Below are 52,675 nucleotides of genomic sequence, written 5' to 3'. Positions count from 1 at the left end.
CACTACCATACAGGGTGGAAGCAGGTCCTTTTACTACTTCGATACGGTCAATCAGAGCTTGTGGTATGCCACTTAATCCGTACACAGTAGATAGACCACTGACAATAGGCATTCCGTCTATTAGTATCATTGTATAAGGACCTTCCAAACCGTTGATATGGATATCGCCCGTATTACAAACATTACAGTTCAGTTGCGGACGTACACCATTTATATTTTGTAAGGCATCAAACAGCGAAGGCGTAGGGTTAGCTTTGAAGAACTTTGAGGTATAAACTTCCACCGGTACGGGACTTTCCAGTTTAGACACTTCCTTCATTGTGCCTGAAATGACCACTTCTTCTAATTCATCTAATTTTTCTTCAAGAATAAAATCTTTAGAAGCTGATTCGCCGTTAATAGTTATGGATTCCTTATGTTTATCAAAACCGATATGGTTTACTTCTACTTCCCACGTTCCATAAGGTATATTCTCCAAGACATAATCACCCTTGTCATTTGAAGATGCACCGACATTTAGTTTGGGGATGGATATAGATGCAGCCACAAGTGGGACTCCTCGTATATCTGAAATTTTTCCCAATATTTTACCTGTTTGGGCATATGTTATAAAGCCGGTAAGCATAATAACTGCTGTAAATAGTGTTTTGAATTTTGCCATTTTATTTTATTTATAAAACTATATTTTTAGATTTGCAAAATTAACAAGTTAGATGATACTAACAAAATAATTTCTAACTTTATTGTTAGTGATGGCTAATAGTAATAAATTTGCCTTATGATATCACAAACGGAAGAAAATTATCTAAAGGTTTTATATAATCTTACAAGCTTGAAAGGCGAAGCCAGTGTCAATGACATCAGCAAGCAGTTGGACATCAAAATGCCTACTGTTAACAGTATGATGAAACGGCTTGCCGAAAAGAAACTTGTCGTTTACGAAAGTTACAAACCGCTTAAACTGAGTGTTGAAGGTAAGAAATTGGCGGCTCTGATTATCCGTAAACATAGATTGACAGAAATGTATCTGGTAGAAAAAATGGGATTTGGTTGGGAGAATGTGCATAACATAGCCGAGCAAATCGAACACATACAAGCACCAGAATTTTTTGACAAAATGGATGAATTATTGGGCTTTCCTAAAGTGGACCCTCACGGTTCTCCTATCCCGGATGCTGACGGAAATATAGCATCAGACAATTACCTAAAATTAAGTGACTGCAAAGTAGGTGAAAGTGTTACTTTTATGGCTGTACAGCCATCTTCCGAAGATTTGCTGAAGTTCCTGACCAGTCGTGAACTTTCTTTAGGGCTTGAACTTAAAATAAAACAAATTGAACCATTTGACGGCAGTATGGTTATCAGCTATGCCAATAAGGAAAATGAAATGCTGAGCAGCAAAGTTTGTGATAAATTGCTCGTGAGCAAGAAGAGTAAGAAAAAATAAACCGAGTCCTGTATTAAAGCAAAACATTACAAATCAGCTTCTCTTTAACAAAGGAGAGGTGCTATCAAATACTAAAAAGAAAAATATGTCCATATCAAAAGAATCAGAACTATTTGGGATGAGAAAAGCGAGTCACGCTGTTGCATACACTTTAAAAGAAATGATACGTTACGCTCAACCAGGAATGAATACAAAAGAACTGGACGAATACGGAGCGAAAATCCTATCGGACTTCGGCGCAAAATCAGCTCCCCATTTAACTTACGGGTTTCCTGGCTGGAACTGCATAAGTGTCGACAATGAGTTCTGCCACGGAATTCCTTCTGAAAAAAGAATATTAAAAGAAGGAGATTTGATAAATATAGACGTTTCTGCGGAGCTGGATGGTTTTTGGGCGGACAATGGTGCTTCATTCGTTCTGGGAAAAGACATTCATCAGCACCAGAAATTGGTGGATGCATCCAAAGAAATTTTACGAAAGGCGATCAGTAATATTAAAGGCGGGGTGAGAATTGGAGACATCGGACATATAATGGAAACCGAAGCGAAAAAGAGAGGTTATAAAGTCATAAAGAATTTGGGCGGACACGGCATCGGAAGAAGTTTGCACGAACAACCGGATGAAATTATGAATTACAAAAACAGATTTGACCAAAGACGTTTTAAGAAAAATTCTGTAGTCGCAATTGAAACTTTCATATCAACAACTTCAACATACGCTACAGAATTGAATGACGGCTGGACTATGGTTGGTAACAAAGGTGGTTATATGGCTCAACACGAACACACTATTGTGGTAACGGACGGAAAGCCGATAATTCTTACCGAAGCAAATGAGATACTGAATTAAGATAAGTACTTTTTCTTTTAGATATTAAAGGAGATAATAAATTGGTTACTCCTTCAAAACAATCTTTCTTTCCACCGAAGTATTTTTCCCGGTCAAAGCATTTCCAGACGCGTGAACCAATGACAGTTTTATTGTATTGTCTCCGAGTGGCAAACCTTCTATTTTGTAAGGTTGCCAGTTATCTAAAATAAAAACTTCTCCGTTTATCTCCACCTGCACTTTATGTCCACCTTTCGCAAGGTCAGTATTTAGAAGGTAGAAATCCAATAATATTGTTTTGGTATCTTTTCCTGCATATTCTCCTTTTGGTCTGCTGTAAAACAGCATTGGTGTTTTGGGTGTTTCCAATTTCTGATATTTACCATCATCTGTTACTTGGAAACGGTTCAGTACAAATGCTTCTGGCTCTTTTATGGATTCGTGGTACGAACGGGAAAGAAAAGACAGTAAATAATGCTCCGTTCCTTTTTTGAGTTTTATTTCATTTTCAGATTTGTACAATGCCGTATAGGGCGAATTATCCATAATGAAATGGATATGCTGTCCGTCGTGTGAATTGGCAAGATGACGTGCATTGTGGTCGTCGGTGTATGCCGTAAGCGTAAAATTTTCAATGCCGTAATTCACTTTGAAAGTTACCGAATCCGATGAAGTAGTTTCCTTTACCTGAATGTCCTGTATTTTCAGCGTTGCACCGGGAAAAGTCCTGGAATGCTCTACCGGAGTAACCGATAAATTGCCTTCGTTTGTCTGATTGTGTTCTTTTTGCCCTTTGCTATTGCACCCTGCAAGAAGCATTAATGCAATAACGTTAGTCCCGATTATCCTAAATGTCTTCTTCATTATTTATAATTTTTTAAAATCTGTTTACTCTATTTTTTGCGAAAGCAAAGTATTCCTTGCTGCCAACTTCAATCTTTTGTTTTTCAGTACAAACTGTGTGTACACGAAAACAAGGGCAAATACAACTCCCGTCATTAACGCCATACATCCGGCAATAGACGCATTGAGCCAGTAAGCCAGCCAATATCCGGTAAAAGAAACCAGAATACCGATGCCAACGGTAATGAACAGCATTTTCTTTAAATCTTCTGTAAGCAAATAAGCCGCTGCAGGCGGACCAATAAGAAAGGTAATAACCAGTATCGCTCCGACAGATTCAAAAGCACTTACGGTGGTAAAAGACACTGCTGCCATCAGCAGGTAATGCCACAATGCGGTAGAAATGCCGATAGTCGCAGCAAAAGACGGGTCGAATGAGGTTAGCTTCAGTTCTTTGTAGCCGACATAAATAAACAGTACCACCAAGAGTAGCACTACCGAAAGTATATATACCGGTTTTGGACCGATGCTTGTGCCGTCAGGTAGTATCCAGAGATTGATAGGTACATAAGCGAGTTCACCGTATAGTACACAATCCTGGTCAAGGTCAATTTTTCCGGCAAAGGTGCTGATAAGGATAATGCCCACGGCAAACATAAAGGTAAAGACAATCCCGATAGCAGCATCGGTTTGTAAGCGGGCTTTACGGTGCAGATATTCAATAAAGAATGTCGCCAATAATCCCGTGGCTCCTGCGCCAAGAAGCATAGGAAGCGTATCACGGCTGCCGCTCCATAAAAAGGCGATGACGATGCCCGGAAGCACGGCATGGCTGATGGCATCGCCTACCATACTCATTTTGCGGAGTACGAGAAAACTGCCCAGCAATCCGCAGGAAATCGCCACCAATGCTCCGGTCAATATAATCCACAATGCTATCATTTTATCTGTTTTGTATTACTTCGGTATCATGGTCCCATGCGGGTCTGTTTCCGGATTATCTAAATATTTTTCCAATTGTTTTTCCAGCTCGGGCGTGATGTAATGCTCCATTTCTTCGGCATTGTCGTGTACGTGGTCGGGAGCTATTTCCATATAGTTTGTCAGGTACAATTCCCACAAACGGTGTAACCGAACGATTTTTTTCGCTTTCAGAAGCCCGGTTTCGGTCAGTTGTGCCTGTTGGTTACTGTAATCCAAAAGACCTTGCCGGTTTAATCTTTTCATTCCTGATTTTAATTGGGTCGGCTGCATTTTTTTGAAAGCCAGCAATTCCTCCACCGTTCTTTTCATTTTGAAATTTTCGTCCCTTTCGCTTATTTGGTAAAACAGCTTGAGGATATTTTCATCCATCATAGTACGGCTGTTCTTGTTGCGTTTCAACGTTTTTGGGACAACACCCAACGGGGCAAAAAAGAACGAGAAAAAAGCAATCAATGACGAAACCACCACCATCCACGGACCTGTCGGCATCGCCGGAGCGATGTATGAAATATAAGCTCCTGCCAGTCCCGAAACAGCACCGAATATAGCGGCAAACAAGACCATCCGCCTGATATTGTGTGTCCAATATCTTGCGGCAGCGGCAGGTGTGATAAGCATCGCAGCCATCAATACAACGCCTACTGCGGTAATACCCGATACTACCGCCAATACGGTAAGGCTGGTCAACAGCAAATCCAATTTCCGAACAGGCAATCCCAATACTTCGGCATAATGTTCATCAAAGGCTATAATCGTAAATTCTTTGAAAAAAGCAAGTGTAACGGCAATCAGTACCACGGCAATAACAGAAAAGGTTATCAGGTCGCTGCCTATAAGTGTTGCCGCTTTTCCGAATATAAAACGGTCCATACCGCTTTGTGCCGCATTGCCCGATTGCTGAATATAGGTCATCAGCACAATGCCCAATGCGAAAAACACCGAAAGCACCAGCCCGATGGCAGCGTCTTTCTTTATCTTTGATTTTGCGGTAATATAGTCTATCGCAACGAGCGAAAGCCACCCTGATATAAACGCTCCGACAAGCATCAGTGAAGTATTCTTAGTACCTGCAAAAAGAAAAGCAGCACAGATACCCGGTAATACCGAATGCGAAACGGCATCTCCCACAAGAGATTTTTTTTTCAGCACAATGAATGAACCCACAATGGCAGCACTTACCGAAAGCAGGATGCTCCCGAGTACCACGTACCTGACGTTGGGGTCATTGAATGAAAAAAAGTTAACGAAATTATCCATTGTATCTGTTGATTATTTTTTTTCGGAAAATTTATCTTTTGCCAGTAAATCTCCTGCTTCTGCCAATACAGATAAGCGTGTGCCGTAGGTTTTTTTGAGCAATTCGGGAATGTAAACCTGCTTCATCGGACCCGAAGCTACAAGTCGCATATTGAGCATTACCAGCCAATCAAAATATTCGGTAATGGTATCCAAATCGTGATGTACAACGATGACGTTCTTTTTGGCATTGACCATTTCACGTAATAAAGTGATAATGGCTTCTTCCGTAGCAGCATCCACACCGGCAAACGGTTCATCCATCAGGTAAAAATCGGCTTCCTGTGCCAATGCCCTTGCTATAAAGACACGTTGCTGCTGTCCGCCCGAAAGCTGGGAAATCTGCCGTTTGGCAAAATCGGTCATTCCCACTTTTTCAAGACATTCCATTGCGATTTTCCTGTCCGAACTGCGTATGCTGCGAAGCATTCCAATTTTGGCATATCTTCCCATCAATACCACATCAAGTGCTGATACCGGAAAATCCCAGTCCACCGATTCCCGTTGGGGAACATAGCTCACCCGGCTGCGCACTTTGTCTAAGTCTTTTCCGAATATTTTTACATAGCCGCTTGATAGAGGAATCAAACCCATTATGGATTTGAGCAAAGTGGATTTACCCGAACCGTTGGGACCAATAATACCGGTAATGCTTCCTTCGGGTAAACTGAAATCAACACCCCAAAGAGCCGGTTTGCTTGAATAGCTTACCGTGAGGTCGTGTACTTCCAATACCGGATTTTCAGATTGAATAATCATTTGTTTACTGTTTTAATGCGGTTACGATGGTATTCACATTGTGTTTTACCATTCCGGTGTATGTGCCTTCGGAAGTTCCTTTTTCGCCCATTGCATCCGAAAAAAGATTACCTCCGATGGACAGTTTTTTTCCTTTGTTATTCACGCCTTCCACCACAGCCTTTAGCGATTTATCCGATACGGAACTTTCGACAAATACTGCGGGAATATCATTTTTGATAATAAAATTGACCAAATCGGTAACGTCCCGCAAACCGATTTCCGACATCGTGGATATACCTTGCAATCCCCTTACCTCAATTCCATAAGCCTTTCCAAAATAGCTGAACGCATCGTGTGCGGTAATCAGTACCCTTCTGTTTTCGGGAATGGTAGAAATTTCGGCTTTCACCCAATGGTCGAGGCTGTCCAGTTCTTTCAGGTATTTATCGGCATTTTGCTGATAATACACCGTGTTTTCAGGATTGAGCCGGATAAGGCTTTTCAATGTTATTTCCGCAGCTTCTTTCCAAAGAGCTACGTTGAACCAGATATGTGGGTCATAGGTGTTTTCGGATACACTGATTATTTTTCCCCGGATGATGGAGTCACCCAAAGCAATCACGGGCTTTACGTGGGTTTGTTTCTCCAGTATTTCGCCCATTTTACCTTCAAGGTGCAGACCGTTGTAAAAGATGTAATCGGCATCTATTATTTTTTTGAGGTCACCCTGACTGGCTTTGTACAGATGCGGGTCTACTCCGGGTTGCATAATAGCTTCTACCTTTGCCGAATCTCCAGCTATGTTTTCTACTATATCGGCTATCATTCCCGTTGTGGTAACGATATAGGGTATTTTGCTTGTTGCCAATTTTTTGTTTTCTCCACAGGAAAGTATTAAGGAGAAAACGACTAAAACATAAAGACAATTTATGTGAGTTTTCATTTTTATCTGAATTACGCTATTTTTAATCATTCACTGAATCGATTAAGATTTATTTAGGCAAATATAATTAAAAAGTTAGATTTGTATAACTTTTAAGTAATAGTATTCTATATTTGCTTTTATACAAACTGTTCATTGTGATAAAGATTAATGGTGATTATTGAATTATTTAATATTTGCATTTTGATCCGAGCATTTTCATCCAATAAAATGAGATATGAAAAAAGTAAACGAACTGACTTATGCTGAAAAAATTTACCTGTTGAAAATTTATCAAATCTCAATTGCTGAGGATAAGCATATTTCCACCACCCAAATAGCTAAATCGCTCGAAGTTAAAGCTTCTTCCGCCACAGATATGCTGAAAAGATTGGCTTTTAAAGGATTGGTATTGTACAGCAAATATCACGGTTGTGAAATGACAACTGAAGGTATTGGAATTGCATCAGTGGTTGTTGAACGATTTCTATTAACACAACGGTTTCTAAACACGAAACTGGATATGGATATGGAAGATAGCCAACGTATTGCAGAAAAAATCATTACGCTGGATGTTCCTGTATTATTTAACAAAATAAAGCAAGCATTACATTAAGATTAAATAATACAACACATCTGAAAATTGATTTGGACATTAACCTCACTAAGGAAAAACCGATTATATCCGATTTATCCGCCAAGTCCAAACCACTTTTTCTTTTTATAGTTGATATGAGCCTCTTTATTCCTTAATTGATGCGCATACTCGCCACCTTCGGGATGAAGTGCCTGCCATATTGCATCCCAACCCAGAAAGCCGCCTACATTACGGTCATCAATAAAAATATCTGCGTTTACTTTCCTGCTGAAATTACCTTCGAGAGTTTCTCCTGGATAATTTTCGTTGACTGCATAGAATACCATACCATTTTTCGTACAAAACTCAACGGCATCTTCCAGTGATTTCCCTTTCCTGTAAGTCCACAATATCAAACGGTGTCCTTTGGATTGAAGCGCTTTAAGTGTAGCGAAAGCAAACATCATTTCGTTTCCAATTTTTGGATAAGCATGCTCTACTATCGTACCATCAAAATCTACGGCAATTACCTTACCATTTAACTTTATCATATGCATTATGGTGTTCTTTTATAAACTAGAATCCCTTTTTTATATGTTTCAAGGACACAAAGACCGTCATCTGTTCTTTTCATAACGACAATATCCGCAAGAGCACCTACTTTGACCCCTTTTTTTTCTTTCGAACCCATAAATGCGGAGGGTAATAAACATGCTTTTTCTATGGCCTCAGAGAATGTACATATTTTACGATTTATTAAACAATTGATACCGTGAAGGATATGCTGGGCAGATCCAGCAAATATCTTGGGATTACCTTTTAGGTGAAGCAAACCCTTATCTGTTAATGTTACGTATCCACCAACCTCTGTCTCATAATCACCGGCAGGCATTCCAGCTAATGTAACGGAATCACTTACAATCATCATTTTCCTACGTTTGATTTTTTGGAACACATTAAGCAGATTATTCGGTAAATGGTGTCCATCTGCGATTACGCTAGCAAAAAGTCTGTCATCACTCAATTGATCCCAAATATAATTGTGGTGCCGGGGCAAAGTAGCATGAGATCCATTTCCCAAATGAGTTGAAAGAGAAGCACCTGCTGTAACTACACGATCTATTTGCTCTGATGTAGCAGCGGTATGGCCAATAGCCACTTTCACACCTGCAGCTACGGCACTCATGGTAAAAGAAACCGCTTCCGAATATTCTGGCGAAATGGTAACTATCTTTATCATGCCAGAGGCTGCGTCTTGGAGCCGACAAAATTCCTCCCAATCAGGTTTACGAACATGTATTGCCGAATGGGCGCCACGCGGCCCGTCATGTGGAGAGATATAAGGTCCTTCCAAATGGAAACCCCCAATCATCGGATTATTTACAAGAATTGCAGTATGCTGTTCAAAAAGAGTTTTGAGATTATCATATGAATTTGTAATCAATGTTGGATAAAATGTGGTAACACCCACCGACGCCAGTTTTTCAATTACGTTCTTCCATGCTTTCTCGTCCATTCCCGATTTATTGAAATCGTATCCCGCATAACCATTAACCTGTATATCTACCAATCCTGGCGTAATAATTCTATTTTGTTCTATCGTTTCGCGGTCTTCTAAAATTGAGGCAATTTTCCCCTTATCAATGATTAAAGAAATAGGCTTTTTCGTTTTGTAATGAATACCTGTAATCGACCCTTTGAAGTTAAGTCTATCAAGTTTCGTTATTTGCTGAATTTTTTTCTCCATTTTAACTTTTCATTTTGGCGGTCTATAATCAAACGGGCAATGATATGTCCAGCAGTTTCTTCCTTGTTAGCATTAATCAATTCTTCCCTTACTTTACTTTCATCGACATCAACCCTGTACAGCAATGCCAACAAAATATTGAAATTCGAAAGAATAAGTTCATTGATATGTTGGGCCATCATGTCCAACATATCAGAAAATGCAGTAGTACCGACAGAAGGAATCACATTCATGGATTTTAGTGACATCAATAGTTCTTCTAAGCGTTCTTCTTGTGATATCTTTTCGCTCATGGTGTGTTAAAGTATATTTCTAACTTTGCCCAGTTTTACAGCTTTCATATTTCCATCAAAGAAAACATATGTCAGGGGCTTGCCTGTCGCAATTTCCCTTTCGAGTATTTCTTTTGAAGAGAGGTGTTCCAAATACATAATCAAAGCCCTTAAACTGTTACCATGAGCCACAATTATCACATTCTTCTGCGCTTGCAATTGTGGCTGTATAAAATGTTCAAAATAAGGTATCACACGATTGTAAGTGTCTTTTAGGCTTTCGCCACCGGGAGGGGCTATATCAAATGAACGCCGCCAAATATGTACCTGTTCAGCCCCGAATTTTTTAGCAGTTTCAGTTTTATTCAGCCCTTCGAGTTCGCCATACGAGCGTTCGTTTAATGCCTCATCCATGATGACAGGGGTGTCCGTTTTACCCCTTTCGTTCAGGATAATTTTCAACGTATTTTGTGCCCTAATGAGCTTCGATGTAAATGCCACATCTATCTTTTCTTCTTTCAGAATTTTCCCTGCTTGTTCGGCTTCCAGTTGTCCAAGTGCAGTAATATCAACATCTTTCCAACCTGTAAAACGATTTTCCAGATTCCATTGTGATTGTCCGTGTCGGACGAGAAATAATTTTGTCATAGTATTATGTATTAAGTTTTACTAAGGCTTTTCCTTTTAGGTCTTCACTAAAATGCCCTTCTTCATAAACAAGATATCCATTGACAATTGTGTGGCTTACCTTGGTTTGAAAAACAGAACCTTCCAACGGCGACCAACCACATTTATACAGTATATTGCCTTTTGAAACCATCCATTCCCTGTTCATATCCACCAATACCAAATCAGCATAATATCCCTCCCTTATAAATCCCCGGTTCTCGATTTGATAAAGTATAGCAGGGTTGTGACACATCTTTTCTACTATTTTTTCAAGCGAAATAATTCCCTGTTTATAATATTCAAGCATTATATTCAGCGAATGCTGCACCATAGGTGCACCTGAAACTGCGGTAAAATAGTTGCCGTCTTTTTCTTCAAGGGTATGCGGTGCGTGGTCGGTGGTAATCAGGTCAATGCGGTCATCTAAAAGGGCTTGCATCAAGCCTTTCCTGTCGTTTTCAGATTTTATAGCCGGGTTCCATTTTATTAATGCTCCCAAACGGTCGTAGTCTTTTTCCGAAAACCAAAGATGCTGTACGCAGACTTCGGTCGTGATTTTCTTGTCTTTGAGCGGGATGTCATTTCTGAACAGACGTGCTTCTGCCGATGTGGTCAAATGCAGGATATGCAGGCGTGATCTATATTTTTCCGCCAATGCGATAAAATCCTTTGTAGCTTCTATGCAGGCAGTTTCGCTTCGTATCAGCGGATGAAGACTAAAAGGAATATATTCTCCGTATTGCTGTTTGTAAATACCTTCGTTAGCTGTAATGATAGTTTCCTTTTCGGCGTGTACGGCAATAATACATTTACAATTAGCAAACAGGTTTTCCATTACCTGTGGATTATCTGCAAGCAGGTTTCCTTTCTTAGTAAAATACAAGCCGTCGTCTGATACTGCCAAGAACTGCGAGGTATCCATCTGAATAATTTCATCAATATTATCAGCATTTACTCCCATAAAGAAACCAAAGTTTGCCAAAGACTTTTGTGCTGCCATACGGTACTTTTCTTTCCATAGTTTCAGCGTGAGCACATTAGGTTTCGTGTTCGGCATATCAATAAATGAGGTAACTCCCCCTGCTATCGCTGCTTTACTTTCGGTATAAAAATCTGCTTTGTGTGTTAATCCCGGGTCGCGAAAATGAACCTGCGCATCAATGATACCCGGAAATAAAAATTTACCAGTTCCGTTAATCACTTTTGTATTTGATTGATTAAGTGCAGTACCTATTTTCTGGATATTTCCATTTTCAACGAGTACATCTGCATTCGTAATGATGCCTTCATTGACTATATTTGTATCTTTTATGAGAATAGGTTGTGTCATTTTTATTGCTAATTCCAAATGCCGTTGGCTTCTGTTAAAATAACAGGAGTGCAGTCAGTAATGATAATGGTATGTTCGTGCTGGGCTACATAGCCGCCTTTATTCCCTACAAGTGTCCATTCATCCGATTTCGGATTGCTCAATACAGCCATTGTAGAATGCGTGGCTATAAATGTTTCCACGGCAACAACTGTATTTTTCCTAAACCGGCTAAAATTCATTTTGTCCCTGAAATTGGGTATGGATGGTTCTTCGTGCAGCCTGTTTCCGATGCCGTGTCCCGTAAGATTGTGTATCACTTTGTAGCCTCTTTTTTTAGCTTCCGTTTCAATAATAAACCCCACATCTTTTACCCGTATACCGGCTTTGATGTTGCTTATTGCTTTCTTTAGGATTTGCTTGGATGCATCAACCAAAACAGCGTGGTTGTGAACATCGTCTCCCAATACAAACGAACCGCCATTATCAGCCCAAAAACCGTTTAGTTCGGCAGACACATCTACGTTTATCAAATCACCTTCTTTTAATATTTTTGCGGCTGAAGGGATGCCGTGTGCAACCTCTTGATTAACACAGATACAGGTACAACCCGGAAATTTATAGGTGGAATAAGGCGCTGATTTTGCTCCAAAACTGTAAAGCATCTTCGCTCCGAAGTCATCCAGTTCTTTTGTGGACATACCGGGTTGGGCGTAACTCTGCATTGCCCTTAATGTAAGGGCAACCGCTTTGCTTACTGCCCGCATCCCGATTAAATCTGTTTCTGTTGATATTGACATTGCTTTTGATTATTAATTGTTTAACTCCCACAGGCAATACACTCTTCTGGATTATCCAGTGAGCAGGAAATATCCACTTGTTTGTCTTCCGATGATTGTACCGTTTCTACTGTGAATTTGATAGCATCTGCCGCTGCTTTAGTGCGCAGGTAATACATACCCGTTTTCAATCCGCTTTTCCAAGCATAGAAGTGCATCGAAGTCAGCTTTGCCATATTGGGTTCTGCCATAAATAGGTTGAGCGATTGGGACTGACAGATAAATGCACCCCTATCGGCAGCCATATCAATGATGGTTTTCTGTTTAATCTCCCAAACAGTCTTGTACAGTTCTTTTAAGTCAGCGGGAATTTCCTCAATATTTTGAACAGAGCCATTCTCGGCAATCAACCTGTTTTTCATTTGAGCGTCCCAAAGGTTTAACTCTATCAGGTCTTTTAGTAAATGCTTATTGACCACTACAAACTCACCTGAAAGTACACGCCTGTTATAAATGTTACTAGTATAAGGTTCAAAACATTCATTGTTGCCTAATATCTGAGAAGTAGAAGCTGTAGGCATCGGAGCCACTAACAAGGAATTGCGTACGCCAAATTCCATTACATTTTTACGTAAACCTTTCCAATCCCAACGGTCTGATGGCTTTACATTCCATAAATCAAACTGAAATTTTCCTTCGGAAAGTGGCGATCCCTTAAAACTTTCGTAAGCTCCTTCTTCCTTCGCCAATTCCATGGAGCTTTCCATTGCCGCATAATAAATCGTTTCAAAAATATCTTTATTCAGTTGCCGTGCTTTCTCACTTTCAAAAGGCATTCGCAACAGGATAAATACATCAGCCAGCCCTTGTACGCCCAAACCTATCGGACGATGCTTGAAATTGGAATTTTGTGTTTCGGGCACAGGATAATAGTTGCCGTCTATGACTTTATTAAGGTTTCGGGTAACGATTTTGGTTACTTCATACAGTTTCTGAAAATCAAATCCGGTGTCTGTAACATATCTCGGTAAAGCCAATGAAGCCAGATTACATACCGCAACTTCTTCGGCATGGGTGTATTCCATTATTTCCGTACAAAGATTGGAACTGCGGATAACACCAATGTTCTTTTGGTTGGATTTCTCGTTGACCGCATCTTTGTAGCACATATACGGTGTGCCTGTTTCTATTTGGGCTTCCAGTATGGCATTCCACAGTTCACGGGCTTTTACCTGTTTACGGAATTTTCCTTGCTGTTCGTATTGCTGGTACAATGTTTCAAACTCATCGCCATAAGTGTCGTATAATCCCGGAGCTTCGTTGGGATCAAATAATGACCAATCGGCATTTTCTTCCACACGCTTCATGAAGAGGTCGGGTATCCAAAGGGCAGGAAACAGATCCCTTGCCCGCATCTCTTCTTTACCGTGGTTTTTGCGGATGTCCAAGAAATCAAAAATATCTGCGTGCCACGGCTCCAGATATATTGCCATAGCTCCTTTCCGTTTACCGCCTCCCTGGTCAACATATCGGGCGGTATCGTTATACACCCGTAACATCGGGATGATGCCATTGGATATACCGCCCGTACCTTTGATATAACTTCCCGTAGCCCGAACATTGTGAATGCTCAAGCCGATACCTCCGGCAGATTGAGAAATCAGGGCACAGCGTTTCAACGTGTCAAAAATACCACCGATGCTGTCCTCGGTCATACTCAACAGAAAACAGGACGACATCTGCGGTTTGGGTGTTCCGGCATTGAACAAGGTAGGTGTAGCGTGGATAAACCACTTCTCGCTCATCAGATTGTAGGTTTCGATTGCTGCCGCAATATCTTCCTTGTGGATACCGATTGCCACCCGCATAAACAAGTGCTGCGGACGTTCGGTTATCTTTCCGTTGGTGCGAATGAGGTAAGAACGCTCCAGTGTTTTAAACCCGAAATAGTCAAAATTATAATCACGGTCATAGATAATACTGCTGTCTATGGCATCTGCATTTTTTCGGATGATGTCATACGTTTCTTTGGACAGTAAAGGAGCGTGCGTATTGGTTACGGGGTCGATATAATCGTAGAGTAATCTGGCCGTTCTGGAGAAAGATTTCAAGGTGTTCTTGTGCAGGTTGCTCACGGCAATTCGGGCAGCAAGCACTGCAAAATCAGGGTGTACGGTCGTGTAAGCCGCTGCCGTTTCGGCGGCGAGATTGTCCAGCTCGGTAGTGGACACATTATCATAGATGCCCTGAATTACTTTCTTGGCAATTTCGATGACATCTTTCTCGTCTACGGCAAGTCCGTATACTAATTTGTGAAGCCGTGCCGTAATCTTATCGAAGTGTACTGCTTCCTGTTTTCCGTTTCTTTTTATTACATACATTGAGTTGCGTTAAATTTTATATCTAAATTTCTATATCCAATTAAAAATCCTCATCCAGTGAAAAACTGTTGTTTTCTTTCACTCCCTGTGCTACACCGGTCTTTTGGTATTCGCCTACACGGCGTTCAAAGAAGTTGGTCTTTCCCTGCAAGGAAATGAGTTCCATAAAGTCAAATGGATTGGTAGCATTCCAAACTTTTTTACAGCCTAAAGCCAGCAACAATCTGTCCGCTACAAATTCAATGTATTGGCACATCAGTTCGGCATTCATACCAATAAGCCTTACGGGCAAGGCATCTGTCACAAATTCTTTTTCAACTTCAACAGCATCTGCTATTATTTTTTGTACAGTTGCTTCGGGCAGTTTGTTTTGCAGATGATTTACGTACAGCAAACACGCAAAATCACAGTGCAAGCCCTCGTCACGGCTGATAAGTTCATTTGAAAAGGTAAGACCCGGCATCAATCCTCTTTTCTTCAACCAGAAGATAGAACAGAAACTGCCCGAAAAGAAAATGCCTTCTACCGCAGCAAAAGCAATCAGCCTTTCAGCAAAACTTTCGCTCCCGATCCAACGCAATGCCCAATCGGCTTTTTTACCTACACACGGAATGGTTTCGATAGCCCGTAACAGGTAATCTTTCTCGACACTATCTTTCACATAGGTATCAATCAGTAAGGAGTACATTTCCGAATGGATATTCTCAATCATAATCTGAAAGCCGTAAAAACAACGTGCTTCGGGATATTGCGCCTCCTGTATGAAATTAACCGCAAGGTTTTCGTTGACAATACCGTCACTTGCCGCAAAGAATGCCAGCACGTGCGATATAAAATAGCGTTCGTCTTTGTTCAGCTTGTTTTGCCAATCGTTGATATCCGGCGACAAATCCACCTCTTCGGCAGTCCAAAAGCTGGCTTCGGCTTTTTTGTAGAATTGCCAAATATCATCGTGCTGAATGGGAAAGATGACAAAACGTTCTTTGTTATCCTGTAAAATCGGTTCAGTCATCTTTGCATTTCCTCTTTATAAATTCATACAGCAACCGTACAGGTACAGCCGTAGCTCCGCTTTGCCTGTATCCTTTGGTTTCTTTGACAAATGCTGCCCCTGCAATGTCCAGATGTATCCACGGGTAGTCGGCAAAATGTTCGAGGAAAATGGATGAAGTACTCACGCCTCCAATCGGACCTCCCAGATTGCTCATATCGGCAACCGATGATTTCAGTAATTCTTTATATTCTTTCCAAAGGGGCAGTTGCAATAACCGTTCGTAAACCTGTTCACCAACTTCTTTCAGTTCGTCTATTCTTGGTTGGGTATTGCCCAACACGGCTATGCCGAACGAACCTGTAATAGCAGCCGAAGCTCCGGTTAAGGTTGCCATATCAATGACCAGTTCTGGCTCAAACCGTTTGGCATAGGTCAGGGCATCGGCCAATACCAAACGTCCTTCGGCATCGGTATTCCGTACCTCTACCGTAGTGCCGTCCATCATTGTTATCACATCATCAACGACCAAAGCATTGGCAGAAATCTTATTGTCGGTGGCTGGTACAAGACCGATGACATAGTAAGGTAATTTGTTTCCGGCTATAGCGGCAACCGTTCCGAGAACTGCCGCTCCGCCTGCCATATCGCATTTCATCGTGAGCATATTCCCGCTTATTTTCAGGGAATAACCTCCCGTATCAAACATTACGCCTTTGCCGACAAATACCAAAGGCTTTTCATTGACGGCATTATCCGGTTTGTAGTGAAAAATATTGAACGTAGGGGGTGTTTCCGAACCTTTGTTCACAGCTAATAAACCGCCCATTTCCAATTCCTGTATCTGTGTTTTGTGCAGGACTTCCGTTTCAAAACCGAACTGTTCCCCTGCTTCGGTAGCCACTTCTGAAAACTTTAAGGCATCCATATAATTGACCGGCTCATTGACCAATGTTTTGGTCAGAGCAACAGCTTCTGCAAGCGTTTTAAGTTCCGCAATTTTTTCTTCGGGAAATGAACGCCTGCGGATATGAACCGCTATCTGCTGTACGTTCTTCTTTGCTTTGTATCTGTCAAAATCATAACTGCTCAATAGCATTCCTTCCAGAAAGGCATAACGCTCGTCTTCGGATAGTTCATCCAATCCCCGCATTCTTGCGGTTTGAATTTGCTGTTTCTGCAATGCAACATACAGCGAAGCTCCTGCCAGTCTTAATGCCTCTTTTTCCCTGTCGGGTGTTACGGCTATGAAGTTTCGTCTATTGCCAAGCGTGGTAATGACCGCTGTTTTGTTTTCCGTAAACGCTTTGTCTATATTTTGTGCCAATGACTTTTGAAATCCAAACCGGTCTGCCTGCTCTTTGGTAACAATGAGCACGATATTATCAGCCTCATCGGGAACATCTTCTTTATTTGCGTAGGGTATAAGTTTTATATTTAAGTAATTATCCTGCATTTTGTTCGTTCAATTTTGCTGTTACCGTTTGTTGCCCCGGTGTCCAACCGCAACCTGTCAGTTCCTCTGTCTGCAAAGCGTCCAGCACACGCAGCACTTCATCCACATTTCTGCCTACATTCATTGGATAAGCACTTACCCATTGGATAATGCCTTTAGGGTCGATAATAAAAGTGGCACGGTAGGCTACTTTTTCATTGCAATCCAGGATGCCCATTTCTTCGGCTAAGGATTTAGAAGTGTCCGCCAGCATCGGGATAGTGAGGTTTGCCAAGCCGGGATGATTTTGTCGCCAGCCCAGATGCACAAACTCGGTATCGGTGGAAGCTCCTATTACGATGGCATTACGTTCCGCAAACGCCCCATTGCTTTTGTCAAATTCTATAATTTCGGTTGGACACACGAATGTGAAATCCTTTGGCCACCAGAACAGCACAGTCCATTTGCCCTGCTGTGAGGCGTGCCCTTGGTTGATGTCCGTAATTTCTATTCCCTTTTCGGTGGTTACCACGGCTTTCTTACTAAAGTCGGGCAATTTATCGCCAATGGATAATATGCCTTTTTGCACCAATTGTGCCTGCTGACTGCTCATTAATTTCTTTACTGAATTGCACATAATCTCTAATCAATTATTATTAAATTATTTTCTACTAATTGTTCTTTAAGTGTTCTAAAAAGCTGTTCCTGCTTTACTTTTCCGGTATGATTTTTTTCTGCAAACCGCACATAACTGAGTGTAGCTCTTTTCAGTTCCGACTGTATTTCATCGGGATTAAACTCTTTATTAGCAGAAAGATGCAAGAGGTAATACACGGTGCGTTTGAGCATATTTTCGGCTTCTTCGAGGTTGCCAAGCTCTTCGTAGGTATTCGCCAAATTGTTGCAGGAAATGATGTACACCTGTATGAAGGGGATTTTTAAGCGGATACAATCCGGAATATGATTGTTCAGCACCTCTGCCCGGTACAAAGCATCTTTGTAGCCGGATAATGCTGTTTCAAAATCTCCTTTATTAAAAAGTTCGTTATTAGCGACCGTTAATGCCTGCCAATATTTTTCTATGTGGTTCATACAGGTATCACTCATTTTATTTTAAGTTGTTGTTGGCAAAATCCCAGTTTATGATTTCCCAAAATCCTTCTACAAACTTTGGACGGGCATTGCGATAGTCGATATAATAGGCGTGTTCCCACACATCCAGCGTTAGAATTGGCGTTTTGTTTGCTGTCAAAGGCGTATGGGCATCTTTCATCGGTACGATTTCCAGCTTTTGGTTCTCGTCCTGTGCAAGCCACGCCCAGCCACATCCAAACAGCTTTACTGCCGTAGAAGAAAACTGCTCCTTGAAGTTTTCAAAGCTGCCGAAGTCTCGGTTGATGAGTTCGGCAATTTTACCTTGTGGTGCTTTGCCGCCATTGGGCGAAAGGCAGTGCCAAAAAAAGGTGTGATTCCAGTGCTGTGCAGCATTGTTGAATAAAGCAGCATTGTTTTCCGAAAAGCCTTTTCGTATGATTTCTTCAACTTTAGCTGTTTCTAACGGAGTGTCCTTTACCAACCCGGACAGGTTATTGACATAGGTAGCGTGATGCTTGCCGTAGTGATAGTCAAATGTTTCCTCTGTAATAATGGGGTTCAGTGCATTTTTGTCGTACGGAAGCTCCGGCAATACTTGTGTAATTCTCATCTCTTATTGTTCTTTAGTTTTAAAATTTTAATAGCTCTTTTTAATTGACTAACCTGGCTTAATTGCTCTGTTGCTTTCTTCATATTGCTCTGCATCAGGTTATTGTCCCGGATATTTCTTTCCAGGTACTTTTTATTTTCTTCCAATAACTCTATTACATACTCCATATTCTGAAAATTCACAAATTAGATTAGCAAAAATAATAAGTTAGATAATACTAACAAAATAATTAGACAAATTATTTTATTGCTTACTAAAAGTGAGTGTTATAAATAGAATTGTATAGAAAAGCAATTACTCCCGAGTAGTTAGGAGTAATTGGATTAAAAGCAGAAGGATATGGTAATTACTTTTTAAACTGGCTGGGAAGGATACCGAACTGTCTTTTAAAAGCAGCAGAAAAATGGCGTGGGTTTTTATAACCGATTTGTCGGGATACTTCGCTTACTGTCATATTTTGCTCGGTGAGTAATTGTTTAGCCTGTTCCATTTTGGCATTGTTCCAGAATGCGAAAACAGTTGTTCCGAACAGTTCTTTAAAACCTTTTTTCAGGATAAAGTCATTGGTTCCCACCTTATGGGCTAAATCTATAAGCGAACAGGCTGCATCCAGATTTTGAAGTATAAACTCCCTTACCGCATAGATTTTATCTACATCTACCTTCTTTATAGATGTATTCAGGAAAGAATTGTCTGTGAACTGTTCTAACTGAAGTAATAAAAGCTCGATAACTTTGGCTTCCAAAAACATTCGTTTAAAAATCCCTGTTCGCTCGCAATTCATTATTTCATCTACAATCTGGTACATCTTATGGCTGACCGGATGATGACTTTTTGCGAGTAATCCCGATTTTCCTTTCTCCATTGTGTTTCGGAACACATCAAAAAGGTGATGTTCCAGGGGAAGGAATTTTTTAAAAAATTCAGGGGCAAGATTGATTTCACAAAGCTGAAACTGGTCGCTTTCCCATAGCATTTTACCGCACATTCCATTTGCATAGATAATATTATGCTGATGCGGTGTAAAACTCACAGACTTATCTAAAACATTTGTTGACACTGTACTTTTTCCTTTTAGGGCAAAGTGCATTTCTATGGTTTCAAAATCACTTTCAAAATCAAGCCGGACACTGTTCCGCAATAGGGTATCTCCAAAGCCTATGTGAACACCTTCAAAGTAGATTTCCTTATAGAAGCCCTTACCAAAATAGTGCTCTATAAAGGTGGTCCTTTCAATAATACCCTCTTCCGAAGATATATTCCAATCCGGATATTCTTTCTCTATGAGCGTAATATTTTTCTCATTGTCATACAACCGTAAATTCATTCCTTATTGTATTAATAATCCGTTTTGCGGACATTTTAATCCCTCTTACATACCTGTTAGTATAATCTAACTTTTTATCTTTGTACAAAGTTATAAATAATTTAGAACCATTCTTAATAGAGGGCTATATTTTACCAATGAGTGATAAACAGAGAAAGAAAAACGGAATTTCCAGGCTGCTGGAAATTGCAGGAAGACGAAAATTATTGCTTTTCGTATCTGGCTTTTTTGCCGTAGTACACGCTATATTAAGCCTTGTACCTTATGTGCTGGTATTTTACATTATCCGTGAACTGACTAAGGATACAGTAGATTTTACACTGACACGTACCTACATCATTTATGCTGTCATTGCTGCTGTGGTGAGTATGATTGTATTGTTCCTGTCCGGGATTTTATCTCACATTGCTGCATTCAATATTTTGTATGAATTGCGGAAATTCATTGCTGATAAAGTGGGAAAGCTGCCGATGGGTTACCTCAACAACCGTAATTCCGGTGCGTTAAAGAAAATCCTTTCGGATGATGTGGAGCGGATTGAAAGTTTTATTGCCCATCAGATACCTGATTTTGTAAAGGGAGTAGCCCTGCCTGTCATCACCATTATTTTCCTGTTTTCACAGGATTGGCGACTGGCTGCCATCAGCTTTGTGCCCTTGTTGGTTTTAGCGGTAATGATACCTAAAATGTACGGAGGCAGAAACAAGCAACTGATAAAGGATTACCATCAATCATTAGAAGATATGAATGCGGGCATTGTGGAATATGTGCGGGCTATGCCGGTAATGAAAATTTTCGGACAATCGGCAGAAACATTTGATAAATATGGCAATACCGTAAAGCGTTTTAATAGTTTCGTGGCAGAATGGGTCAAAAGCAGCACTCCGGGCTTCGCGGTGTTTATGAGCTTTACCAGCAATGCCATGTTGCCGGTGCTGGCTTTAGGTTTATATCTGTATTTTCAGAACGGGGTTACACTTGCGACATTTTTATTGTTCCTGATTTTGGGAACGGGTTATATCAAACCGCTTTTTGTGTTGAGCAATATGGGAATGCAGCTTTCCATCATCAATCGTGGCGTTGAACAGATTGATGAACTGCTGTACCAGGAAGATTTAAAGGAATATGGGGAAGTCAGAAAGCCAGAAAATTTCAACATCGAATTTCAGGATGTTTCTTTTGCCTATCAGCATAAGAATTGGGTATTAAACAATATCAGCTTTGAAATAAGAGAAAACACCATAACGGCTTTGGTTGGTCCTTCAGGAGCAGGAAAAAGTACCGTGGGACAATTACTGTCCAGGTTTTGGGATGTAAATAACGGAGGGATCTATATCGGGGGAATTGACATAAGGAAAATTCCTACCGAGCAGCTGATGCAGATGGTTTCCTTTGTCTTTCAGGACAGTTTTATGTTTCAGCAAACGATGTATGAAAACATCAGAATGGGTATGGACAAAACCCGTGAAGAAGTAGAACAAGCCGCCAAGGCTGCACAAATTCACGATTTGATATTGAGCTTGCCCAATGGATATGAAACGCTTTTCGGGCAATCCGGTGTGCACCTCAGCGGTGGGGAGCAGCAGCGTTTTCAATTGGCGAGAGCTATCCTGAAAGATGCCCCTGTTTTGATATTGGACGAAGCCACGGCATTTGCCGACCCTGAAAATGAATATAAGATCCAGCAGGCATTCAGCCAACTGATAAAAAACAAAACCGTACTGATCATCGCTCATCGTTTGAGCACCATTACCGATGCCGACCAGATATTGTTGTTTGATAAAGGGCAATTATCCACAAAAGGCAATCACGATGAGTTGTTGAAGCAAAGCGAATTATACCAACGAATGTGGAATGCCCACATTAGGGCGAAAGAGTTTGTAATTTAATGGATAATGGACAATTGAAAGTGGAAAATGATCTTTCAACTTTCCATTCTCAACTTTCAACTAAATAAAAATGAGCAAAATAGAACTATTTGAAAATGAAAGAGCATCAGGATATAATCAGTTTGTAGAAACCTGGATACCCGGTTATAACTTTTTTTTAGACCATTTGCCCAATCTGTTGAGCGAAACGGAACAAAAAGATTTGTTGGTAGTGGGTTGCGGAACGGGGAATGAAATAGAACGATTTGTCCAAACAACCGAGCACTGGAAAATAACCGGTATAGATCCTTCTCCTCAAATGATTACGCAGGCAAAGGAAAGGTTTCAAGATTTTGAGAATGTAGAATTAATGACCGGCTTATTGTGTGATTTAGATAAGGAAAAGAAATTCAGTGCCGCTACGCTTTTGCTGGTTTTACATTTTATGGAAGACAACGGCGATAAACTCCGTTTATTAAAGGATGTTTCTGAAAGACTGGTTTCGGGTGCTCCATTTGTAATGTTGGACATCACTGGCGACAAAAGTCAAATCAAACAAAACCTGAATGTTCTACGGCTCCTTTTACCTGACGGATTAGACGAAGAGCAAATAGATAATAGCCTGAACAGAATTGAAAATGAGCTGTATGCAGTTTCTGAACAAAGATTGTCGGAATTGTTGCAGGAAGCAGGATTTGAGCCTCCACTTCGCTTTTTTCAATCCGCTATTTATATGGGATGGTTGACACGGAGAAATGGATAATGGTCAATGCTAAAACATAATTAAGTAAAAATACTATGCCTAAAGTACCTAAATGGATGGCAAATGCAATGGAATCACTTTTTAGCGGGATGTATCATCCGGTTAAAGTTATTGCAATTGAAGATTTGCAACCTCGATTAAGAAAAATTCGATTTGAAGGAGATTTTGCAAACGTCAAAAAGGAGTTTATTCCGGGGAATGTCATCGAGTTCAGGATCAGTGATACGGAGTTCAGACATTATACGCCTTCATATTTTAATCGGGAAGCAGGTGTCTGTGATGTCTTGTTCTACCTGCACGACAAAGGCCCTGGAAGCAAATGGGTAGAAAATCTAAAAGTTGGAAATAAATTAAACCTGTTAGGTCCCGGCGGAAAGATTAGATACAATCCTGAATTCAAAATACATATTGCCTTTGGCGATGAAACCTCGTTGGGTTCTTTCGTCTGCATTAAAAATGAAACTGAAATACAAAATCATCAGTTTTTTGGAATTGCAGAATTAGACCATAAGAACAAGCATTGGACACAGGTGTTGGGATTGGATGTTTTTACAGTTTCAAAAGATGAAAGCACAAAAGCTAACAACGCAATATTGAAATTAGAAGAATTGTTGAAACAAGAAAATCTAAATAAAAGCGAAACAAGTTTTTACCTGACCGGAAATGCAAAATCTATTTTGTCAATAAAGAAATTTCTTATTGGAAATGGTTTTACAAGCAAACAAATTCAAACAGAACCTTATTGGGTAGAAGGGAAAACAGGACTTTAATAATAATGGATAATTGAAAATGCACTTTCAATTAGCTTATACCAAAAAAAATGAAGATACTCGATTTTAAATACAGCTTTAAAGTATGCTTACTGCTATCGTTCAGCATTATGGTGCTTTCTGTCAATAAGATTTCTGCACAAACCCAATCGAAAAGAAGTGATTGGGTTCAAGCATCATTTCAGGATAAAAACCCGCTTCACCTTGTAAATATAGGCGATGCCGATTTGGGCGTACGCTATAAAAAAGGCGAAGGAACACCGATTGTATTCGTTCATGGTTCGTGGGATGATCATCATTCCTGGATACACGTTGCAGAGATACTTTCAACGAAAATAAACAATCCGATTGTTCTCTATGACAGAAGAGGACACAGTGCTTCCACTCCTGATAAAGAACAAGGAACGATTTCGCAGGATGTAAGTGATTTGGTTTTGTTAACCGAAAAATTAGGATTTCGGAAAGCTCATTTTATTGGCCATTCTTATGGTGCCAATATTGTTGTGAAATTAGCTACTGACCATCCTGAAATAGCTGAAAGTATTGTTTTGTATGAGCCTCCGATGTTTGGGGTACTAAAAGATAAACCTGAATATAAGACTGAAATGCAACAGGTAAAAAAAGCAATGACAACGTCAAAATCATTATTGGAGAAGGGTGCAATACAAGAAGGAACTATTCAATTTATAGAGAAAGTAGCCTTTGGCGAGAACAGTTGGAAAGAAGTTTTTGATGACCGGGCAAGAAGTACCATGCTGGCAAGTTACCGTACCTGGCTCGACCAGTCTAACGATCCCGAAAGGCTCAATATTCATCCCGAAAGGCTTAACTACTTCCAAGGAAGCATCACATTGATTGTCGGGACAAACTCTATTCCCGTATATCCGGCGGTAGCAAATGAGCTGAAAAATAAAATGGAGAAAATTCAAGTTAAATCTATTTCCGGAGCAGGACACGGTGGCTTGATCTCGCATGTAAACGAAACTGCTGAAGCCATCCTTTTAAGCTTAAAAAGTGATAAATAATACCCTTCGCAAAGACAATTCAAGATAATTATGATCAAGAACTTACAATACGTTACTTCATTCAACCGAAAAGAAACCTGGAAAGTTGCTCTTTGGGAAATCGTTCACAGCATTTTTATAGCAGCACCTTCGGGAATTTTGCTGGTCATTATCTGGGAACTGTTTTCCGATCAGCCGGATAAAAGCAAGATCTGGACAGTAGTGGGATTGATGGCAATAATGTTGGTGATACAGTTCTTCATAGCTTCCAAGTCAATGGTTAAATCCAACATCTGGGTGTATGATTTATCCACCAAGCTGCGTATTAAATTGGGAAACCGCATCCAGAAATTCTCACTGGGCTTTTTCAAGAAGAAAGATCCGGGAGAAATCGCTTCCGTGGTATTACAGGACGTGGCCAACTTTGAAGGTATTTTCGGGCATAGTGTCGGCAATCTGGCATCGGCAGCATTTGGAACAGTGGTACTTTCCATCTTTCTGTTTATTTACGACTGGCGTTTGGCACTTTGCCTGTTGACTGCTTTACCTTTAATCTATCCGTTTTTGGCATTGGCAAATTATTTTGTGAGCAAATTGGGTAAAAGGCAAATTGCAGCACGCAATACAATGGGGGCTAAATTTCTGGAATATGTACAGGGCATCCGTCATTTGAAATCTTATGGTTTAACAGGTGAAAGACACAAAGGCCTGGAACATGCTTTTGAGGATTTACGGAAGAAAAGCATCAAAATGGAAGCCGTTCCCGGTCCGTTTGTCATTACGGCAGGTATCGTGTTTGAAATCGGTTTTCTGGCAATGGTCGCTTTGGGATTATATTACCTGAGTGGAAACTCCATTACCATTCCGGTATTGATTACGTTTCTGATAATGGGGTATAACCTTTACAATCCCTTGAAAGTGGTAATGGTTGATTATTTGATTCTTCGGTATATGAACGAGAGCCTGAACCGTGTCGTCAATGTGATGGAAGAACCGACAATGGAAACCGGCAAAGATGAGTTGCCTACCCGTTTTGATATTGCTTTTGAAAAGGTAAGTTTCGGCTATCTGGATAAAATGACGGTTCAGGATTTGAGCTTTACCGTTCCAGAGAAATCAATGCTCGCCTTGGTGGGGCATTCCGGTTCCGGTAAGACAACAATTGCTTCGCTCATTGCACGTTTTTGGGATGTCAATTCCGGAAGCATCAAAATTGGTGGTGTGGACATTCGAAACATCAATCAGGATAAATTTTACGGCTTCATCAGCGAAGTCTTTCAGGAAGTCTATCTGTTTGACGATACCATTTATAACAACATTAAAATCGGTAAGCCTAATGCTACAAAGGAAGAAATCATCGAAGCAGCCGACAAAGCACAGGTATTGAGTTTTGCCTGGGAGTTTCCCGATGGAATGGACACGCTGGTTGGTGAAGGCGGCAGTAAACTTTCGGGCGGGCAAAAACAGCGTATCAGCATTGCCCGTGCTCTACTGAAAGATGCTCCAATTGTTTTATTGGACGAAGCCACGGCAAGCCTTGACCCTGAAAACGAGATTTACATTCAGCAAGCTATCCAGGAACTGGTAAAATCTAAAACCGTTGTGGTTATTGCCCACAAATTAGCAACCATTCAAAAAGCCAATCAGATATTGGTTTTGGAAAATGGTAAAATCGCCGAAAACGGAACGCATACAGTATTATTGAATAGAAACGGTATTTACCACAGAATGTGGGATATACAGCAAAAATCTGGCGGATGGAAAGTAAAAAAATGAACTTCGTAGCAACAAGCTATAATAGCATTACTCCAAATTTAACTTCCTTTCCTGTTGTATATAGGAAGAAAGAAAGTTCGGGAATTTACAGACATGAAATTATATTGGATAAAATAAAGATTGTTTACATCGAGAATTCATCCAATCAATATATTGTGTTGGATGTTGATTGCAAAGAAAATAGTGTTGTTTTTTATTATCAGTTTTCAGGAAATGGAACATTTGGTGCTGGACAAAATGAGAGTATGACACTAGCTGCCAATGAGCAAGCTTATTCACTCAATACTCAGAAGAAAGACCAGATAAACTTAAGTTCGCATTCCTCTTGTTGTTTGATGCAATTAAAATGTGAATATATTGATGACTACCTGAAAGAAATGGATAACAGATGGTTTTTTCATTTTTCATTTCATCATTACATGACTGCTCCTTACCACAAACATCAGCTTCCTATAACGCCACTCATGCGTGATTGCTTAGAAGAAATTTTCCAATCCAAAAGAAAAGGTATGTTCTTGAAACTTCACATAGAATCACTTACATTACGTTTGCTTCTCTTACAGTTTGAACAGATGGAGAACCATGATTTCAGTGTTTTCTGCTCTTTAAAGAAAGCGGATGTAAATAAAATTTACAAGGCAAGAAAAATCATCACTTCAAAACTGAATCAGTGGATAACCGTTAACGAACTGGCAACCCTCGTAGGAACGAACGAGTACACTTTGAAAAAAGGTTTTAAGGAACTCTTTGGAGTGCCGGTCTTTGAGTTTATTCAAAACCACAAAATGGAAGAGGCTCATAAAATGTTGTATAATTCTGAAATGAATGTTTCAAGTATTAGCGATATGATTGGTTATAAAAATGTCACCCATTTTTCCGCAGCTTTTAAAAGAAAATTTGGCTTCAGTCCAAGCGAGTTAAAACTATCTCATTTAAAAAATAAAAAATAGCAGAGATTCACTTTTTTTCTCTGCTATTTTTTGTTACTTGAAATATTGGGATTCCAATAACTTTTGCTTCTCGTCTGGCGTTGATTTTTTCAGTAGATTGTACCAATCGATAGCCGTGATTTTCTCCTTTGAATCTTTAGCATTAAGATAGAATTCTCTAATTACGCTTAAGAGCATATCTTCCGAAATAATGTCTGCACTTGTATTACTTAATACTTCAATTCCCTTATGGTCAAAAATATAATTCTGATTTTCATCGCAAAGTAAAAGTGGGACTTCTTTAAATCCGGCAGTAGCTCTACCGGCCAAATATTTATCGTGGTTCTTTTTAAGAAATTTCTCTACGGAGGGTTTCCCATACAATTGATTCATTTGTACCAATGCCAAATAACCTGGAATAGATTTGGTAAGAAAAGGAAATCCCTCAACACGGGCAAAATTTCCGGTACCGAAATATTGCTCTGCAATAAGCTGTGTCGTAACAAAACGAAGATAATCTCTGTCCTCCTCACGACTTATATCGGCAATCCATCCATGGTTTTCCGGCAACACCATTACATTGGCAGAGGTATGCAGGTCTTCGTCATATCGCGGTCTTTCTGCAATTACTAATTTGGAATAAGGGTATGCTTCCAAATGCTTGTTCAGAAATGCTAAAGCTTCTTTGGCTGATTCTATCCATACATCGATATTATAGGGATGCCCAGGATGATAGTACACTTCAATTTCTATAGCTTGTCCAGCGATTTGTACTTGCTGTTTTTGAGAAGCGTAATTGGCCGATAAAATATGCCATTGAAAAGGAATTGTCTTCTCGCTTTGGAATTGAAAATAATTTTTTCCGTTATCTTTCCAAGATTTCACCCGTATTCCTGGACTTACGATTTGTTGCTTTTCGGAGGTACTAATCACCGCATTGAAAGTAAATCCATTAGATTGAGTAGAAGCAAAAGAATAATTACTATCTATGCTTTTTTCTGCACTAGGCAATGACGAAGTAAAAGGCGATAATGCATAGACCTTTCTGTACTTATTACTTATCAACTCTCTCCTGTTATCATAGCCGCCAATAAAAGGGAGAAAATCTTCTGACATAAAGGATCCATTGAACGCAATGTCCAATTGCGGATCATCGTTCGTAAATCCTTCGTATTGCTTTTGTACCGTTACATTCAATACAACAGTATCCCCAGGAAGAATTGGTTTTTCTAATTTGTATATAGCATGTCTATGGTCATCATCTTTGGATAACAATTCCAACTTGTTTCCCAATATAGATATGGTTTCAATTGTCATAAAATCTACCCACTCAACATGTAAATTTTGAATGGCTTCCGAATAAGGGTTTACCAAACTGATTTTTGCATCGTAATCAAACTTTCTTATATCAGTATCCAGATTCATGGACAAATCTATGTGTTGTATCTTGGGCTGCAGTAAATGCTCATATTGCTTATACTTCTTCTCATAATCAGCATCGTTACTACGGTCTTCTTCTTTTGTAGAAAACTCATTTTCTACATTCACCACCTGATAGATATCGCGAGCCGAATAAACAAATACACATACAGCTATAAGGCACAATACTGCTATTGTTTTTGAAGTTTTCCCTTTCAGATTAAACCGCTTAAGAAAAGATGCTGCTAATCCTCGAGGCCATACCAATAGACCAATAAGAGCCAACGATAGGCTTAATGAAATCCAATAAATGCTATACCATAAATTAGCCAGGCTGTAAAAGCTGGCTCCATTCATATCGGTATATTTAAGCGACCCTGGCGAAATAGCAAATGCAAAGCGGTGTTGCTCCAAAACCTCTATTTCGTGAAGAATGATGGTAACCACAAGAACAAGAATTGTGAGACTGTGTGCAGCATATTTTTTTCCCGTTATTCCTGCAAAAGCCACAGCAATTAATATAAACTCAATGTATTTGGGCATCCATCTAAAAAGAATCTCTTTAAAATAGACACCTAACTCAAAATTGAAATAGCCCTTAGCTGCTTGTACCGAAATACCAAAAACAATAAGACAAATACACAAAAGCAGACTAACCAATACCATAGCGTTCACTTTAGAAACCGCTGTTACCCATGAAGGTACAGGTAAGGCATCTGCTATTCTCCAAAATTCGCTTGTCTGGCTACGGAACAGTAATTCTACTGTATTAATACAAATAAATAACAAAAAGTAAAAAGATAGTGCAATGGTGATATTGGTTACCTCCACCGTAACAGGTAAAGTGGGAGCCACAGAATAATATTGCTGTTGCCAAACCGCAATGAAGCAAATGTACATGACCAATAATAACCCCAAAAAAATCTTAAACCCAATAGGTGAAACAACACTTCGAAACTCAGTTAGCGTGAGGGAAAACACGTTTTTCCAATTTAACCAAAAGGAGAATTTCGGTTTCTCATAAGCAGATTGGGGATCCCTGTTGATTATCGATTGTGAAACAGGTAAGTCTCCGTCTCTTAGCTGTTTTTTTCTATCTCCAGCAACAGCTTTGCTGAATGTTTTAAATGCAAAACGTTTTCTGCTTATCCAGAGAAATACAATTGCTAAAAAAAGCCATCCTACACGGTTCCACATCAGGTTTTCACCTATCGAGGGTATGTAATTGTTCTTTTCTGCGGGAGACATGTGTGCCAATGCATCTTCCAATACACCAAAGGCAGTTGGATCGAGCAAAGCAACCGCACGATTTACATCTTTCATAGAAACGGCAAATATCATGAACAACATGATAAACATACTAGCCAGATAAGCACTCCTTACATTACGTGTTATGGTGGCAGCACAAAAACTGAATACATATAGTATAAAGGTATTGGGGATAAGGATGTAAACTATTGCCATAAGCAATGCCTGAAAATTTACGGGTCCCATGTTTGGAATAGGCAAGAAAGAGTAGCAAAACGCACCTAGAAGATAGAATAAATTCAACCCCAGCATAATGGTAAATCCTGCCCAAAAACGTCCCCAGAAATATCCGGATTCGGATGCAGATGTGGTAAAAATGATGGAAGAAAACCGGGCTTGCAAATCCTTGGTAATGACCGCTCCTCCAATGATGGCCGTAACGATAAAGCCGATGTATCCTATTCCTGCAAACACGGTGAAGAATATAGCCGAAGCGTTGGCATAGGTTTCATCATTGGCATAATACTCGCCACTGTGGTGCATGTAGTAAAGACCTTGTAAGAACATCAAAATACAGATGATCCATATAAAAGGACGCTTTAACTGTTGTATAATTTCAAAATTATATATGGTTTTAAACATGGTTCGGTTATTTGATCTGTTGTTCAAACATCAGGTTAAAATAAGCATCCTCCAGTGTAGGTTTCTTTGCTTCAAAGGAGTCATCGGGTTGATGGTCAGACAAAATTGTTACGACTGGTTTCCCCGCTTCATAATAAGAAGAGATAACCTGCCATGTTGCTTGGGCAGAAGCCAACTCCTTCTTATCTATTTTTTTTGTCCATAGTTTTCCCTTTAATTCATTTTCTATTATTGACGGTTTTCCGCTTTTAAGCACCTTGCCATTTCCGATAATCGCCATGTCATTGCATAATGTAGACACATCTTCAACTATGTGTGTGGAGAGAATGACAACGGTATTTTCTCCAATATCGCTCAACAGATTATAAAACCGGTTTCGCTCCATCGGATCCAAACCTGCGGTAGGTTCGTCAACAATGATAATTTGTGGATTTCCGAGTAAAGCCTGTGCAATACCAAAGCGTTGTTTCATACCGCCAGAATAATTGGAGAGCTTCCGGTCTTTTACATCGTAAAGATTTACCCTATTCAATAAGCCATCAACCGCCTGTTTTCGTTTTGCACCATCGGACAAGCCTTTCATTTTAGCAATATGTTTTAGCATATCGTATGCTGTAACATTTTCATACACACCAAAATCCTGTGGGAGATACCCTAATATCTTCCGCATTTCTTCGGGTTGCTTCAATACATCAATATTGTCAAAAAAAATGTCGCCCGAATCGGGGTCTTGTAGCGTAGCAATGGTACGCATCAGGGTAGATTTTCCTGCACCATTTTGCCCCAACAAACCAAACATTCCTTTTTGTATAGAAAGCGTAATATCGGATAATGCTTTCTTTTCTTTGTTATATGTCTTGGATATATTTTTTATTTCTAATGCCATAAGAGTAAATTGACGAATTAAAAGTTGACTTTTGCAGATGCTCCAAATGTAGTAGGAAGTCCCAGGTTAACAGGGGAATTATTGCCTCTTTGGTTTGCGTATACGAAAGAAATATAACGGCTATCGGTAAGATTTTTTGCCCATAACTTCAATTCGTAATTCTTGAATTTTATCCCGGCATTGATATTGAGCAAGTGAAAGGGATCTTGAACCAGGTCATTATAATAAGTCATGTATTGTTTTCCCAAATATTTCCATTCCGGAACAATATAGAATCCTACATTTTTATTGATTTTGCCGGAATAGGTGACAGATAAAGCCGACGAAAAATCAGGTGTGAAAATTTGTTTGTTTCCTTTGTAGTCCACATTTGTCATGCCGTCATCCCCCAACAATATGAGCTTGTCATATTTTGTAGTTACAACACCGAGATTGTAATGAACTTCTATATTTTTGAAAGGTAGAGCAGTTACTTCCAGCTCTATTCCTTTACTAGACATTACACCAATATTGTCAATATACATTTCTGGTGCCATGATGGTTTGCTGTTGATCTTTCCAATGAGTGTAGAAGCCTGTAAAGTTGGCTCTTAAACGACGGTTTAACCATTCTGTTTTTACACCAATTTCATAATTATCTGTATATTCTGGCTTGTATGTTAGGCGAGTACTGGTAGAACTTCCATATTGGTTTACACCACCTGGTCTGAAGCCTTTGGCATAATTAGCATATAAAGTAATATCATCTGTTGCTAAGTAAGATAAATTGAGTTTTGGAGATACAGCATTTGCAGATGTATTAACGATCCTTTCAGGAAATACTTGCACAGGGTTAGGCTCTTTTTCATATTCATCATGAATGTTGAGTTTTTTCTCATCATAATCGTAGCGAAGTCCTCCGGTTAACTTTAATCTTTCCGTTAAAGCATAGGTTACATGTGCATAGGCTGCAAATCCTTTACCGTTTAGATTAGAAATACTAGAATATAAATAAGGTGCATCCGGGTATGTTGACACTGCATCCGGACCATAGTAATATTGTGAATTGGATTTTCTATTTTCAACAAATCCAAATAGACCACCTGTAATATCCCATCTACCTAAGTTGCGGGAAACAAATTTAAATTCCTGTGTCCAGGTTTTTTGCGGTCTGTCTGGAACTATATAACTCAAAAAATCATACGCACTAAAATCCTGATCATAATCATCATAAGTGTCATTTAAATAATTAAATCCTGTTAGCGATGAAATCTCCCATTTATCCAACTGGTATTTTGCCTGCAATGAAGTGGTTGATAAAGTACGATTTTCAACATTTTTCCCATTTTGGTTTACGGTATACGGTTTTTCAAATGCGTAATCTACATTGACGGCATAAGGAAACGTTCCGTGCAAATCGTTTTTTTCCAATTTGGAGTTTAAGATGAGGGATAAACGATCGGTAGCTAAATATTTCAAATAGAAATTTCCACCATAGTTCTTATAATTATCATAATCTTTACCGTCATATTCATTAGTGTATAATCCCTTCCTACCCGTGTAAAATCCATTTACAGAAGCAAAGAGTTTGTTTTTAATCAAAGGTGTTGAAATCCCGGCTCTGTATTCTTGTGTGTTGTAGTTACCCATTCCTACTTCGGCAAAACCTTTCGTTATATTTCCCGGCTCTTTGGTAAGAATATTTACTACGCCTCCCAAAGCATTTCTTCCATACAATGTACTCTGCGGCCCTCTCAATACTTCTACACGATTAATATCCTGTAGTTGCATAGAAGCAGCATATCCATCAAACATGGGAACCCCGTCAATGTAAACTCCAATAGCAGGATCTGCGGAAAATGTCAGAATACCTCTGATCGACATAATATTCAAACTGGGAGAACCTCCTGTCATCGTAATTAGATTGGGTACATTCATTACTAAATCGGTCATTTCCGTCATCTTCCGCTGCTCTAATTCTTTTGAAGAAATTGCAGAAACTGCAATGGGTGTTTTTTGAAGTTTAGTTTCTTTCTTTTCAGCTGTGATAATAACCTCTGATAGAGTAGTATTATTTTCAATGAGGACAAATAATAAGTTGTCTAAATTGGTTTTGCTTAAATTAATAGTTTGTTCTGCACTTTCATATCCTATATGAGAACAAACAAGGTGAATTTCGCTAAAATTAGGAACCTTTAACTGAAAGAAACCTTTGTTATTTGACACCGTGCCTTCCCCTGTTTCTTTAATGGTTACATGTGCCCCCACTATTGGGGTTCCATAGGTGTCCTGTATCGTTCCCTGTATCGGTTTTTGATCTTGTGCATGAACCAATAGTATGGAACTAAACAAAAATAGGAGTTGGGTGATTACAACTTTTGATCTCATAAAATCTATGTCTTTTGTTATTTTATTTAGAATAGTTTTAAACTAAACAAATGTAAAAGATGCGTTTTATGTATCTGTGACGTAATTAGGAATATTTGTGACGTGATCGACCGTTACGTTGTAGTTATTACCCACAAATTGGCAACCATTCAAAAAGCCGATCAAATATTGGTTTTGGAGGACGGAAAAATCGCCGAAAACGGAAATCATTCGGAGCTGTTGGATAAAAACGGTATTTACCGGAAAATGTGGGATATACAGCAAAAATCTGGCGGATGGAAAGTTTGATTTTACCCTTCTTGCACCAAATGCTGTAAATCGGGGTCATTCTTGATACGTTCTATTTCACTTTCAACAATATGCACAATGTCTGATTTTATCCGGCGGTAATTGCTTTCAATTTCCTGTTTCATTTTGTCCGCTCCCTGCTCATCTACAAAAGATAGGATTTCCGGTATCTTCTGGTAGGCTTTGGTTTCGGCTGCAACCTTTTCATTGTCCACAACAATTTCAGCGTGAAAAATCTTTTGCTCGATACGCTCGTCAAAGTTATCGGAGATAGCACCGACAAACATACCTTGTGTCAATGTTGAAATTTTCGATGCAGGAATAAGGCTGTCTAATTGGGTAGAAATAGAAGTAGATTTATCGTTACGATTGATGGTCATACTTTGCCGTTTCTGTAATACTTTTCCGAAGCGTTCAGAGAGGCTCTTTGCCGTTTCGCCAACGACCTGACCACTAAAAATATTACCTACCGTATTCTGAATTACCTTAGCTTCCTTGTCGCCGTAATCTCGAATTAATTGTGAAAAGTCCTGAAAGCCCAAACAAACAGCAACCTTATTGCTTCGAGCAGTAGCTATCAAGTTATCCAGTCCTCGGAAATATATCGTAGGTAACTCGTCAATGATAACAGAACTTTTGAGTTGTCCTTTCTTGTTGATGAGCTTTACAATTCTTGAATTGTACAACCCCAAAGCTGCCGAATAAATATTCTGACGATCAGGATTATTTCCTACACACAATATCTTTGGTTCTTTGGGATTATTGATGTCCAATTACTAGTGATGCGTTAAGTTTTTAAAACTTAACATAATCATCTGTTTATTAATATATTATATTCGTTCTTTGATTTTTTGATTTGAATTTACCTGTAGCTTTGTCACTTTAAAAATGTGGCTATGAATTCAGGAAAGTATGTTTTCTCTCAACTTCTTCAGTTTATTGACAGATACGAGTTCGATAAATGTGTAGAAAAATACAATGGAGACTTCCGAACAAGAGAATTTAACTGTTGGAACCTGTTTGTTCAACTGTTTTTTGGGCAGTTAACTTCACGCAACTCGCTTCGGGACATTTGCGTATGTTTGAAAGCACACCAGAATAAGTTGTATCACCTAGGGATTCGCAAGTATGTAAATCAATCTACTTTATCTAGGGCAAATGAAGTCCGTGACTATCGTATTTTCTCCGATTTTGGAAATTATCTGATCGGTAAGATCAGACCTCTGTACAGTAACGAACGTATTGCGGGAGTAGACATTGCAGGTGAAGTATTTGCCTTGGATTCCACCACCATTTCGCTCAGCCTCAAATTGTTCAATTGGGCACCCGGTAAATACTCCCGGGGAGCGGTCAAAGTACATACTTTGTTGGATCTAAGAGGTAGTATTCCCGCATTTATTCTAGTTACTGATGGTAAATATCACGACAGCAACGTGCTGGATAACCTGATCACGACACCCGATTCGATCTATATCATGGACAGGGCCTATATTGACTTTGCTGCATTACAAGGCATAAACACTCGTGGCGCATATTTTATCACCAGAGCCAAATCCACAATGGATTTCTCCATTATTGAAAGTAATTTCAACATCGATCCTTCGACAGGGCTATTGGCGGATGACACTATTGTACTAAACGGATACAAGTCTAAAAAACTTTATCCTGAACCGCTAAGACTGGTACGATATTATGACCAAGAAAAAGAGGTCGAACTGCTCTTCCTAGCCAATAATTTTGATGTGTCAGCACTTGAAATTGCACGACTTTATCGCCATAGATGGCAGATAGAGGTGTTTTTTAAGTGGATAAAACAGAATCTAGTCATTAAGTCACTTTGGGGACACTCGGAAAATGCAGTTAATATCCACATCTGGACAGCGATCTGCACCTACCTGATTATAGCTCTGGTCAAACTTACTCTGAAAAGCTCATTATCTATTTACGAAATCATACAAATACTAGGGGTGTCAGCTTTCGATAAAACACCGTTGAAAGAGCTAATAGTTCAAGATCAAAAAAATCAAAACGTCAAAGAACAAAATTTGTGGAATTTATTTGATGCAAAAACTTAACGCATCAGTACTAATGTCCAATGAAAAATCATCGCCTGTCATTACCCAATACAATTGTGGTGAAATCATTCTTGATAAAGGAATTTTAGCCGAAGCAATTTGTCCTTGTAACTGATCTTGTGCTCCTCCTTGCCACGCATCCATAAAGGGAGATAAATAGTTTTCCAGTTCGGAATAGGATGTGAGAATTGTAAATACATCCGAGTACTTTTTATTTAACAACTCAATGGCGTGCGGAAACGTACAATACTTACCGTTATCATATATTTTCAAATACCAGATGATGGCAGCCAAAAGGATAATTGGAGATTCTACAAAAAAATCACCTTGCTTCTGTATCCACGAACGATTCAGGTTCAACATGATGGTATAAGCTGCTTCATAAGCATCCGAAATGTCGGTCATAAATTGGGGATTGAGTGGATTGCATCGGTGGCTCTTGCGTGGGTCGTCAAAGTTTATCACATAGAATTTCGGCTGAATTTTGTATTTATCCCTGTGCTTCAGTAAGTGATTGTAGGCAATGGTAGATAGGTCGTCGAATTTAAAATCATATATGTACATCGAAAAGCCTTTTTCGATTTGTTGCTTGATATAGTTGTTTACTATGGCATACGATTTTCCCGAACCGGGAGTACCCAACACAATGGTTGCCCTAAATGGATTGACGATGTTTATCCAACCGTCATTCCATTTGTTCTTGTAATAAAACTTTGTTGGAAGATTGACGGAATATTCATTTTCCATCAATTTAGTTTCCTGCTGAAAACTTTCGTTCTCGTTATTGAAAACATCATCCATGAGGTTGTTCTTCAATAAACGGGTGATCCATGCGCCGGCCATCAGTAATGCTATATATCCAAGAGAAAGCGTGAGTATGTAAAAGAACGTACCTATAAGTGGCGAAAGTTTTAGAAGTGGCGTGTTGAGGAAAAAAAGTATAAATCCTATGCCCAGTGCTACATAAATTTTAGACCAAGTTATTTTTTCGTTCTTCACACCCTTGGTACCCAGACAGCTTAACGCAAGCAAAATAACAGCAAACACTTTGGTGTAAAGCGTATGTGAAAACAGTCCCGCAGTCCGGTCGAAATTACCCAGTATCTTATTGATAATCTCTAGTACCCAACCTTGTTCAACAAAAAATCCATAACAAAACCAGTAGAGGTGCATTAGTACCAATAGTATACTTACTGCCCGCATAAATGCCATAATCTTGGCAAGCCCTCTTAAATCGTCTTCTCCCTGCATTATTATAAATTTTAATGTTCGGGCGTGAATTTAAATGGTAAAAGGATGGACATTAATTAAGTGGTAGTCGATGGCGGTGTTTGGCGGTGTTTGACCAGATTAAGAGTACCACTACATTGAGCAAACTGAAATTTCTTTTCCTTTCTCATAGGTTTTCCCCCAATTACAAAGGCTTTCCAAAATTGGGACTAAATCTAATCCTTTATTTGTTAATATATATTCAATTCCGAAAGGAACAGTTTCGGGAATTTCCCTTTTGACAAGTATTGCGTGAGCTTCCAATTCTTTGAGTTGCCGACCCAAAACCTGTTCAGAAATATTCGGTAATTCCTTTTTTAACAAATGAAAACGATTGTTTCCCTGCGAAATGGAATAAACAATTTGCGACTTCCAACGACCGCTAATCATTGCAATTGCTGAATTTAATTCGCATACCTGAAACAAAAACTGTTCATTTATCGCATTGGTAGAATTTTCTTTACGCATAACTGTCAACTTTATAGAGGCTCACAATTTTGTTCGTTATTGCATACGACAAAATGCTTGCTGAATTTTGCAACAAATATATTAAATATGAATAGAGCAATTTTTATGTTGATTGGTTTATTAATGATAAACTTTTCACTACAAGCACAGGAAAAATGGATTTTAAAATCGGAGTATTTGGCAAACCCTGACACCGTTTTTGTTTTCAAACCAAAAACATACAACGAAACTGCAAAATATCCTTTGGTTTATTTACTTCACGGTTACAGCGAAAACTACAAACAATGGTCGCAGACAACAGATTTACAAAAATTGGCTGACGAATACGGTTTTGTCATTGTAACGCCAGATGGTTTTACGTCTTACTATATCAACAGCCCGATAAACAAAGGCTCACGTTATGAGGACTTTTTCTTCAAAGAGTTAGTTCCCAAAGTTCATCAGTCTTTTAATACTGACAATAAAAATATCTTTATAAGTGGTTTGAGTATGGGTGGTTACGGGGCTTTGCGGTATTTCATTTTAAACCCTGACTATTTTAATACGGCAGGCTCTACAAGCGGAGCTTTAGAAATCGACTATCCTAATTTTCAGAAAGTAAGCCAACAGTTTTGGCAGACAAACAGAGTGACAGACGATTTAATAAAAAATCTCGGAAATCCTACAAAAGAAGATTGGAACAAGTACAGTATTTCAACATTATTAAAGCAAAATCCCAACTTCAAAAAACCGTTCATTTTTGACTGCGGAACAGACGATATTTTATATCCAAACTCTGAAAATTTAAAACCCTTAACTGATAGTCTGGAAATCCCGACAACTTTCATAAGTCAGCCGGGCAATCATAACACAGAATATTGGAATAAGTCTATTGAACATCATTTTGTGTATTTCAAGCAACATATCAAGAAATAATAAGAATCTATTTCTGACCTCTTTGGCGTTTTCTTTTTTTCTTCATCTTATTGGTAAAATCCTGTTCCTCGTAATCTTCGCCCTGTGCTTCGGGTATGAGCAAACCGCCAACGGCTTCTATCAAGCCGTCTTCGTGTCTTTCAGTAGTATTCAGAAAGTCAAACAAATGATGTGGTTCTTCCGCAGGAATATCCACATCATTTGATGTGGATATTTTTGGTGGTTGTAAGGCAGGTTCTTTAATCTCCGGTTTGATGTTATTGTTCCAATAATCATTAAAGGTATTGGCAGAAAGTTCCTTGCCTAAGCGTGAACCGTTCCAAACGCTTTTAGAATTGTGGTCAATAAACGTTATTCCGTAAATACGTCCGGTGTCATTTCTACGCACCACAACATTAATCCCTTGTTCCCCTAATTGTCTTTTAAAAGCCTGTTCATTGCCCGTGGATTGCAGTGCAATGGTAACGGCTGATTTTAAGGTCTGTTTGGTCGGGGTGTCTTTCAGGGTTGTTTTGCATTTCTCAAAATGCAGTTCCAAAGCCGGAAGCCCTGCGTTCTTTCCGAAAAGCGAAGCCTTGAACGGATGTCCGGCTCTTTCGCCTTTCTCATTCAATGGAATGTACAATAAACCCTGCTGTGCCTTTCCGTGTAATTCGCCCTCCACTTTCTCGGTGGTAATATTGAACAGGGATAGCAAAGCATTATATTCTCCCAAAGTTTGGTGTTGATAATAGTTCGGCAGGTGTCGGACTACTGAAGCTATCTGACTTTTTACGTCACCTGCCCGATAATACACCGGACGAAAAACCTTATCATTCTGATTACGTTCTTTATCCGTTGCAGGTATCAGACCGTGTTTTCTTTCCAGTTCACGGCATATATTCATAGACCGCATTTTCTCAAAACTATCCGAAATTTTCACGCCCTGTTCATCCACGCAGACCGATACGATATGGATATGACTACGGTCAATATCGGTATGTTTGAAGACCACAAAAGGCTGTTCGCCGTAACCCATTTCCCGCATATATTCTTGTGCCATTTCTCTATACTTGTCATCGCTAACTTTATCTTTTGGGTCGGGATTGAGCGAAATATGCAAGGTATGATATTGCGTATTGCGATTTGCGATGAGGTACGGTTCAAAAGATTGGGTTAATTGTGCAACGGAATAATTCCCGCTTGGCGTTTCAATTATCTTATTTGTGAACAGAATTTTCCCGTTTTCATTCTCCACTTTCTGATTGTTATACGCCAATGCACCGTACAAATTTTCGCTTCTTCCGATTTTTGCTATCATTTTTCATTGATTTTTTTATTTTCTTAATGGTAATGAAGCGTGGATGAGCTATTGATTTTTATCTTTTAATGGATAGCTCATCCAGGTCTAACGCTGTTTTTTCAGATGTTTGGCTTCAAATTCTTCGGTTATCTGAATGATTTTTTGACACAATACCGCCATTTCAGCCGTCTGTTTTTCCAATTTGTAAAGGAACGCTGCGGCTTTTTTCTCCGAAAAATGACGGTACAACAGCTTCACAATCTGATTGTAATTCACGCCTATTGCCCGAAACTGACTGTGAAACGAAGTCAGTCGCATATAAAAATCAACCGTTCCTTTATCAATTTTGACCGACTTCATTTCCTTTCCAAACACCTGCGAAATGATAAACTTTGCTTTATTGGGCATTCCCGATGCTTCAAAAAGCGATAAAAGTTTGGCATTTTCCTCATCTGTAAGACGGAAAACGTGGCGGTGGATGCTCGGGTTGAGTTTTGGCTTGCGACCGCACTTGTTCTGTTTGCTGTTCCTGTTGTCATTCATCACTAATCCATTTATAATTCACACAAAAAGCCGACTTCGGAGGTTTTTTCTGCCCCTGCAAAGGGCAAGTTGTTTTGAGGCACTAAACTCGGTTTCGAGTGCCTCAAAACACAACTTGCCGTGTTCCGGTGAACACAAAAATCCGCCCTGCGGGACGGATTAAATGTAACAGGGAAAAACGGCTTGATGCCGTTCCCGTTACCCTCCGATTTGTCAAAAGTCTTTTGCATAAATCCGTTAATAAAAATCATTTTACAAAGTAAACACCTCTTTAAGAGAGTGTTGCCATGAAATACTCGGACAAACAGTGCCTTTGAGTGCCAAACACTGCCACACATCAATCAGCAGGTCAATCATTCGCTTTATTTGCCCTACAGTTTTAGTGCAGGGAATAAAAAATGTATTTAAACAAGGAAGAAATCAAGATTTGCTTGCAGGTAGTTTGGAATAAAAGCGTAAGGTTTTAAAACTGTAAAAGCATAAAAGCAGTAAAGCATTTTGCCTTTTGTGAAGTTTACCGTTTGCCCAAAAGCATATCCGACAAGATTGTAAGGAAAGCAAAAAAGCATACAGGCTTATTTCTTAAAAACAATGCAGGAATATGGGATCAAAGGAATATTCAAGTACACGAATATTCAAAGTTGCTAAACAAGTAAAGTATGTAACAATAAATTTTTAAATAATGGAAACAAGAAAGAAAACTTTAAAAATCAGCTTCTCCACCCAAAAGGGAGGTGTGGGAAAATCGACAATGACCACCTTACTGGCAAGTGTGCTCCACTACCGGTTAGGCTTTAATGTCCTGGTATTGGATTGCGACTTTCCGCAGCACAGCCTGACCAATATGCGTGAACGGGATAAGAAGACCTTAATGCAAAATGAGTATCACAAAAAGGCGGCAATGAAGCAGTTTCAAACCATTAACAAAAAAGCGTATCCGATTATGAAAAGCAAAGCCGAATATGCTTTGGAAAAAGCATCAGAGTATATAACGCAATCGGCTATTGTACCCGATGTTATTTTCTTTGACCTGCCCGGAACTGCCAATACCAAAGGAGTATTGACCACCTTGAAAATGATGGATTTTATCTTTTCGCCCATAACCGCCGACCGCTTGGTGGTGGAAAGTACATTGGGCTTTACCAAAGCCTTTCTTGAACTCCCAAAAACCATCGAGGGAAACGATGAGCAGGAGTTGTGGCTGTTCTGGAACCAGGTGGACGGCAGGGAAAAAACAGGCTTGTACGAGGCTTATCAAAGTGTCATCCGGCAACTCAATCTGCCCATAATGGAAACCAGGATAATGGACAGCAAGCGTTTCCGAAAGGAAACGGATGATACCGAAAATTATGTATTCAGGTCAAGCTTACTGCCAGCCGAAACACAATTGTTGAAAGCAACGAAAATGGATTTGTTTATCGAGGAATTTTTAAAAATCACTCATCTATAAATGCGATAAACTATGAGTACAGATAACAAAAACAACGATTTTAAAAAGCCGGATGTTGATGAGGATTATTTGATGAATATCATCAGTGGCGACGAACCTGTTGCTCCACCCCAAAATAGTCAGCAAGAGCCAGAGCCAAAGGAAATCAAGGCGAAGCCTAAAGAAAAATCCCGAAGCAGCTCATCAAAGAAAGCGGACTACGAGGAAACATTTTTGGTCAATCGGTTTCCGCCCGGTCGTAGCGGCAAGGTCGTCTACATTCGTCCTGAATATCACGAAAGGCTGCTCCGTATTGTGCAATTGACAAGGGAGGAAAAAACAACCCTCTATTCATACATTGACAATATCCTTGAACACCACTTCAGGGAGTTTGGTGATGATATTACAGATTATTTCAATGAACGTTTTAAACCCATTTTATAAAGTATTTGATTATGAAAAATTTATTTAAGAAAAAGAAACAGCCTGATTGTATCGGAGAATACAAGAGCAATTTTTTACAGCCTACTGAGTTTTTGGCTCGAAATGGCAAAACAGTTTATATTAGTGAGGAGTTCCACCAGAACATATCCCGTATTGTTTTTATGCTTGGCAATGGAAAAATCACAATTTCCGATTATCTATACAATGTGCTGAAACAGCATTTTCAGGATCGTGGAGATGACATTAAAACCCTGTTTAAAGAAGCTCCTAAAACATTCCTTTGATTATGGAAACAGTAATTGTGACATGCCTGCTGATAATCATTGCCCTGCTTTTGCAGGACAAGATTGTCATTAAGAAAAGGTCGGAGAAAAAACCAACGCTGGAAAAAGTCAATCCGAACCTGCCCGATATAATGGGTCAGCCCAAGCCTGTAAAACGACTTTCGCCGCCAAACAGCGCCAATGAACGCCAAATAGAGGAACAGGCGTTCGATCCAGCTAATTTAGATATTGAATACGACGAAAACGAAACCGTAGGTGTTCAAATTCCGCAGGAAGAGCTGGACGAAGTTTTCAGTAATATACCTGATCTGGAGGAAGAGGAAGAAGAATGGAACAGGTACGGAATATCCGGTGGCGATAACAGTCTTGCCCAGGGGGTTACCTTTGATGAACTAAGCTCCGTAGGGGCATTGCTCCAAAAAGAGAATTTGGAACAAGCTCAAAAGGAAACAGCGGTGGCGATAGTTCAAAGATTACAGGGAACTGAATTATTCAGCCTGCTGGAAAATTCCATTGAGGGTGCATCCCGAAAAATTGCCGAGCTTTTGGACAGCACACTCTCATCTGAAACGGAAGCCGGTTCTTCCACTTTGCGGAACAGTGATTTGAGTGATTTTGATATTGAGAGTTTTTTATAATTTTTTTGATGTTAAATGACCAACTATTTGATATGTCCTTTTGGCTAAAGGAAATAAATTAGTACCTTTGCGGTAATTTTTACGCCATAGTTTTTTGAAAGCAGTATCTAAAATAGCAAGCACATTTTTCCTTTTCATTATGCTCATGAGCATAATGAAAAATCCTGTGTTATATACTATTTACGAATACGATACAAAGCTGTTTGTTTCTATGTTTTGCGAAAACAAAAGCCGTCCGCAGCTCAAATGTAACGGAAAATGTTATTTGGCAAAAATGCAAAAGGAGCAGGAAGACAACGATGCTTCAAACAGGCTGAAACAGTTACAAACTGAAGTTGTTTATTTTAATGTCGTTACGCCTGTTTATATTGTAAGCGATAAACTGCTTTTTGTCGAAGAAGTGAAGCCACCCGCATACTATAATCAGTTATACTCATTCCTTTTTACTTCGCATTTAGTAAAACCGCCCGACACATCTGCACTTAGCTAAGTATATTTAGCTTTCCCAATTTTTATGGCAATCTGGTCTTATCATCCATACGCTATGCTATGATGATTTACCATGTTTGTATCTATGTATTATACGATCAGTATAATGCTGGCTGTATTGTATCAACGGCTTATACGATAGCGTAACATCATTACGTGTTGTAGTGACAAGTTATGCGATGGTATGATGTTACATTGATATAGTCAGGCGTATGTTCACGAGCATACAGTCATTGCCATTGGGTTACCCGTCACTTTATCGAAATTTTTGCAGACATCTGTACGAATGGTTTGTCAATGAGCCGTGCCGTGCAGCCACTGCTATCACTTAAATTTTTCAAAAATGAAATATTTAAAAATATTTTACTAATGAAGTTTTTCAAATTTATGGTAGTCGTACTGTGTTTTACGGTTACCTCCTGTACGATAGACAAAACTGATTTTGAAGCAGAGATGCGCAGGGATGTTACGGAATACTTTGAATTTAAAGAAGCCGTTTCCCTACATACCAATGGTTATTCAATCAGTGTCGAAGCATTGAACGGAACTTTTTTTAAAGGATATAATGAAATTCGGTTAAAAATTGTCAACACCCAAACCAATCAGCCTTTGAATGGCTCGGATGTTACTTTATTACCGTTACTTACAAATTCCGATAGCAATAACACTACTTCATGCCCCCACAGGTATGATTTGGTTTACAACTCAGACGAGCAATTCTATTCGGGATATGCTGTATTTACAAGTGAAAGCGACCCTATGGAGCGTTGGGAAGTTTATATCAGCTTTTCGGACAATGCTCAAACATTTACGGTTCATCAACCTATTAATGTGCAAGTGCAAACCAATAAAAACCTTAATATGTCCGCATTTATAGGAAATGACGGGGAACAGTATTTTATTGCACTCGTTGCTCCTCAAAAACCTAAGGTTGCCGAAAACGAATTGGTTGCAGGGATTTATAAATACAATCAACCAACTACACCTGCCGGAAATTTTCCCGACCCGTCACAGTTTTCATATTCCGAAGTGAGCAATCATACCCTGTTGTTAGATCCGAGAATGCCCGAACCGTCGATGGGAAATCATTCGTCTCCGAATAACCAGGATTTGACGCAACAAAATGACGGTTTGTATTACGGAGTGGTCAATTATACGATGACAGGAAACTGGACTTTGAATTTCATACTGCAAAATCAAAACGGAGAAGTCATCAAAGGAACAGAAGTGCCGACTGATTTTACCCCTGGAATCGAGGGCGCAAAAAGTGAACTTTATATTGACATATTATTCTGATGCTATGAGATATATAACCATACTATTGCTTTGCTGGGGAATAAGTGCCAATGGCCAAAACGCAAGGGTAGAAAATGACAGTACGAAGGTAACCGAACTCGAAGAAGTCATAATAACTGCTGCAGTCAAAAAAAAGATTGAAACCGAAATGAAAATGGCTGTTTCTGTGGATGAATTTTTGGCGTCTTCCGAAAATATCAGTTTTATCAAAAGAGGGGCTTATGCTTGGGAGCCGTTGCTCAATAATATGAGTACCGAACGTTCAACAATTACAATTGACGGTATGCACATTTTTGGAGCCTGTACCGATAAGATGGATCCGATTACTTCATATGTAGAGAGCAATAATCTGGCTACAATTGATATCAAGTCAGGACAAGAAGGAAGCATGCATGGCTCCACCATTGCAGGAAGTATCGATTTGAAGAGAAAAAGCACGGCATTCACAGATGAAAAGAACTGGAGAGGAAGTTACCAAACGGGATTTGAGTTTAACAATAAGCAGTTTTTCAATCTCGGGAATGTATCGTATTCGAGTGATAAATTTGTCGCAGACGGAAGTATCTCTTACCGAAAGGCAGAGAATTATTCTGACGGAAATAACGATGAAGTAAATCATTCACAATTCAACAAATTCAATACTTCATTGGGCTTGGCCTATAAAACAAGTCCACTATCTTCATTAAGGGCCGATGCCATTTTTGACGTCGCAAAAGATGTCGGATATCCTGCCCTTCCAATGGATTTATGGCTTTCCAGGGCTTTGATTACATCAGTTGCATATAAGCAGTTATTTGAGGAAGGATTGATAAGAGTTTGGGACTCTAAAATCTATTTCAATGCTATAGAACATTATATGGACGACACCAAAAGACCCGAAAACCTGGTGCATATGGATATGCCGGGCTGGAGTACGACATATGGGTTGGTATCAAAAGTCAATCTGATAAAAGACAATCTTTCGTCAGAAATTCAACTCAATGCCTATAATAATTTGTCCATAGCGGAAATGCGTATGTATCCACAAGACAGAAGCGAACGGACAATGTTTGCCTACAGTTGGCCTTGGGTGACTACCCGATATGCAGGACTTTCGGTAAATAATTCATTAGACTTTACCGAAAAAAGTCAGGTCAATTTTGGTGGTTCATTGGGTGTAAACTACAACCATTCCAAATATGTGGACTTTAACTGGATTTTTTATCCGGGAGCTCCCCAAGAAAAGACACGTCTTTTACCAAGCCTGAACGCAAACTATATATTAAATATCAGCGATTTTAACTTTTCGGTCGGTGCGGGTTATGGACACAGAGCTCCGTCCGTATCGGAAGGTTATGGCTATTATATTTACAATAGTTTCGACCGCTATGATTACATAGGAAATCCCGATCTGAAAAATGAAATTTCTTATGAAGCCAATGCAAGTGCTGGTTTAAAAAAGGAAAAAATGAGCATAGAGGCCAAAGTAAACTACTTCCATATCCAAAACTATATTATTGGGAAGATCTTGAGCTTGGGCAGTCCGATGAATTACCAATCAGTTGGCGTTAAAGGTTATACTTCATTGGATTATGCTAGGTTGTTTAATTTTTCACTTAATGCGAGATACAATATTTTGGATCATTTGCATTGGAATGGTACACTGACTTATGCTCGTGGACAAGACGATAAAGACGGTAATCTACCCTTTATCCGTCCGCTGAGTTATCAGACTTCACTCCAATATCATTATAAGAAATTCGGGGTTCAAACTTCGGTAAACGGTGATCTGGCACAGGTCCATTATAGTCCAGAATATGGAGAAGATGAAACACCTAAATATACGGTTTGGAATATTTCGGCCGATTATACATTCTATATCAAAAACGTTAGAAGTATTTTTCAGATGGGGGCGGAAAACATATTAAACGAACATTACAGTACGTATGCTGATTGGGGAAATATTCCGAGAATGGGACGTAATATTTTTACGTCTTTGAAGATAAATTTTTAACTACAAAGTAGATCAATATTAATAATTAAATTTTAAAAAAATGAAAAATCTAAAAAAGTACCTATTGTTGTCTGCCGTTTCATTGGCGTTAGTATCTTGTAGCAAAGATGATGATGCACCTGTTGCAAACAAAGTAAAACTTGAGTTCAAAAACACTTTTGGAGATACCGAAATTGTCTTGGGTGGAGCAACTTCTTCTAATGCTACCGCAAACACTTCCGATGCCGGGCAAGTACACCATTTTTCGGAATTGAAATATGTGATCAGCAATATTCGTCTTGTAAAAGCGGACGGCACGGAAGTCCCTTATAACGTAAACGATCTGGACAAAGGAGCAACGATTGTAAATCATGCTAAGCCAACAACATTGAATTATGTTTTGAGCAATATTCCTACGGCAGAATATAGACAGATCAAATTTGGATTGGGAGTAAGAACTGATTTGAATACTTTAGATCAGGTAAGATTTCCTAATTTCTATGCCTCGGCCGGTGCCAATGATACCGAAACGATGTGGGAATGGGGAACCGGATACCGCTTTACCAAAATCGAAGGGTTTTACGGTACGGACAATAAAGAATTGTCTATCCATACCGGAAGTACCGTAGAAGATGATGAAAATGGTAATCACGTACAAGGTGTGGACGCGTACAGGAATATTGTTCTAGACCTGCCTCAAAATGCTAACGTGGGAGTCAATGCTCCTAAAATCATCATCAAAGCAGATTTTGATAAATTGTTGAGCGGAAATGCGCACAAAATAACACTATCGTCTGGAACCGGGATGAATGATAATGCAACGCCCAATATTCACACGGCGGTTCAGATGACAAAGTTTGTGGATAACCTAGGAGGAAACGGAACCAGTGACCTTAAAGGTATGTTTTCTATTATCAAAGTAGAAAACTAATTTGGTAAACAGAGCCGGCCAGATACAGCCGGTTCTTTTCAAAATTTCCATTAGACCATGAGAAAAATAATTTGGTTACTACTGGTCATTCTTTTAGTAGCATCTTGTAGTAAAGACGATGATTATGAGCCATTTTTGTACGACAATCCTGAATTGATATTTAATACTCCTGCAGGTTTTCCTGAGATGAACAGTTCTTTTTACACCAATAGGCCTACAAAATACGGAGTGATATTGGGGGAGAAACTATTCTCAGATAAAAGATTAAGTGCAGACAATACCATTTCCTGCGCCAGCTGCCATAACCAAGCATCGGCTTTTGCCGACAATAATATCCAGGCAGTAGGAATCGAAGGAAGAATAGGACTTAGAAATACACCACCTATTCAAAACCTTGCATTTATGCGGTTCTACAATTGGGACGGAAGTAAACTAAATTTAGAAAGCCAACCACTTGTACCGATTATTACCCACGAGGAAATGGCCTCATCGATCTTGGAAGTAATGGGTAAAATTAGTGGAGATAACGATTATGTAAATCTATTCAAAAAAACATTTGGAGATGAGACCATAACACCCGAAAGAATTTACAGAAGCATCGCCCAATATGAATACACGCTCGTATCGGCGAACAGCAAATACGACAGGGTAAAACGAAACGAAGCTACATTTACCGAAAATGAAATGCAAGGATATCATGTTTTTCAACAGAAATGTATCGCTTGCCACAGTACAGAACTCTTTACCGACCAAACTTTCAGAAACATAGGTTTTCCTGTAAATACAAATTCCAATGAAGCTGGACGGGCAAGAGTTACCGGAGATATGAACGATTATATGAGCTTTCGTGTGCCGTCATTACGCAATGTCGAATACACAGCACCCTACGGAAGTTTCGGTCAGTTCGCTACGATAAAAGATGTACTGGATTATTTTGATAATGGAGTTTTAGATGCGGATAATTTAGACCCTGTTTTCAAAAATAACGGTAACAGAATACCACTTACCGAACAGGAAAAAGAAGACATTATTTCATTTTTAAAAACATTAAGCGACAAGCAATTTACTGGTCGATAGCTTTTTGTTGAAGCCTGATTCAGCAAAAAGCAGGTATGGGAAACCAGTTTGATAAATACTACTACTCTTTTGCCGATTAAAACCGAAAGAAAATTTATCTCAATGTGACATATAGTTTCTGATAAGCAATCCCAAACTAATTTAAAAAACGTCAAACTGTAAAAAGTTTGGCGTTTTTTTTCTCCTACACTGACTGTAACGCCATTCAGTGCCAAACACTGCCATAGAAAGCCAAATAACGGATCCGGAGATAAACCCTGGTAATTTAGACATTGAATGCGACGAAAATGAAACCGTAGGTGTTCAAATTCCGCAGGAAGAGCTGGACGAAGTTTTTAGTAATATACCTGATTTGGAGGAAGAGAAAGAAGAATGGAACAGGTACGGAATATCCGGTGGCGATAACAGTCTTGCCCAGGGGGTTACCTTTGATGAACTAAGCTCCGTAGGGGTATTGCTCCAAAAAGAGAATTTGGAACAAGCTCAAAAGAAAACAGCGGTGGCGATAGTTCAAAGATTACAGGGAACTGAATTATTCAGCCTACTGGAAAATTCCATTGAGGGTGCATCCCGAAAAATTGCCGAGCTTTTGGACAGCACACTCTCATCTGAAACGGAAGCCGCTTCTTCCACTTTGCGGAAAGATGATTTGAGTGATTTTGATATTGGGGAGTTTGTATAGACTTCCCTTTGTATTTTAAAACAAGGAAATATGGAAAGTGAATTGCCAGAAATTGAAATTGAAGGGACAACATTTCTTTTCGATATAGAGAAAATCGCCCTCATTGAAAAAGACAATCCTCACAATGAGATTTATTTTGACAATATACGTGATAAGGGTACACACTACTCGTTTGAATATAGTGCTGTTACAAAAAACTATCATTTCATTAAGTCCGCTTCAACGTTTGACGAGTTATTCAACGGCATATTTGGGCAATCACAGATTGCGGACCCTGCTTTTGCTATTGAAATTCCACGTATAGGAGTAATTGACCCTGAAGGTATGTGCCGTAAATATGGCTGTACGCAACAAGACATAGAGCAGAAAAGCGATTTTGAAATTATGGTCAATCAGGACGTGTACAACAAAAGGTTGAATGGCGAGCCTGTAACGATCGATTTAGCCGGAAAGGTATATGAGATAGATGTAAAAAACAATTCATTACGTCCCCAGAACGGAGCAGGTGAAGAGATTTTCTTAAATAAATACCATTACGATTTATATTATGAAGATGATGGTGTCTATCATCTGTTTTATAATATCAGCGAAAATAAAGTGTCAGATGTTATGCGTGATGGTAGTCGGGACAGAACTGAGGACCGTGTAATATTGGAAGTACCGAACCTCACTTACCTTGATCCCATAGGAACTAACATTGAATACGGTTATAATCCGCAAAGCGGATTATTGTACAGCGACCTTACAATGAACCATATTGCGAAGTCTGTACCGTGGGATTTTTATAATATCAAAGTTGTTGCTGAAACAACTGTAAATCAGGAAGCCTATGATTTGCGTGTGAATAAAGGGATGCTACCTACCATTGATATAGAGGGACATACATTCTATGTGGATATACGAATGGATAAACTCAGACCAAAAGATGATTTTCTTTCAAAAGGTATTGTGTTATCGAATATAGCAAACTACTATGATGAGGATAAAAGGACTTATACCATTCCATACAACCCGAAGACACACGAATTTCAGGAACCAGATTACCGGACTATCAAAGAGTTTCCAAAAGATTTAATCGCTGTGCAATTTCCCTCCGAAAGACTGCTTGACCGGATTGGATGGAACAGGCATTACGGATTTGAATTGACACACGGACTGGCAAAGAAAGGCTTGAAATTGCAGTTTGAAGCGAAGCAAATACCGTGGGAAAAAACCTTTCTTGTTGGTTTGATTAAAAACAATCTTAAAACGGAGAAGGGATTACAAAGAAAATCCGAAAAACAACAGCCAAGGCCACCCAAACAAAATAAAAGTAAAGGTCGCAGAATGTAAATCGGAACGCCTATGCCTTTTGAAGCCGTCTTACAGCATTTTCTAATGTTTGTTTTTCCGTTTTGGATTTGGTCATTTTGATGGCTTGTTTGTAATGCCCAATCGCTTTGGCAATATTCGTATCAGCATATAAATAGCCTAACAATTCATGATAATAATTACTCTCAAATAAATTTAGTTTTTCTGCTTCCAAAATGGCTGTTTGGTTTCCGTAAACTTTAGCAAAAGCAAATGTTCTGTTTAGTGCCGTAATTGGCGAATACTCAATAAGAACAAGCTGGTTATAAAGCTGTAAAATATGTTGCCATCTGTATTCATCTGTCGGTGTGGTATGCCAATAAGCAAGACCAGCTTCCAAATGGTATTTTGATATTTCATTTCCATTTGTAGCATTTACCAAATAATAATTTCCTCGTTCAATAAGTGATTTATCCCATAAATTTCTATCCTGTTCGTCAAACAAAACAGCTTCGCCTTTATCATTGGTTCTTGCTTCCAATCGTGAGCTTTGGAAACACATTAAAGCCAGTAAGGCGTTTGTCTGTGACGTATTTGTCAATGGGTTTTCTGTTAATAGCAAAGCCAGTCTTACGGCTTCGGAACAAAGGTTTTTTCTTATTTGCTGATTGTTTGTTTTGGAAAAATAACCCTCGTTAAACAGTAAATACAAAGTCTTTAAAACTGTATCTAATCTTGATTTTATTTCTGTTTCGCTTAATGATTTGATTTGAAAATTATCGTTGCGGAGATTGGTTCTTGCCCTTTGCAAGCGTTTTTTAATTGTTTCTTGTTTTGCAAGAAAAGCGTTGGCGATTTCTTCAACACTAAAACCACAAAGGATTTGAAGTGCCAAACAGATTTGTGCTTCCGTTGGATTTGCAGGATTGCAGACTGCAAAAATTATTGCTAATTGGCTGTCGGAGATTAGCTGATTATCAAATTCAAAATCGTGTTCACTTTGAATATTGATTGTTCGTTCGTTTTTGATTTTCGTTTCAAAGACTGATAAATTTTTAAAATAATCTTTGGTTTTATTTTTGGCAACCGTGTAAAGCCAAGCAGTAGGGTTTTCGGGTATTCCGTTTATAGCCCAATGTTCAGACGCTTTTAAAAATGTATCGCTTGCAATATCTTCGGCTACTTCGAAATGTTTCAAACCAAAATGACGGCACAGAACAGCCGTCATTTTAGCGTATTCCTGCCGGAATAAGTGCGGTAACAATTCCTTATGTGAGTTTTTACTAATCACGGTTTAAAACTTCTCTCACTTCGATACTGCCTCCAACCTGGTCAAAAATCGGATTGCCTTTTGCCATTTCTACCGCTTCATCAATAG

At 39.3% G+C, this 52,675-nt stretch carries 47 protein-coding genes and 3 pseudogenes; 22 read left to right on the top strand and 28 right to left on the bottom strand.

Translation table 11 applies throughout. From position 1 onward, the window contains the following. Window positions 1-661, bottom strand: a 661-nt coding sequence (locus tag FM107_RS10495; protein ID WP_179204455.1) for a TonB-dependent receptor plug domain-containing protein, incomplete at its 3' end; no start/stop codon positions are given. Between the two features lie 117 nt (window positions 662-778). Between FM107_RS10495 and FM107_RS10490 the strand changes: the two genes are divergently transcribed. Beyond that, window positions 779-1,447: a metal-dependent transcriptional regulator gene (locus FM107_RS10490; RefSeq protein ID WP_086948465.1), complete on the top strand. Its 669-nt coding sequence runs from the start codon at window positions 779-781 to the stop codon at window positions 1,445-1,447. An 85-nt stretch (window positions 1,448-1,532) separates the two neighbouring features. After that, entirely contained in the window at window positions 1,533-2,297 is a 765-nt protein-coding gene (map, locus tag FM107_RS10485; RefSeq protein WP_086948471.1) for a type I methionyl aminopeptidase, read from the top strand. A gap of 45 nt (window positions 2,298-2,342) precedes the next feature. On the opposite strand, the gene FM107_RS10480 is transcribed toward map (FM107_RS10485), so the two are convergent. Genes FM107_RS10480 through FM107_RS10460 form a run of 5 tightly spaced genes read right to left on the bottom strand, consistent with a single transcriptional unit; the run spans window position 2,343 to window position 7,083 of the window. Then, entirely contained in the window at window positions 2,343-3,140 is a 798-nt protein-coding gene (locus tag FM107_RS10480; RefSeq protein WP_143559474.1) for a hypothetical protein, read from the bottom strand. A 24-nt stretch (window positions 3,141-3,164) separates the two neighbouring features. Further along, a complete protein-coding gene (locus FM107_RS10475; protein WP_086948463.1) occupies window positions 3,165-4,061 on the bottom strand; it encodes a metal ABC transporter permease in 897 nt (298 codons plus the stop codon). Between the two features lie 15 nt (window positions 4,062-4,076). Next, on the bottom strand, window positions 4,077-5,360 hold the full coding sequence (locus tag FM107_RS10470; protein ID WP_086948462.1) for an iron chelate uptake ABC transporter family permease subunit: 1,284 nt from the start codon (window positions 5,358-5,360) through the stop codon (window positions 4,077-4,079). Between the two features lie 12 nt (window positions 5,361-5,372). Continuing rightward, on the bottom strand, window positions 5,373-6,158 hold the full coding sequence (locus FM107_RS10465) for a metal ABC transporter ATP-binding protein (RefSeq protein WP_086948461.1): 786 nt from the start codon (window positions 6,156-6,158) through the stop codon (window positions 5,373-5,375). A gap of 4 nt (window positions 6,159-6,162) precedes the next feature. Further along, window positions 6,163-7,083, bottom strand: a complete 921-nt coding sequence (locus tag FM107_RS10460; protein WP_086948470.1) for a metal ABC transporter solute-binding protein, Zn/Mn family — start codon at window positions 7,081-7,083, stop codon at window positions 6,163-6,165. A 217-nt stretch (window positions 7,084-7,300) separates the two neighbouring features. Between FM107_RS10460 and FM107_RS10455 the strand changes: the two genes are divergently transcribed. Beyond that, window positions 7,301-7,678, top strand: coding sequence for a metal-dependent transcriptional regulator (locus FM107_RS10455; protein ID WP_086948460.1), 378 nt, complete (start codon window positions 7,301-7,303; stop codon window positions 7,676-7,678). 74 nt (window positions 7,679-7,752) lie between these two features. Here FM107_RS10455 and FM107_RS10450 read toward each other — a convergent pair whose 3' ends face one another. The 13 genes from FM107_RS10450 to FM107_RS10390 form a co-directional block, all read right to left on the bottom strand. Continuing rightward, window positions 7,753-8,196, bottom strand: coding sequence for a BT0820 family HAD-type phosphatase (locus FM107_RS10450; protein ID WP_218778956.1), 444 nt, complete (start codon window positions 8,194-8,196; stop codon window positions 7,753-7,755). Beyond that, complete coding sequence (locus tag FM107_RS10445) at window positions 8,196-9,386, bottom strand: N-acetylglucosamine-6-phosphate deacetylase (protein ID WP_086948459.1); 1,191 nt, start codon at window positions 9,384-9,386, stop codon at window positions 8,196-8,198. The genes FM107_RS10450 and FM107_RS10445 overlap by 1 nt, the downstream gene beginning before the upstream one ends. Continuing rightward, window positions 9,362-9,679, bottom strand: a complete 318-nt coding sequence (locus FM107_RS10440; protein WP_086948458.1) for a hypothetical protein — start codon at window positions 9,677-9,679, stop codon at window positions 9,362-9,364. Before FM107_RS10440 ends, FM107_RS10445 begins: the two co-directional genes overlap by 25 nt. Window positions 9,680-9,685: 6 nt before the next feature. Continuing rightward, window positions 9,686-10,306 carry a 2,3-diphosphoglycerate-dependent phosphoglycerate mutase gene (locus tag FM107_RS10435; protein ID WP_086948457.1) on the bottom strand — a complete coding sequence of 207 codons (621 nt, stop codon included), beginning with the start codon at window positions 10,304-10,306 and terminating at the stop codon, window positions 9,686-9,688. 4 nt (window positions 10,307-10,310) lie between these two features. Further along, entirely contained in the window at window positions 10,311-11,657 is a 1,347-nt protein-coding gene (locus FM107_RS10430; protein ID WP_086948456.1) for a dihydroorotase, read from the bottom strand. Between the two features lie 8 nt (window positions 11,658-11,665). Continuing rightward, window positions 11,666-12,436 (bottom strand): type I methionyl aminopeptidase, encoded by a 771-nt coding sequence (gene map, locus FM107_RS10425; protein ID WP_086948455.1) that lies wholly within the window; start codon window positions 12,434-12,436, stop codon window positions 11,666-11,668. 20 nt (window positions 12,437-12,456) lie between these two features. Next, the gene (locus tag FM107_RS10420) at window positions 12,457-14,796 is read right to left on the bottom strand and encodes a ribonucleoside-diphosphate reductase subunit alpha (protein WP_086948454.1); all 2,340 of its coding nucleotides are present in this window, start codon (window positions 14,794-14,796) and stop codon (window positions 12,457-12,459) included. A 40-nt stretch (window positions 14,797-14,836) separates the two neighbouring features. After that, window positions 14,837-15,808: a ribonucleoside-diphosphate reductase small subunit gene (locus FM107_RS10415; RefSeq protein ID WP_086948453.1), complete on the bottom strand. Its 972-nt coding sequence runs from the start codon at window positions 15,806-15,808 to the stop codon at window positions 14,837-14,839. Then, entirely contained in the window at window positions 15,801-17,243 is a 1,443-nt protein-coding gene (locus tag FM107_RS10410) for a M17 family metallopeptidase (RefSeq protein WP_143559473.1), read from the bottom strand. The genes FM107_RS10415 and FM107_RS10410 overlap by 8 nt, the downstream gene beginning before the upstream one ends. Then, entirely contained in the window at window positions 17,233-17,859 is a 627-nt protein-coding gene (locus FM107_RS10405) for a peroxiredoxin (RefSeq protein WP_086948452.1), read from the bottom strand. The genes FM107_RS10410 and FM107_RS10405 overlap by 11 nt, the downstream gene beginning before the upstream one ends. A 5-nt stretch (window positions 17,860-17,864) precedes the next feature. Beyond that, complete coding sequence (locus FM107_RS10400; RefSeq protein ID WP_086948451.1) at window positions 17,865-18,329, bottom strand: tetratricopeptide repeat protein; 465 nt, start codon at window positions 18,327-18,329, stop codon at window positions 17,865-17,867. A 1-nt stretch (window position 18,330) separates the two neighbouring features. Continuing rightward, on the bottom strand, window positions 18,331-18,927 hold the full coding sequence (locus FM107_RS10395) for a superoxide dismutase (RefSeq protein ID WP_086948450.1): 597 nt from the start codon (window positions 18,925-18,927) through the stop codon (window positions 18,331-18,333). Window positions 18,928-19,273: 346 nt separating this feature from the next. Next, on the bottom strand, window positions 19,274-20,254 hold the full coding sequence (locus FM107_RS10390) for an AraC family transcriptional regulator (protein WP_086948449.1): 981 nt from the start codon (window positions 20,252-20,254) through the stop codon (window positions 19,274-19,276). Between the two features lie 137 nt (window positions 20,255-20,391). On the opposite strand from FM107_RS10390, the gene FM107_RS10385 reads away from it, so the two are divergent. From FM107_RS10385 to FM107_RS10360, 6 genes are all read left to right on the top strand, one after another. After that, on the top strand, window positions 20,392-22,143 hold the full coding sequence (locus tag FM107_RS10385) for an ABC transporter ATP-binding protein (protein WP_218778955.1): 1,752 nt from the start codon (window positions 20,392-20,394) through the stop codon (window positions 22,141-22,143). Window positions 22,144-22,213: 70 nt separating this feature from the next. Further along, window positions 22,214-22,885: a class I SAM-dependent methyltransferase gene (locus tag FM107_RS10380; protein ID WP_086948448.1), complete on the top strand. Its 672-nt coding sequence runs from the start codon at window positions 22,214-22,216 to the stop codon at window positions 22,883-22,885. Window positions 22,886-22,920: 35 nt separating this feature from the next. After that, window positions 22,921-23,655: a siderophore-interacting protein gene (locus FM107_RS10375; protein ID WP_086948447.1), complete on the top strand. Its 735-nt coding sequence runs from the start codon at window positions 22,921-22,923 to the stop codon at window positions 23,653-23,655. A gap of 50 nt (window positions 23,656-23,705) precedes the next feature. Next, the gene (locus FM107_RS10370; protein ID WP_086948446.1) at window positions 23,706-24,680 is read left to right on the top strand and encodes an alpha/beta fold hydrolase; all 975 of its coding nucleotides are present in this window, start codon (window positions 23,706-23,708) and stop codon (window positions 24,678-24,680) included. Between the two features lie 30 nt (window positions 24,681-24,710). After that, window positions 24,711-26,435 (top strand): ABC transporter ATP-binding protein, encoded by a 1,725-nt coding sequence (locus tag FM107_RS10365; protein ID WP_086948445.1) that lies wholly within the window; start codon window positions 24,711-24,713, stop codon window positions 26,433-26,435. Beyond that, window positions 26,417-27,385 (top strand): AraC family transcriptional regulator, encoded by a 969-nt coding sequence (locus tag FM107_RS10360; protein WP_086948444.1) that lies wholly within the window; start codon window positions 26,417-26,419, stop codon window positions 27,383-27,385. The genes FM107_RS10365 and FM107_RS10360 overlap by 19 nt, the downstream gene beginning before the upstream one ends. Before the next feature lie 33 nt (window positions 27,386-27,418). Here the strand turns inward: FM107_RS10360 and FM107_RS10355 are convergent, their stop codons facing one another. From FM107_RS10355 to FM107_RS10335, 4 genes and pseudogenes are all read right to left on the bottom strand, one after another. Next, entirely contained in the window at window positions 27,419-30,673 is a 3,255-nt protein-coding gene (locus FM107_RS10355) for a hypothetical protein (protein WP_086948443.1), read from the bottom strand. 7 nt (window positions 30,674-30,680) lie between these two features. Further along, window positions 30,681-31,559: an ABC transporter ATP-binding protein gene (locus tag FM107_RS10350; protein WP_086948442.1), complete on the bottom strand. Its 879-nt coding sequence runs from the start codon at window positions 31,557-31,559 to the stop codon at window positions 30,681-30,683. Between the two features lie 17 nt (window positions 31,560-31,576). Continuing rightward, window positions 31,577-33,925, bottom strand: coding sequence for a TonB-dependent receptor (locus FM107_RS10345; protein WP_086948441.1), 2,349 nt, complete (start codon window positions 33,923-33,925; stop codon window positions 31,577-31,579). Between the two features lie 290 nt (window positions 33,926-34,215). Next, window positions 34,216-34,986, bottom strand: a pseudogene (locus FM107_RS10335) (TraM recognition domain-containing protein); the annotation flags it as partial. 123 nt (window positions 34,987-35,109) lie between these two features. On the opposite strand from FM107_RS10335, the gene FM107_RS10330 reads away from it, so the two are divergent. Further along, a complete protein-coding gene (locus tag FM107_RS10330; RefSeq protein WP_008611204.1) occupies window positions 35,110-36,288 on the top strand; it encodes an IS4 family transposase in 1,179 nt (392 codons plus the stop codon). 9 nt (window positions 36,289-36,297) lie between these two features. On the opposite strand, the pseudogene FM107_RS10325 reads toward FM107_RS10330, so the two are convergent. Both FM107_RS10325 and FM107_RS10320 read right to left on the bottom strand, forming a co-directional pair. Continuing rightward, window positions 36,298-37,542, bottom strand: a pseudogene (locus FM107_RS10325) (YWFCY domain-containing protein); the annotation flags it as partial. Window positions 37,543-37,650: 108 nt separating this feature from the next. Beyond that, entirely contained in the window at window positions 37,651-38,025 is a 375-nt protein-coding gene (locus FM107_RS10320; protein WP_086948439.1) for a helix-turn-helix domain-containing protein, read from the bottom strand. 87 nt (window positions 38,026-38,112) lie between these two features. On the opposite strand from FM107_RS10320, the gene FM107_RS10315 reads away from it, so the two are divergent. After that, window positions 38,113-38,940, top strand: a complete 828-nt coding sequence (locus FM107_RS10315; RefSeq protein WP_086948438.1) for an alpha/beta hydrolase family protein — start codon at window positions 38,113-38,115, stop codon at window positions 38,938-38,940. A gap of 7 nt (window positions 38,941-38,947) precedes the next feature. Here the strand turns inward: FM107_RS10315 and mobB are convergent, their stop codons facing one another. After that, the gene (mobB, locus tag FM107_RS10310) at window positions 38,948-40,240 is read right to left on the bottom strand and encodes a conjugal transfer protein MobB (RefSeq protein WP_086948437.1); all 1,293 of its coding nucleotides are present in this window, start codon (window positions 40,238-40,240) and stop codon (window positions 38,948-38,950) included. A gap of 87 nt (window positions 40,241-40,327) precedes the next feature. After that, on the bottom strand, window positions 40,328-40,765 hold the full coding sequence (mobA, locus tag FM107_RS10305) for a conjugal transfer protein MobA (RefSeq protein WP_086948436.1): 438 nt from the start codon (window positions 40,763-40,765) through the stop codon (window positions 40,328-40,330). 682 nt (window positions 40,766-41,447) lie between these two features. On the opposite strand from mobA, the gene FM107_RS10295 reads away from it, so the two are divergent. From FM107_RS10295 to FM107_RS10245, 11 genes and pseudogenes are all read left to right on the top strand, one after another. Further along, window positions 41,448-42,215 (top strand): ParA family protein, encoded by a 768-nt coding sequence (locus FM107_RS10295; protein WP_086948434.1) that lies wholly within the window; start codon window positions 41,448-41,450, stop codon window positions 42,213-42,215. 12 nt (window positions 42,216-42,227) lie between these two features. Further along, entirely contained in the window at window positions 42,228-42,638 is a 411-nt protein-coding gene (locus FM107_RS10290) for a DUF3408 domain-containing protein (protein WP_086948433.1), read from the top strand. A gap of 11 nt (window positions 42,639-42,649) precedes the next feature. Next, the gene (locus FM107_RS10285) at window positions 42,650-42,922 is read left to right on the top strand and encodes a DUF3408 domain-containing protein (RefSeq protein ID WP_086948432.1); all 273 of its coding nucleotides are present in this window, start codon (window positions 42,650-42,652) and stop codon (window positions 42,920-42,922) included. 2 nt (window positions 42,923-42,924) lie between these two features. Then, on the top strand, window positions 42,925-43,560 hold the full coding sequence (locus FM107_RS10280) for a conjugal transfer protein TraD (RefSeq protein ID WP_086948431.1): 636 nt from the start codon (window positions 42,925-42,927) through the stop codon (window positions 43,558-43,560). Window positions 43,561-43,705: 145 nt separating this feature from the next. Beyond that, on the top strand, window positions 43,706-44,050 hold the full coding sequence (locus tag FM107_RS10275) for a hypothetical protein (protein ID WP_143559472.1): 345 nt from the start codon (window positions 43,706-43,708) through the stop codon (window positions 44,048-44,050). A 368-nt stretch (window positions 44,051-44,418) separates the two neighbouring features. Further along, a complete protein-coding gene (locus FM107_RS10270; protein WP_086948466.1) occupies window positions 44,419-45,345 on the top strand; it encodes a hypothetical protein in 927 nt (308 codons plus the stop codon). Window positions 45,346-45,349: 4 nt separating this feature from the next. Beyond that, window positions 45,350-47,338, top strand: coding sequence for a TonB-dependent siderophore receptor (locus tag FM107_RS10265; RefSeq protein ID WP_086948429.1), 1,989 nt, complete (start codon window positions 45,350-45,352; stop codon window positions 47,336-47,338). A gap of 40 nt (window positions 47,339-47,378) precedes the next feature. After that, window positions 47,379-48,248: an MbnP family protein gene (locus FM107_RS10260; protein WP_086948428.1), complete on the top strand. Its 870-nt coding sequence runs from the start codon at window positions 47,379-47,381 to the stop codon at window positions 48,246-48,248. Window positions 48,249-48,305: 57 nt separating this feature from the next. Continuing rightward, window positions 48,306-49,325 carry a cytochrome-c peroxidase gene (locus FM107_RS10255; protein WP_086948427.1) on the top strand — a complete coding sequence of 340 codons (1,020 nt, stop codon included), beginning with the start codon at window positions 48,306-48,308 and terminating at the stop codon, window positions 49,323-49,325. A 205-nt stretch (window positions 49,326-49,530) separates the two neighbouring features. After that, a pseudogene (locus FM107_RS10250) lies at window positions 49,531-50,007 on the top strand (conjugal transfer protein TraD); the annotation flags it as partial. A 30-nt stretch (window positions 50,008-50,037) separates the two neighbouring features. Next, window positions 50,038-51,339, top strand: a complete 1,302-nt coding sequence (locus tag FM107_RS10245; RefSeq protein ID WP_086948426.1) for a hypothetical protein — start codon at window positions 50,038-50,040, stop codon at window positions 51,337-51,339. Window positions 51,340-51,349: 10 nt separating this feature from the next. Here FM107_RS10245 and FM107_RS10240 read toward each other — a convergent pair whose 3' ends face one another. Then, window positions 51,350-52,588: an RNA polymerase sigma factor gene (locus FM107_RS10240; RefSeq protein WP_143559471.1), complete on the bottom strand. Its 1,239-nt coding sequence runs from the start codon at window positions 52,586-52,588 to the stop codon at window positions 51,350-51,352. Between the last annotated feature and the right edge of the window lie 87 nt (window positions 52,589-52,675).

Source organism: Sphingobacterium sp. JB170, assembly GCF_900163865.1.
Taxonomy (GTDB): Bacteria; Bacteroidota; Bacteroidia; order Sphingobacteriales; family Sphingobacteriaceae; genus Sphingobacterium.
This window is presented reverse-complemented; position numbering and strand designations above follow the sequence as displayed.

What these genes read in the sequence shown, in the direction of transcription:
- FM107_RS10255 (WP_086948427.1), top strand. Translation starts at nt 48,306, where the DNA reads ATGAGAAAAATAATTTGGTTACTACTGGTCATTCTTTTAGTAGCATCT.
- FM107_RS10355 (WP_086948443.1), bottom strand. Translation starts at nt 30,673, where the DNA reads ATGTTTAAAACCATATATAATTTTGAAATTATACAACAGTTAAAGCGT.
- FM107_RS10370 (WP_086948446.1), top strand. Translation starts at nt 23,706, where the DNA reads ATGAAGATACTCGATTTTAAATACAGCTTTAAAGTATGCTTACTGCTA.
- FM107_RS10430 (WP_086948456.1), bottom strand. Translation starts at nt 11,657, where the DNA reads ATGACACAACCTATTCTCATAAAAGATACAAATATAGTCAATGAAGGC.
- FM107_RS10320 (WP_086948439.1), bottom strand. Translation starts at nt 38,025, where the DNA reads ATGCGTAAAGAAAATTCTACCAATGCGATAAATGAACAGTTTTTGTTT.
- FM107_RS10290 (WP_086948433.1), top strand. Translation starts at nt 42,228, where the DNA reads ATGAGTACAGATAACAAAAACAACGATTTTAAAAAGCCGGATGTTGAT.
- FM107_RS10390 (WP_086948449.1), bottom strand. Translation starts at nt 20,254, where the DNA reads ATGAATTTACGGTTGTATGACAATGAGAAAAATATTACGCTCATAGAG.
- FM107_RS10400 (WP_086948451.1), bottom strand. Translation starts at nt 18,329, where the DNA reads ATGAGTGATACCTGTATGAACCACATAGAAAAATATTGGCAGGCATTA.
- FM107_RS10455 (WP_086948460.1), top strand. Translation starts at nt 7,301, where the DNA reads ATGAAAAAAGTAAACGAACTGACTTATGCTGAAAAAATTTACCTGTTG.
- FM107_RS10435 (WP_086948457.1), bottom strand. Translation starts at nt 10,306, where the DNA reads ATGACAAAATTATTTCTCGTCCGACACGGACAATCACAATGGAATCTG.
- FM107_RS10410 (WP_143559473.1), bottom strand. Translation starts at nt 17,243, where the DNA reads ATGCAGGATAATTACTTAAATATAAAACTTATACCCTACGCAAATAAA.
- FM107_RS10245 (WP_086948426.1), top strand. Translation starts at nt 50,038, where the DNA reads ATGGAAAGTGAATTGCCAGAAATTGAAATTGAAGGGACAACATTTCTT.
- FM107_RS10465 (WP_086948461.1), bottom strand. Translation starts at nt 6,158, where the DNA reads ATGATTATTCAATCTGAAAATCCGGTATTGGAAGTACACGACCTCACG.
- FM107_RS10415 (WP_086948453.1), bottom strand. Translation starts at nt 15,808, where the DNA reads ATGACTGAACCGATTTTACAGGATAACAAAGAACGTTTTGTCATCTTT.
- FM107_RS10330 (WP_008611204.1), top strand. Translation starts at nt 35,110, where the DNA reads ATGAATTCAGGAAAGTATGTTTTCTCTCAACTTCTTCAGTTTATTGAC.
- FM107_RS10380 (WP_086948448.1), top strand. Translation starts at nt 22,214, where the DNA reads ATGAGCAAAATAGAACTATTTGAAAATGAAAGAGCATCAGGATATAAT.
- FM107_RS10440 (WP_086948458.1), bottom strand. Translation starts at nt 9,679, where the DNA reads ATGAGCGAAAAGATATCACAAGAAGAACGCTTAGAAGAACTATTGATG.
- FM107_RS10385 (WP_218778955.1), top strand. Translation starts at nt 20,392, where the DNA reads ATGAGTGATAAACAGAGAAAGAAAAACGGAATTTCCAGGCTGCTGGAA.
- FM107_RS10470 (WP_086948462.1), bottom strand. Translation starts at nt 5,360, where the DNA reads ATGGATAATTTCGTTAACTTTTTTTCATTCAATGACCCCAACGTCAGG.
- FM107_RS10285 (WP_086948432.1), top strand. Translation starts at nt 42,650, where the DNA reads ATGAAAAATTTATTTAAGAAAAAGAAACAGCCTGATTGTATCGGAGAA.
- FM107_RS10450 (WP_218778956.1), bottom strand. Translation starts at nt 8,196, where the DNA reads ATGCATATGATAAAGTTAAATGGTAAGGTAATTGCCGTAGATTTTGAT.
- mobA (WP_086948436.1), bottom strand. Translation starts at nt 40,765, where the DNA reads ATGAATGACAACAGGAACAGCAAACAGAACAAGTGCGGTCGCAAGCCA.
- FM107_RS10295 (WP_086948434.1), top strand. Translation starts at nt 41,448, where the DNA reads ATGGAAACAAGAAAGAAAACTTTAAAAATCAGCTTCTCCACCCAAAAG.
- FM107_RS10315 (WP_086948438.1), top strand. Translation starts at nt 38,113, where the DNA reads ATGAATAGAGCAATTTTTATGTTGATTGGTTTATTAATGATAAACTTT.
- FM107_RS10350 (WP_086948442.1), bottom strand. Translation starts at nt 31,559, where the DNA reads ATGGCATTAGAAATAAAAAATATATCCAAGACATATAACAAAGAAAAG.
- mobB (WP_086948437.1), bottom strand. Translation starts at nt 40,240, where the DNA reads ATGATAGCAAAAATCGGAAGAAGCGAAAATTTGTACGGTGCATTGGCG.
- FM107_RS10480 (WP_143559474.1), bottom strand. Translation starts at nt 3,140, where the DNA reads ATGAAGAAGACATTTAGGATAATCGGGACTAACGTTATTGCATTAATG.
- map (WP_086948455.1), bottom strand. Translation starts at nt 12,436, where the DNA reads ATGTCAATATCAACAGAAACAGATTTAATCGGGATGCGGGCAGTAAGC.
- FM107_RS10265 (WP_086948429.1), top strand. Translation starts at nt 45,350, where the DNA reads ATGAGATATATAACCATACTATTGCTTTGCTGGGGAATAAGTGCCAAT.
- FM107_RS10260 (WP_086948428.1), top strand. Translation starts at nt 47,379, where the DNA reads ATGAAAAATCTAAAAAAGTACCTATTGTTGTCTGCCGTTTCATTGGCG.
- FM107_RS10270 (WP_086948466.1), top strand. Translation starts at nt 44,419, where the DNA reads ATGAAGTTTTTCAAATTTATGGTAGTCGTACTGTGTTTTACGGTTACC.
- FM107_RS10275 (WP_143559472.1), top strand. Translation starts at nt 43,706, where the DNA reads ATGAGCATAATGAAAAATCCTGTGTTATATACTATTTACGAATACGAT.
- FM107_RS10345 (WP_086948441.1), bottom strand. Translation starts at nt 33,925, where the DNA reads ATGAGATCAAAAGTTGTAATCACCCAACTCCTATTTTTGTTTAGTTCC.
- FM107_RS10420 (WP_086948454.1), bottom strand. Translation starts at nt 14,796, where the DNA reads ATGTATGTAATAAAAAGAAACGGAAAACAGGAAGCAGTACACTTCGAT.
- FM107_RS10445 (WP_086948459.1), bottom strand. Translation starts at nt 9,386, where the DNA reads ATGGAGAAAAAAATTCAGCAAATAACGAAACTTGATAGACTTAACTTC.
- FM107_RS10360 (WP_086948444.1), top strand. Translation starts at nt 26,417, where the DNA reads ATGGAAAGTAAAAAAATGAACTTCGTAGCAACAAGCTATAATAGCATT.
- FM107_RS10365 (WP_086948445.1), top strand. Translation starts at nt 24,711, where the DNA reads ATGATCAAGAACTTACAATACGTTACTTCATTCAACCGAAAAGAAACC.
- FM107_RS10475 (WP_086948463.1), bottom strand. Translation starts at nt 4,061, where the DNA reads ATGATAGCATTGTGGATTATATTGACCGGAGCATTGGTGGCGATTTCC.
- FM107_RS10280 (WP_086948431.1), top strand. Translation starts at nt 42,925, where the DNA reads ATGGAAACAGTAATTGTGACATGCCTGCTGATAATCATTGCCCTGCTT.
- FM107_RS10395 (WP_086948450.1), bottom strand. Translation starts at nt 18,927, where the DNA reads ATGAGAATTACACAAGTATTGCCGGAGCTTCCGTACGACAAAAATGCA.
- map (WP_086948471.1), top strand. Translation starts at nt 1,533, where the DNA reads ATGTCCATATCAAAAGAATCAGAACTATTTGGGATGAGAAAAGCGAGT.
- FM107_RS10490 (WP_086948465.1), top strand. Translation starts at nt 779, where the DNA reads ATGATATCACAAACGGAAGAAAATTATCTAAAGGTTTTATATAATCTT.
- FM107_RS10405 (WP_086948452.1), bottom strand. Translation starts at nt 17,859, where the DNA reads ATGTGCAATTCAGTAAAGAAATTAATGAGCAGTCAGCAGGCACAATTG.
- FM107_RS10375 (WP_086948447.1), top strand. Translation starts at nt 22,921, where the DNA reads ATGCCTAAAGTACCTAAATGGATGGCAAATGCAATGGAATCACTTTTT.
- FM107_RS10460 (WP_086948470.1), bottom strand. Translation starts at nt 7,083, where the DNA reads ATGAAAACTCACATAAATTGTCTTTATGTTTTAGTCGTTTTCTCCTTA.